The following is a 55,770-nucleotide window of genomic DNA, read 5'->3' as shown; positions in this document are numbered from 1 at the left end:
ACGGCGTAGATCAGGCCGTTGATGCGCTCGATGTTCTTCATCCCGGTGTTGGCCGACTCATAGGTCGTGGTCAGCACCGCGTAGTGGCGGGCGTTGATGACTGCCGATCCGGACAGCGCCAGTGCGGTCATGGCCATGAGCGCGAAGATGGCATAGAGCTTGGCGGCGATCGAAAGCTTCGGCAGAGTCACTTGCGGCCCCATCCTGCGCGGCATAAATCCCGGGTTCCATATACTCGCCGGAATACGTTAACGATCTGTTTTCCTTAACTTTTGGCCCCTCGCAGGATACCTTCGGAAAGCCCCCATGAGCCTGAAAATCGCCGTGCAGATGGATCCGATCGAACGGATCAATATCAAGGGGGACTCGACCTTCGCGCTGCTGCTGGAGGCCCAGGCCCGCGGCCACGCGCTGAGCTATTACACGCCGGACCGCATGGCCCAGCTCGACGGCCGGCTCTTTGCGCGGGTCGAGCCGCTGACCGTCCGCGACGAGCACGGCAACCACTTCACCCTGGGCGAGCCCGCCCGCGTGCCGCTCGACACCTTCGATGTTATCCTGCTCCGGCAGGACCCGCCCTTCGACCTCTCCTACATCACAACGACCCATATGCTGGAGCGCATTCACCCCAAGACTCTGGTGGTGAACGACCCGGCCGAAGTGCGCGACGCGCCCGAGAAGATCCTCGTGACCTCGTTCCCCGATCTGATGCCGCCGACGCTGATCACGCGTGACCTTGCCGAGATCAAGGCATTCCGCACCGAGCACAAGGACATCGTCATGAAGCCGCTGTACGGCCATGGCGGCGGCGGCGTATTCCGCGTCACGCGCGAGGATCTCAATTTCGGATCGCTCTACGACATGTTCGCCGCGACGTTCCGCGAACCTTGGGTGGTGCAGGCCTTCCTGCCGGCGGTGAAGGACGGCGACAAGCGCATCCTCCTGGTCAACGGCGAGTTCGCCGGCGCGGTCAATCGGGTGCCGGCGCCGGACGACCTGCGCTCCAACATGGTGCGCGGCGGCTCGCCGAAGGCGACCGACCTGACGCCGCGCGAACGCGAGATTATCGCGCGCCTCAAGCCGACGCTGGTCAACCGCGGCATGATTTTCGTCGGCATCGACGTGATCGGCGACATGCTCACTGAAATCAACGTCACCTCGCCGACCGGCATCCGCGCGGTGAAGAACCTCGGCGGCCCCGATGCCGCGGCGATGGTGTGGGACGTGATCGAGAAGAAGCGCCGCGGCTGACGCCCGGCGGGAGCGCTCTACGCCGAGCGTTTCTGCGGTGCGGCTTTCGTCGCGGCGGCAGCATTGCTGCCGCCGAGTATGAGCCGCGTGGTCGCCGCGACATCGGCCGGCCGGCCGAAGAAATAGCCCTGGCCATACTGACAACCGAGCTCCATGAGCCAGGCGGCTTGCGCTTCCGTCTCGATTCCTTCGGCGACCACCCGCAAGTCCAGCTTGCGCGACAGATCGACCAGCAATTCCACGACCAGCCGGCTGGGGCGCTCGACCAGCATCCGGTGAACGAATGACCTGTCGATCTTGACGATGTCGACCGGAAAACTGACGAGGTGGGTCAGCGACGCATAGCCGGTGCCGAAATCGTCCAGCGCGACGACGACGCCCTTCTTGCGCAGCCGCTCCAGCACGCCGACGACCTTGTCGTCCGGGCCGTCCATGAACACGGTCTCCGTCACCTCCAGAACCAGACGGTTGAGCGGAACGCCGACCGATTCAAAGGCATCCGAGAGGCGATGCTCGAGATCGGTGCGATAGAAGTCGGCGGTCGAGAGATTGATGCCGATGTGCTTGACCGCGAGGCCGCGATCGATCCAGCTGCGCATGTCGCGAGCGATCTGTTTGAGCATCTGGTCGGTGAGCCGAAACGCGATGCTCGGATCGGACAACGCCGCCTGCACCTCGCCGGCCGAGATGATGTCGCCGCCTTCGAGGCGAATGCGCGCCAGCGATTCGAAGCCCTCGATCGCGCGGCCGTCGATCGCCATGACGGGCTGATAATAGGGCAGCACGCGGTGGTCGTTGAGCGCCTGGTCGACGGTGCGGATCTTCGACATGCGCAGCGCAATTGAAGTGCGCAGGTTCTTTTCGAACGGGACGTAGCCGCCGCGCTTGATTTCCTTGGCGTGATACAGCGCGAAGTCGGCGTTCTGCCGCAGGAAGTCGGCGTTGTTGCCGTCGACGCCGTAAACCACGCCGCCCATCGTGATCTGCGGGATGATGGTGTAGCCGTCGCAATCGAACGGCTCGCGCATCGCGCGCATGAGCGTATCGGCGACCGCGACGAGGTCGTCGTGCGACCGGCATCCGTCGGCCAGGACCGCGAATTCGTCGCCGCCGAGGCGGTAGGCCGAGTTCGGCACCACGCCGGCGAGTCGGCCGGCGACTTCCTGGATAAGCCCGTCGCCGACGACGTGACCCATCGTGTCGTTGGCGATCTTCAGATTGTCGATATCGACGACCAGAAGGCCGAACGCCGGATCGTCGGCGACGATGCGCTCGAACATCGTGTCGTCGAAGCTGCGCCGGTTCGGCAGGCCGGTGAGCTGATCGAAATAGGCCAGCGCATGGTTGCGGCGCTGCGCCTCGTCGTGCTCGATGGCGATCGAAAACAGATGCACGCAGGTATTGACGATCGCGCGCTCGAGTTCGGTCGGGCCGCGCTTGGTGCGATAGTAGAAGCCGAAGGTCGCCGCGACACGGCCATCGCGCGTCTTGATCGGGCTCGACCAGCACGCCATGAGGCCGAGCGGCAGGATCAGGTCTTTATACGGAGCCCACAGCGGATTGGTCGACACGTCATCGACTTCGACGGGCTCGCCCAGATAGGCCGCAGTTCCGCAGGAGCCGACATTCGGCCCGATCGAAAGGCCGGTGATGGCTTCGGAATAATGTTGCGGCAGGCTGGGCGCGGCCACCGTGGCGAGCTTGCCGTCCGGCGTGACAGCGACGATTGAGCAGACGACCCCGGGAGCGAGTTCTTCGGCGCGACGGCACAGCAACTGAGCGATATCTTCGAAGCGCTCCCCGGTGACGAGCGCTTCGAGAATCTCGGTCTGCAATGCGTGCAAGGGAAGGCTCTGTTGAGGAGGCATCGCTCATACCCGCGACAATTGAACGAGCGAATAAACACCCTCTCCCTTAATTCCCTGAAAATTTAGATGTTCAACTGCGTTATTCAAACAACGCTAAAAGCCGCGCGTTTCCGTTTACCGGCGAACGGCGCAGAGGGCCGCGCCGCCTTCGAGGCTGACACCCGGCGCGCGCGGCATGCTGCTGTGGCGCCCTCAGGCGGCTTCCTGTTCAAAGCCGGATATCGAGAAAACAACCCGCTGCCGGCCCAGTTGCACGTGCTGCAACTCCCAGATCAGCTCCTCGACCTCGTGATTGGCGGCTTCGGCTTCCTCTCGAGCGCGGCGCGCTTCGAGCAGGTCGTTTTGCATGGCTTGGCGATCGATCATGGCGAGCACCTCTGTGACACCCGCCATGGTAAACGAAATTTTTTGTTCTGCAAATGTTCTCTTTGCCGTCCACAGGCCCGACCGGTCCGGGCGGCGGGTCAGCCCCCCGCCGCAGCCGTGGCCGGCCCGGAGCTCAGGCGCAGTCCGCGGCTGATGAACAGCACGAGCACTGCCGCGATGAGGCACAGCGCGCCGGCGGCGAAGAACGCCGGCACATAGGTGCCAAATTCGGTACGGGTCAGGCCGGCGCCATAGGCGGCGAAGGCCGCGCCGATCTGGTGACCGGCGAACACCCAGCCGAATACCAGTCCCGCCTTTTCACGGCCGAAGCGATCGGCGGTGAGCTTGACCGTCGGCGGCACCGTGGCGATCCAGTCGAGGCCATAGAACACCGCGAACAGCGACAGCCCGTAGAAGGTGAAATCGGTGAACGGCAGAAACAGCAGCGACAGGCCGCGCAGGCCGTAATACCAGGCGAGCAGATAGCGGCTGTCGAACCGATCGGAGAGCCAGCCGGAGCCGATTGTGCCGAAGAAGTCGAACACGCCCATCATGGCCAGAACGCTGGCCGCGGTGACGGCGGCAAGACCGTAATCGCTGCAGAACGTGACGAAATGAGTCTGCACCAGGCCGTTGGTGCTGCAGCCGCAAACGAAGAACGTGGCAAAGAGAATCCAGAACGTGCCGGTGCGCGCTGCATCCTTCAGCACCAGCAGCGGCGACATCATCAGCGACCAGAGTCCTTCGCCTTGCGCGGGCGCGGGCGTCACCTGCGTCTCGCCGTAGATCGGCAGCGCCAGATCGGCGGGCCGGTCGCGCATCAAAGCGAGCGTGACGAGCGCCGTAGCGGCGAGCATGGCGCACATGAAAGCCAGCGCAGTGCGCCAGCCGTAATCGGTTGTCAGCGCGGCGATCACCGGGAGGAAAACCAGTTGCCCGGTCGCGGAGCTCGCGGCCAGAAGGCCGACGACGAGGCCGCGCCGCTTGTTGAACCAGCGCGTCGCCACTGTGGCCGCCAGCACCATTGCGGTCAGCCCGGTGCCGAGTCCCACCACCACGCCCCAGAGCAGCATCAATTGCCACAGCCCGGTCATGTTGAGCGACGCAAGGAAGCCGACGCAGATGAGAGCCAGCGCCGTGAGGATGACACGGCGGACGCCGAAGCGGTTCATGAAGGCGGCGGCGAACGGACCGAGCAGCCCGTAAAGCAGAATGCGCAGCGCCAGCGCCGCGGAAATCTCCGACGTCGTCCAGCCGAATTCCTTCTCGAGCGGCACGATCAGAACGCCGGGCGCGCCCATGGCGGCGGCCGTCACCAGCATGGTGAGGAAGGTGCTGGCGACCACGACCCAGCCGTAATGGACGTTGCGGCGGCCGAGGCTGGCGGCAAGTGCGTTCGAAACCATGGTAGTGGCCCGGGGTTTGGCCCCAGCGGAAACCGCCGCAGCCGTTAAATGATGACCATCATCTATTGAAATAGATGACGGATGTCATATAACTTGTCAAGCTGTGCCGCGAGGGGAAAAGCGCATGCGCGTCAGTCGAGAAAAGGCGGCCGAAAACCGCGAACGCATCATCGCCGTGGCAAGCACCTTGCTGCGCGAGAAGGGCTTCGATGGCATTGGCGTCGCCGACATCATGAAGGCCGCCGAACTCACGCATGGTGGATTTTACGGACATTTCGAATCGAAAGACGATCTGGCGGCGCAGGCCTGCGATGCGGCCTTGGCGAAGTCCGCCGCGCGCTGGACCGAGGTGCGCGACAGCGCGGGCGACGATGCCTTCGCGGCGATGATCGCCCACTATCTGTCGCCGCGGCAGTACGACAGTTCGGGTCGCGGCTGCGCGCTGGTGGCGCTGGGCGCGGAGGCGCCGCGTCAGGCCAAGTCGGTGCGCGCCGTGTTTCGCGATGGCCTGATGCGGCTCGTCGACGTGTTGATGGGAGCGATCCCCGGCACCAAGGCGGCGCGACGGCGCAAGGCGCTGGCGGTGATGGCGCAGCTCGTCGGCGCCGGCGTGCTGGCGCGTGCCGTCAACGACGGCGCCTTGGCCGAGGAAATCCTTGAGGCGACCAAGCGCGATTTGCTGGCGCGCTCCTGAGCCCGAGGCGACCGCGCTGGAGAGGCGCCATCTCAACCGGACATTTTTGTTCTTCAAATGTTCTTGTCGGGCTTTGCAACCTGGGCTACACTCAAAGGTAGAACTCAGGGGGCAGGCATGGTCCAGCGGGTAGCGACGGTCGCTTTTGAGGGCATCGACGCCCGCATCGTCGACGTCCAGGTCCAGGTCGCTCCCGGCCTGCCCGCTTTCAATATCGTCGGGCTTCCCGACAAGGCGGTCTCCGAGGCCAAGGAGCGCGTCCGCGCGGCTCTCATCGCCTCCGGCCTCGCCCTGCCGGCCCGCCGTATCACCGTCAATCTCGCGCCCGCCGATTTGCCGAAGGAAGGCAGTCACTACGACCTGCCGATCGCGCTCGGACTGATGGCGGCGATCGGCGCCATTCCGGCCGACGCCTTGTCGGGCTTCACCGTGCTCGGCGAACTCGGCCTCGACGGTTCGATCGCGCCGGTCGCGGGGGTTTTGCCGGCAGCGATCGGCGCCAACGGCAATGGCTACGGACTGATCTGTCCGCAGGCTTGCGGTCCGGAGGCGGCGTGGGCCAGTCCGGAGATCGAAATCATCGCGGCGCAGTCGCTCATTCAACTGGCCAATCATTTCCGCGGCACGCAGGTGCTGATGCGCCCGGTACCGAAGATCCGCGAGCTTGAAGGCGTTTCACTCGACCTCGCCGACATCAAGGGACAGGAAAGCGCCAAGCGCGCGCTCGAAGTCGCCGCCGCCGGCGGCCACAATCTGCTGATGATCGGTCCGCCCGGCGCCGGCAAATCGATGCTGGCGGCCCGGCTGCCGTCGATCCTGCCGCCGCTGTCTCCGGCCGAATTGCTCGAGGTCTCGATGATCGCCTCGGTCGCCGGTGAGATCGAGGGCGGTGCCCTCACCAACCGGCGGCCGTTCCGCGCGCCGCATCATTCCGCCTCGATGCCGGCTTTGGTCGGCGGCGGCCTCCGCGCGCGGCCCGGCGAAGTGTCGCTGGCGCATAACGGCGTCCTGTTTCTCGACGAGATGCCGGAGTTCTCCGGCCAGGTACTCGATTCGCTGCGCCAGCCGCTCGAAACCGGCGAGGTCGCCATCGCCCGCGCCAATCATCGCGTCACTTATCCGGCGCGCTTCATGCTGGTCGGCGCGATGAACCCCTGTCGCTGCGGACGCGCCAACGATCCGGGCTTCGCCTGCAATCGCGCGCCGAATGTGCGCTGTGCCGCCGATTATCAAGGCCGGCTGTCCGGTCCGCTGATCGACCGCATCGATCTGCATATCGAAGTGCCGGCCGTCACCGCCGCCGACCTCATCCTGCCGCCGCCGACCGAAGGCAGCCGCGAAGTGGCGGCGCGTGTCGCACGCGCCCGTGACATCCAGATCGAACGCTACGCCGCGCGCGGCGCCGCCCACATTCGTTGCAACGCGCAAGCGAGCGGCCCGATTCTGGAGAAGTCGCTTGCGCCGATACGGCCGGGCTGAAATTGCTGCGCGATGCCGCCGACCACATGCAGCTATCGGCGCGCGGCTATCATCGCGTCTTGCGCGTCGCCCGTACTTTGGCCGATCTCGACGGTGCCGACAAAGTCGGCCGCGTGCATTTCGCCGAAGCCTTGTCGTATCGCGCGCTCGCCGACGACGTTCGCCGCGCGGCCTGAGCGGAAAGCGAGCGCTCCTTTAAGCCGCGCGCGCGACCGCGCGGCTGCCGGGGCGCAACGGCCGAGCCTGCGGCCGCTCGGAGGGAGCAGCCTTGCCCATATCGACATTGAAGAATTCGACCTGCTCGTCCATGGCCCGCGCCTGATCCTCCAGCGATTTGGCAGTCGACGCGTTTTCTTCGACCAGCGCCGAATTCTGCTGCGTTACCTCGTCCATCTGTGTCAGCGCCTTGTTGATCTGCTCGATGCCCGAGGCCTGCTCGGCGCTGGCGCTGGCGATATCGGCGACGATCGTCGTCACATCCTTGATCGAGGACACGATCTCGGCGAGAGACGCGCCGGCGCGATTGACCAGTTCGACGCCGTCTTTCACCTGGCCAGTTGAATTTGTGATCAGGTCCTTGATGTCCTTGGCCGCCTGCGACGACCGCTGCGCAAGGCTGCGCACCTCGGAGGCCACGACGGCGAAGCCACGACCGGCCTCGCCGGCGCGCGCCGCTTCGACGGCGGCGTTGAGCGCCAGCAGATTGGTTTGACGCGCGATCTCATCAATGACGCCGATGATATCGGCAATCTTGCGCGACGAATCCTCGATCCGCGCCATGGCATCGATCGCCTTGCCGACGACATCGCCGCCGCGACCGGCGACAGTCTCGGTCGTCTTCGCCGACTCCGCGGCGCGCCGCGCGTTGTCGGCGTTCGATTTCACGATCGACGAGATCCGCTCCATCGACGCCGAAGTCTGCTCCAGCGTCGCGGCCTGCTCTTCGGTCCGTTGTGACAGATCGGTTGTGCTGGTCGTGATCTCCGTCGAGGCGCTGGTCACGTCGCGGGCCGAACGCTTGACGGCGCCGATCACCGCATTGAGCTTGTCGATCGCGGTATTCAGATTATCGCGAAGCTCCATGTACTCCGGCGGCATCTTCTGCGTGATCCGTGCGGTCAAATCACCGCTCGACAGATGCGCAAGACTGTCACCGAGAATGCCGATCGGCCTGACGAGCCGGCGGATGATCGCCAAGATCCCGATCATGAGCAGGAGAAACAGCGCCGCATCGACGCCGGCTACCGACCAGATCGCGGTGCGGCCCAGACTCGACGAATCGGCTTCGACCTTCTCACCCAAAGCGTTCGCTGCGGTCACGATCTGGTCGATCACCGCGCGATGGCCGTTATAGATGGTCGTCAGTTCGGCATAGGCCGCCTTCGCTGCCGCTGCGTCCTTGCGCTCGAGGGCCGGGACGAGTTTGTCGTCGAACACCGTCCAGAACTTCGCGACATAGGCATGCGAGGCTTCCGTCAGCTTGTCCCTGATGCCGGTATCGAGGTCGGACCCCTGCCAATAGGCGCGGCGCGTGTCGTAATCCTTGCGCAGTTCGGCGACGCGCTTCTTGGCGTCTGCGACCGGCGTCTCGAAATAGGCGGCGCGCGTCGCTTCGAGATAGGCTTCGATGATGTAGAGCGGCGGCGGCAGGATATCGGCGACCAGATCCTTGGTCTGCACGATCCGCTCGTAAGTCGCGCCGCCGATGCGGATCTTGGTCATCGAGTAGGCGCTGATCGCGACGGCGACGCCGATGCCGACCGCCATGGTTACGCCGAAGACGAGCAACGTGGCCATCGACTTCAAGCTGCGCCGGCGAGTTGTCGAATGATGAGGCTGTGACATCGCTCGCTTCCTGGCCCTCGTCGAGCGTTCCGCCGTCGCCAACGAGCCGAGGGCATTCGTTTGATAAATCGATCCCGTAAACATGGCTGTTATTTATTAAGGAAACATTCAACATACCGAATGGATGCATAAACGACGCTGTTTGTTCCATGCTCCATGCCGCTTGTCGTAGCGAGATACTGTCGGCCGAGCTCCTGCCCCCGGCGCTGCCGGCCCGGTGTTTAACGCGGCTTTCACTACATCCGCACGAGTGCGCCCGGCACGGGCTTGCCGCCACCGAATTGCAAGACTTGGCGGGCACAACGCAGGCTATGGTCAAACGCAATCGCCCGTCGCAGCCTCATTCGCGCAACGTCGCGGCGCTGATCCTGTTTGGCCGTTCGGCCGTCGTCACCTTGTCGATCATCTCCGGCGCGCTCGGCTTTTACGCCGGTATTCAGGCGTCAAGCGCCGACTACGATCCGCATGCCTTCGCGCTCGGCGCCGCGGCGTTGTTTGCTGCCGCCTGCGTCGTCATCGCCGGGCTCCTGATGCAGCGCCGCTCCGCCAAGGCGGCAAGGCAAGAACTCGAAATGCGCATCGAGGAGCTGTCGGATCGAAACTGGGAATTGCGCGAGGCCGAAGTGCGGGCCCGCGGCCTGCTCGAAGCGCAAGGCGATCTGATCGCGCGTCGCGACGCGACCGGTTATCTCACCTACGTCAATGACGCCTATTGCAAGCTCGCCGGGCAAAGCCGCGCCGATCTCCTCGGCCGCCCCGCCGCCTTGCCGGTCTTCGAGCAAGGCGACATCACGGTGCTCGCCGACGGCACGCGCGCGCATGATCAGAAGATCGGCATGGACGGCGGTGCGCGCTGGATCGCCTGGCGTGAAGTCACCGTGCGCGGCGACAACGGCAGCGAGATCCAGAGCGTCGGCCGCGACGTAACCGACCGTGTCGAGGCACGCAGCCTCGCCGAAGCGGCCAACAACGCCAAGTCGCGCTTCCTCGCCACCATCAGCCACGAGATCCGCACGCCACTCAACGGCCTCATCGGCATGACCGATCTGCTGCTCGACACGGCGCTGACTCCGGAGCAACTCAACTACGTCAAGGCAGCGAAGAACTCCGGCGAGACGTTGCTGGGCTTGATCGAGGAGGTGCTCGACCTGTCCAAGATCGAAGCCGGCAAGCTCGATCTCGATCCGCAGCCGTTCGCGCTGCTGCCGCTGGTCGAAGAGACCATCGAATTGCTGGCGCCCCGCGCGCAGGCCAAGGGCATCGACATCAGCTCTTTCGTCGATGAGCGCCTGCCGCCGGCGGTCGTGGGCGACGCCGCGCGCCTGCGCCAGATTTTGCTGAATCTGGCCGGCAACGCCGTGAAGTTCACCGAACAAGGCGGCGTCACCGTGATCGTCGAGCCCGCGATCGACGGCGGCGATGGCGACCAGGCCATCCGTTTCAGCGTCCGTGACACGGGTATCGGGCTTGCACCGGAAGACCAGGCGCGCGTTTTCCGCGACTTCGAACAGGCCGATGCGTCATCGACGCGCAAGTTCGGCGGCACCGGTCTCGGCCTCGCCATTTCCAAACGCATCGTCGAGGGGATGAACGGTACGCTGAGTGTCGACAGCACGGCCGGTCAAGGCTCGACCTTTGCTTTCACGGTCGTCCTGCCGCCGGCCGACGACGAAGCCGCGCGGCCGTTCACGCCGCCCGATTTATCCGGGCAGTCCGTACTCATTGTTTCGCAAACTGAGACCACCGCCGAAATGCTGGCGCGCCGTCTCGACGCCTGGGGCGCGGCGACGCAAATCGAGATCGGCGATGCGCTCGACGCCGCGCGTCATTTGCAAACAGAGCATTTCGACGCACTGTTGATCGACGGCCGGCTCGCCGGCGAGATGGACGCTGCCGAGCCGTCATTCATGGCGCTGACCCACCGCATCGCCATGGTCAATCCGGGCGAACGCTCCGGCTTGCCGGCGCTCAAGGAAGCCGGCTTCACCGGCTATCTGGTCAAGCCGGTCCGCGCGGCGTCGCTGGCCGCCCGGTTCACGAGCGAGCAAACGTTCGAAACGGACAAGCCGGCCGAACCGGCCGCGGAAATGAATGTCCAGCCCATGTCCGCTGTGGCGCGTTCCGTGCTGCTGGCCGAGGACAACCCGATCAACGTGATGCTGACGCGGACTTTGCTGACGCGCTTCGGCCATCGCGTTACCGTGGTTGGCGACGGCGCTGGCGCCGTGCTCGCCTGGAGCAGCGCGCAGGAAACCGGCGTGCCGTTCGATCTCATCCTGATGGACGTGCAGATGCCGGGCATGGACGGCCTCGAAGCGACCCGGCGCATTCGCGCGCGCGAAGCCGAAATCAGGGAGACCGGGCTCGACAGCTACCAGCCGACGCGCATCGTCGCCTTGACCGCCAACGCCTATGCCGACGATCGTACCGCCTGTCTTGCGGCCGGCATGGACGCCATTCTGACCAAGCCCCTTGACCGCGAGCGCCTGCGTGACGAGTTAAGCAGGGTTGCGGGCGCGCCGTCGATTGCCGCCTGATTGGGCTTCCCCAAACTGTCATAATTCCGTATCCCTGCCATGGTGTAGGGATACAGCGGCGCGGCAGTGTCGATTCGTCAGGTCTTGAATGGCGTGAAAACCGCGCTTTATCGCGGAAATGAACCCGGAAAAAGCTCCAAAGGGCTCCTTTATGGCACGCGACGTCAGCGTGAATCAGACGCGTAACATGTTCGGCCGCCGTCGCGCGGTTCCAGCCGCGCCAGGCCTGATTTCGTCGTTGCAAGCCTATGGCGGCCTGCAGGCCTGGGCGGCACGCGCGCACCGCCCGGTGCAGAGCCTCGGCCGCATGGGTTCGCTCGAGGTTCGCCTCGCCCAAACTGCCGCTGAGGTGCGCCAGGCGCAGAAGCTTCGTTACCGCGTGTTCTATCAAGAAGGCGCCGCCATCCCGAACCCGGGCCGGCTGTTCGCCCGCCGCGACGTCGATGGCTACGACGCGATCTGCGACCACCTCTTGGTGCTCGATCATGCCGCGCGCGAAGGCGCGCCCGGCAACCGGCCGGCGGTCGTCGGCACTTACCGACTGCTGCGCCAGGCACTGGCTGAAGAGCATGGCGGCTTCTACACCTCCGGCGAATTCGACATTGGCGGCCTGATCGCGCGCCACCGCCGCCTGCAATTCCTCGAACTCGGCCGCTCCTGCGTGCTGGCGCCATATCGCAACAAACGTACGGTCGAGCTGCTGTGGCACGGCATCCATGCCTACATCACGCAGAACCGCTGCGACGTGATGATCGGCTGCGCCAGCCTCGACGGCACCGAGCCAAAGCGTCTCGCGCTGCCGCTGTCATTCCTGCATCACTACGCCCGCGCGCCGGAAGAATGGCGCGCGCAGGCGCTGCCGGAACGCTATGTCGAGATGAATCGCATCTCCAAGGAAGCCATCGATCCGAAGGAAGCGTTGCGACTCCTTCCCCCGCTGGTGAAGGGCTACTTGCGGCTGGGGGCCTATATCGGCGACGGCGCCGTGGTCGATCATGAATTTGGCACCACCGACGTCCTGATCGTGCTGCCGGTTGCTGCAATCAAGCAGCGCTATATGGAGCACTTCGACCTCAGCCGCCGCGCGGCGTAGCCCTCCGCGAGTCGCCCCCGCGAAGGCGGGCACTCATACACCGTGACTTCTCGATCGAATGGTGGCTGTGGGTCCCGCTAACGCTCACCCGGGACGACGAGCTACAGCCTCCGCAGCGACACTTTCTCGATCTTGTGAGTCGCGCTCTTCTTCAGGATCAGATCGGCACGCTGCCGTGTCGGCAGGATATTCTCGTGCAGGTTCACGAGATTGATACGCTCCCAGATCGACATCGCGGTCTTGCCCGCCTCGGCATCCGACAATTCCGAATAGCGATGGAAGTAGGACTTCGGATCGCGGAATGAGGTGCCGCGCAAGGTCAGAAAGCGATCGACGTACCAGTCCTTGAGGACGTCTTCCTCGGCATCGATATAGACAGAGAAGTCGAAGAAGTCGGACACGAACGGAATGGCCTTGCCATCCTTCGGCAGGCGCCCGGTCTGCAAGACGTTGAGGCCTTCGACGATGAGAATGTCGGGACGATCGACCTCGACCCACTGGTTCGGCACCACGTCATAGATCAGATGCGAATAGATCGGCGCCCGCGCCGGCCGCCGCCCCGCTTTGACGTCGGACAGGAAGCGCAGCAGCGTGGCGAGATCGTAGCTTTCGGGAAAGCCCTTCTTCTCCATCAAGCCTTCGCGCTCGAGCACCGCGTTGGGAAACAGGAAGCCGTCGGTGGTGACGAGATCGACTTTGGGCGACGCTGGCCAGCGCGCCAGCAAGGCCTGCAGCACGCGCGCGGTGGTCGATTTACCCACCGCGACCGAACCGGCAACGCCGATGATGAACGGCATCTTCTCGTCGGTGACGTTGAGGAAACGCTCCTGCGCGCGGAACAGCCGCTGCGTCGCGGTGACGTAGAGCGACAGCAGCCGCGACAATGGCAGGTAGATGTCCTCGACTTCCTTGATGTCGAGCCGGTCGTGCAGCGAGCGCAGCCGCGTCACCTCTTCCGAGGTCAGCGTCATCGGCGCGTCTTCGCGCAACGCCGCCCACTCCGCGCGCGAGAAGCTGCGGTAGGGCGACAGATTTTCTTCGACGCGCTGTTCCATTACGCAGCCGTCACGCTTTCCGTGACGCCTTCTCGGCGTGGCCCGATTGCGCCGTGCGCCGGTCGAGCTCGGCTTCGACCTCGGCGAACGGCACGCCCTTCGTCTTCAAGAGCACCATCAGGTGATAGATAAGATCGGCGGCTTCGGAAACGAGCCGGCCCTTGTCTTCGGACACGGCGGCGATCGCGGTTTCGAACGCCTCCTCGCCCATTTTCTTGGCGCAATGCGCCGGGCCTTTTTCGATAAGGCTGCGCGTATAGGACTGCTCGGCGGTGGCGCGCGAGCGCTCGTCGATGCGCTTTTCCAGGTCGGCGAGGGTGAAGCTCATGGAGGCCCTTTCCGGGGCGTGATTTAGCAGGTTATGCCGGTCGCGTCATTCCGCTGTCATGGGTCGAGCCGCATCGGCAGGCCGGCTTTGGCCATGTATTCCTTGGCTTCGCGCACCGAATACTCACCGAAATGGAAGATCGATGCGGCAAGCACAGCCGTGGCATGACCGTCGCGAATACCCGCCACCAGGTGATCGAGATTGCCGACTCCGCCGGAGGCGATCACCGGCGCCGGCACCGCATCGGCCACCGCGCAGGTCAGCGCGATATCGAAGCCGGACCGGGTGCCGTCGCGGTCCATCGAGGTGAGCAGAATTTCGCCAGCACCCAGCGATACGACCTCGCGCGCATAATCGATGGCGTCGAGGCCGGTCGGATTGCGGCCACCATGGGTGAAGATCTCCCAGCGCGGCGGCTCGCCGTCCTTCGAGACTCTCTTGGCGTCGATGGCGACGACGATGCACTGATCGCCGAACTTCTCCGCCGCTTCCTTCACAAAAGCGCGCCGGTTCACCGCCGCGGTGTTGATCGACACCTTGTCGGCGCCGCATTTCAGCAGCTTGCGAATATCTTCCACCGTGCGCACGCCGCCGCCGACGGTCAGCGGCATGAAGCAGGCCTCCGCCGTGCGCGTCACGACGTCGAAGATCGTATCGCGGTTTTCGTGGCTCGCCGTGATGTCGAGAAAGCAGAGCTCATCGGCGCCTGCGGCATCATAGGCCACCGCCGCCTCCACCGGATCGCCGGCATCGCGCAGATTGACGAAGTTGACGCCCTTGACGACGCGGCCGTCTTTCACATCGAGGCAAGGAATGACGCGAACCTTGAACATCAGCGCTGCGCCTCTGCCTCGCCGATAAGCTTCAGCGCTTCCGCGACGTCGAGCCGGCCGTCATAGATCGCTCGGCCGGCGATGGCGCCCTGCAGCTTGCGCGCGCGCGGCTCGAGCAATGCGCGGATATCATCCATCGAGGCCAGCCCGCCCGAGGCGATAACCGGAATGGCAATGGCTTCGGCCAGCGCAATGGTGGCCTCCCAGTTGATGCCCTTGAGCAGGCCGTCGCGCGCGATGTCGGTGTAGATGATCGCGGATACGCCGGCATCCTCGAAGCGGCGCGCAATCTCGAGCGCGGTCAGCTCCGACGTTTCCGCCCAGCCTTCGACCGCGACCTTGCCGTCGCGGGCGTCGAGCCCGACGGCGATGCGGCCGTGATACTTCTTCGCCGCTTCCTTGACGAATTGCGGATCGCGCACCGCGGCGGTGCCGATGATGACGCGATCGACGCCCTTGCCAAGCCAGCCTTCCACCGTCGCCATGTCACGCACCCCGCCGCCGAGCTGCACCGGAATGCCAATGGTTTCGAGAATACGATCGACCGCATCGGCATTCACCGGCTTGCCGGCGAAGGCGCCGTCGAGATCGACGATGTGCAAGTAATGAAAGCCCTGCACCTCGAAGGCGCGCGCCTGCGCCGCCGGGTCGCGGTGAAACACGGTCGCGCGCGCCATGTCGCCCTGCTCCAGGCGCACGGCGAGGCCTTCCTTGAGATCGATGGCGGGAAACAGAATCATGGCGTCCATTTCAAAAAGTTCGCGATCAGCTTCAGCCCGAGGCGTTGGCTCTTTTCGGGGTGAAACTGCGTGCCGACAATGTTGTCGCGACCGACGATTGCGGTGAGCGGCCCGCCGTATTCGGTCTGCGCGACCAGGTCGTCTTTATTCGCCGTCTTGAACTGATAGGAGTGCACGAAATAGGCGTGCAGTCCGTCAGGCCCAAGCGGGATTTCGTCGAGCAGCGGATGCATCTTCTTCAGGTCGAGCGTATTCCATCCCATGTGCGGGATCTTCAGTTCCGGATCGGCTGGGGCGATCCGGTCGACCTCGCCCGCGATCCAGCCGAGACCTGGCGTTACCTGATATTCCAGGCCGCGCTCGGCGAGAAGCTGCATGCCGACGCAAATGCCGAAGAACGGCCGGCCGTTCTTGCGGACGGCTTCTTCCAGCGCATCGATCATGCCGGGTACAGCGACCAGGCCGCGCTTGCAGTCGGCATAAGCCCCGACGCCGGGCAGCACGATGCGATCGGCTTTCGCAACGTCGTCCGGGCTCGATGTCACGAGGATCGGCTGGTCATGGCCGCTCTCGCGCGCGGCGCGTTCGAACGCCTTGGCCGCCGAGTGCAGGTTGCCCGAGCCGTAATCGACAATGGCGACGCTCATCGGGACGTCCCCGGCTCGGGAAACAAACCGATGACGTCGGAGCCGGACGGCGGCCCGCGACGCACCGGTGCTGCATAAAGCGGCGTGCTCTCGACCGGCGGCGTGCCGGACGGCGTTGCGGCGCGTTGCGTCCAGGCGCCGAAGAAGCGGCGCTCGGCGAGTTCGCCATCTTCGGCGACGACGAAGCCCAAGGTCTTCCACTTGCGGCGCTGCAAGGTCCAGCGCTGGATGCTCGCCGCTTCGAAGCCGATGAGGATCGCGATCAGGACGTCGACGAGCATGCGCCACGACGCCGGCACATGCGCGCGCGACAGCGCGAAGTCGAGCGCGATCGACGCGACGACATAAATGATCAGCGCCAGCCACAGCCGCCTCAGCACGAACCACAGCGGCGGCAGCAGGAAGGCCCAGAAGTGGAATCCATCGCGCACGAAAACAAAGCGTTCCGGACTGGCAACGCTTTCGTTCTTCCGCAGCGGCGGCTCGTGCACGGTGTAGGTGGGCATTTGGTTTACTCGATCACTCTCTGGTCATCCCGGGGCGCGTCGGAAGGATGCGCGCCCGGAATCCATATTCACAGACCGGGGTTATGGATTCCGGGCTCGCTCGCTTTCGCTCGCGCCCCGGAATGACAATCAATTTCCCAGCGTTCCCTTGGTCGAGGGCACTTCGTCCTTGGTGCGCTCGTCGATCGCGACGGCCGAGCGCAGGCAGCGCGCCAAACCCTTGAAGCAGGACTCGGCGATGTGATGGTCGTTGGTGCCGTACAGACACTCGACGTGCAGCGTCACGCCGGCGTTCATGGCGAAAGCCTGAAACCACTCCTGCACCAGTTCGGTATCGAAGGTGCCGACCTTGTCGCGCCCGAACGTCGCCTTGAACACCAGGAACGGCCGGCCGGAGATGTCGAGTGCAACGCGCGTCAGCGTCTCGTCCATCGGCATGTGGACGTCGGCATAGCGGCCGATGCCCTTCATGTCGCCGAGGGCCTGCTTGACCGCCTGGCCGAGCGCGATGCCGACGTCTTCAGCCGTGTGATGAAAATCGATGTGCAGGTCGCCGACCGCCTTGACGGTCATGTCGATGCGGGAGTGGCGCGCCAGGAGGTCGAGCATATGGTCCAGGAAGCCGATACCGGTCGCGATCTGCGAACGGCCCTTGCCGTCGAGGTCGATGGTGACCTCGATGTCGGTTTCCTTGGTCTTGCGCTTGATGGTGGCGGTGCGCATCAGGGCTAAATCCTCGTTTCGGCGGCCTTTTATCAGGGGTTGCGGGGTTATGCCACAGCGCCGGCGCCCCCGACACTCAGGACGGTCAGCGAGCGCCAGTCGCCGGTTGGGGTCTCCCATTCGATCGATTGCCCCACCGACAGGCCGATCAGGGCCGCGCCGACTGGCGACAGGACCGACAGCTTGCCGTCATCAAGGTCCGCCTGGTCCGGATAAACGAGGTTAACCGTCCGCGACCGGCCGGTGGCGTCGTCGCGGAATTCGACCTCCGACCCCATGGCTACGACCCCGCGCAGCAGGAAGCCGGACGGCACGATGGTCGCGCGCGCGATCTCTCGCGCCAGGAAATCGGCGGTGCGCGACTCCGGGCTGGCGGCGGCGACCAGCCGCTCGAGACGGTCGAAATCCATTCCGCTGACGATAATCGGCGGCAGTTCCTTGCGCAGCATTGACGGCATGAGAGCACTCCAGCGTTCCATGGGCCGCCTGCCGCACACGGCGGCGACGGCGTTCGTGCGCCACGGCCCGCGGACAAACGGTTAGCGACGATTGGTTAGGCGATTTGAGCGGAGGAAGAAGGTCGACAAGCCCGGGACGACAGACAGCCGTCGCCCGGGTTACCTGCCTGCGTGCAGATGACCGGCGCGCGAAAAATGGCGTGCAGTATGGCGCAACAGAGACCTCATGGTGCCGAATGTAGGATCGCACCGCGCATTGTCAACGCGGCGGATCGGCGCGACAGCGTGCACCAGCGCAGCGCGGCGCGTGCCAGCGAGGTTTGCAAACCCGGCTAGGCGTGCCTAGATGACCGAAATTGCAGGGGTAAAGCGTATGTCCTCGAACGAACTGCCGTCCTGGCATGGCACCACGATCCTGACCGTGCGCAAGGGCGGCACCGTTGTGATCGGCGGCGACGGCCAGGTGTCCATCGGCCAGACCATCGTCAAAGCCAACGCCAAGAAAGTCCGCAAACTGGGCAAGGGTGACGTCATCGGCGGCTTCGCCGGCGCCACGGCAGACGCTTTTACCCTGTTCGAGCGGCTCGAATCCAAGCTCGAGCAATACCCGAGCCAACTGCTGCGCGCCGCCGTCGAACTCGCCAAGGACTGGCGTACCGACCGCTATCTGCGCCGGCTCGAGGCCATGATGATCGTCGCCGACGCGCAGGTGTCGCTGGTGCTGACCGGCAATGGCGATGTGCTGGAGCCGGAAGCCGGCGTCGCCGGCATCGGCTCCGGCGGCAACTACGCGCTGGCCTCCGCGCGCGCCCTGCTCGACACCGGCGCCGATGCCGAGGCCATCGTGCGAAAGTCGCTCGATATCGCGGCCGACATCTGCGTCTACACCAATCGAAACATTACGGTCGAAAGCCTGAAATCGGCATGACCGACGCGGCGCGTCACACGCTGCGGAACTGCGTCATTGTCGCGGCCGCGCTGCTCGCGGTTCAGGCCGCAGTGCTCCTGGCGATGGGACGCGTGCCGATATGCGCCTGCGGCACCATCAAGCTCTGGCACGGTCAGGTGCAGAGTTCGGAGAACTCGCAGCATATCCTGGACTGGTACTCGTTCTCCCACGTCATTCATGGCTTCATCTTCTATTTCCTGACATGGCTGATCCTGCCAAAAGCGCCGGTCTGGATCCGCTTCGCCGTCGCGGTCGCTGTCGAAGGCGGATGGGAAATCCTCGAGAACTCCCCGTTCATCATCGAGCGGTACCGGGCGGCGACGATCTCGTTGCAATATTACGGCGACAGCGTGATTAACTCCGTATCCGACACCGTCGCCATGATCGCCGGATTTGTCCTGGCGCGGCGCCTCCCTATATTTGTGGTGATCGGTTCGGCTATCATGATGGAATTGGGCGTCGGCTACGTCATTCACGACAACCTCACGCTCAATATTCTCATGCTGATCTATCCGATCGACGCCGTCCGGGCCTGGCAGGGCGGCGGTTGACCATCAGGTGATAATATAAACATGACCGACTTCTCCCCGCGTGAAATCGTCTCCGAACTCGACCGCTACATCGTCGGCCAGCACGACGCCAAGCGCGCCGTTGCCATCGCGCTGCGCAACCGCTGGCGACGCCAGCAGCTCGACGACAAGCTGCGCGAGGAAGTTTTGCCGAAGAACATCCTGATGATCGGGCCGACCGGCGTCGGCAAGACCGAGATTTCGCGCCGCTTGGCCAGGCTCGCCGGCGCGCCGTTCCTGAAGGTTGAAGCGACCAAATTCACCGAAGTCGGCTATGTCGGCCGCGATGTCGAACAGATCATCCGCGATCTCGTCGAGATCGCCATCTCTTTGACGCGCGAAAAGCGCCGCAAGGACGTGCAAGCGCGCGCCGAACTGGCGGCCGAGGAGCGCGTGCTCGATGCGCTGGTCGGGCCCGGCTCCGGACCGTCGACCCGCGAAAGCTTCCGCAAGAAGCTGCGCAACGGCGAGCTCAACGACAAGGAGATCGAAATCGACGTGCAGGCCGGCGGCCAGGGTTTGCCGATGTTCGAAATTCCCGGCATGCCGGGCGCGCAGATGGGCGCCATCAATATCGGCGACATCTTCGGCAAAATGGGCGGCAGCCGCACCAAGACGCGCCGCGTCACCGTCGACGAATCACACGCTATCCTGCTCAACGAGGAATCCGACAAGCTGCTCGACAACGAACAGCTCGTTCAGGAAGCCATCCGCAGCACCGAGCAGAATGGCATCGTGTTCCTCGATGAGGTCGACAAGATCGCTGGCAGCGAGCGCCGCGGCGGCGCCGATGTGTCGCGCGAAGGCGTGCAGCGCGATCTGTTGCCGCTGATCGAAGGCACCACGGTCAATACCAAGCACGGACCGGTGAAGACCGACCACATCCTGTTCATCGCCTCTGGCGCTTTCCACATCTCGAAGCCTTCGGACCTGTTGCCGGAACTGCAAGGTCGTCTGCCAATCCGCGTCGAACTGAAGGCGCTGACGCGCGACGACTTCCGCCGAATCCTGACCGAGCCGGAAGCCTCGCTGATCAAGCAGTATGTGGCGCTGCTGGCCACTGAAGGCGTCACGCTCGATTTCTCAGAAGACGCCATCGATGCGATCGCCGATATCGCCGTGTCGGTCAACGGTTCGATCGAGAACATCGGCGCGCGCCGCCTGCAGACGGTGATGGAACGTATCCTCGATGATATTTCCTTCGCCGCGACCGACCGCGCCGGCGAAACCGTCCGCATCGACGCCGCCTATGTTGAAAAGCATATCGGCGATCTGGCCAAGAACACCGACCTCTCCCGCTTCATCCTCTAGTTCTTCCGCGCCTGCCCGACATTACGCAGACCGCCGCCGGCGCCTTTGGGCGGCCGGCGGCTGTGCCATGTCTTTAATTTATCGCTACAATTAACGGTTGCGGTACCACCGAATGTTTAGGGGTAGCGCGTAGGAATAAATATTTAGCGGGGAGCACAGGCCATGGCCGCTGGCAGCCGGGGCAAGAGGGGCACCGATTCGAGGACGGAGCGCACATCGCCGGGCGCGCATCTCCGCGCCGAGCTAAGTCGCCTGGGTCTCGATCAGGTGGCGGTCAGCAAAGCGACCGGCGTGTCACGCCAGTCGGTCAACAACATCATCAACGGCCGCCAGCCGATCTCACGAGCCATGGCCGGCAAGCTCGGCCGGCTGACCGGCCACAGCTCGGACTACTGGCTCAGCGAGTGGTTCGGCCAGCACCAAACGCCGGATCGGGCGGCCGCAAGTCCACTGGTCAATCATCAGATTGCGCGCGCCGTGCAAAAAGGCGTCATCGCCATCGAGCCTTTCATGACCAGCCATTTGCGCACGGCGTCGATAGAGCTGACGCTCGGCGGCGAGATCGTTAGCGGCGGCGACAGGATCGATCTCGCACGCAAGAAAGTCCTGAGCCTCGGCCCGGGCCGCGCGGTGCGCGCAACGACGGCCGAGATCGTCGAACTGCCTTACGATTATCTGGGCCGCTTCGGCGCCGTCGCCCGTCTGACCGCCGGCAGCGTCATCCTCTCGGGCGAGCTGCAAGTTGAACCGGGCTTCAGGGGACCGGTGCGCTTCGTCCTCTTCAATGCCGGGCACGCCGCCTTTACGCTGCGCCTCGGCGAAACCGTCGGCGCATTGGAAATTCTGTCGCTGTCTTCGGCCGCCGAGACCGCGCGCCCTAAGGCTGTGTCAAGGCAAGTATAAATTTTTCTTGACACATGGATTGTGGCTCACCCTATACTACTGGTTGTAAAACGTGTGCAGCCAACCTTGGGGGGATTTGGCGAATGCGGGTCGCAAAGCGCGAAAAGAGCGGGCCTGTCACCAGCGCCGTCGACGGCGGGCTCAATCGTCCGGAGATCGAAGCCGACGTTTTCGAAATCTGGATCGGCGTATCACGGCTGATGGCGCGGCTGACTGAACCCAGCCGGCCCCGGGTCCGCCATAAAACGCGACCGCGCCGCGCTCTCGCCGCGGCGTCAAAGCCGCCGGCGCCGCGATCCGGACGCGTTATTCCTTGATCGTCGTCGTCGGATCGGTGAGCGCCACCGGGTCCGAAGCGGGGAAGGTCTCGGCCAGACCTTCGCCCAGCTCACGCTCGACGACCATTTCTGTCGCCGACTTCCTGGCAGTGGATGTTCGGCTGGCTCTCTTCGCCACCTTCTTTGTCTTCTTAACCGCCGGCCGTTTGGCGCTCTTGGCCTTCATGGCTGATTTCGTCTTCTTGGCCGATTTCTTCCGCGCCGCCGCTTTCGGCTTCTTCACTTTGCTTTTGGTCTTTGTCTTGACCTTGCGCTTGCGCTTGGCCTTCTTAGCCATGGTCGACCCCTTTGCCTTGCCTGCGCTCAAGCTTTGGCGCGGCGAACGCGGACATAGAGCGCGCCCTCGCCGCCATGCGCGACGTGAGCGTCCTCGAAGCCGATAACATACTCGCGAAACTCCGGAAGCGACAGCCACTGCGGCACCTGGCGACGCAGCACGCCGCGCTCGCGGCCGCTGTCATCAAAAGAGCTGGCCCGACTCGCCCCTTTGCCGGTGATCACCAGCACCAGCCGCGCGCCGCGCCCGCTCGCCGCGCGCAAAAACCGCAGCAGCACGTGATGCGCTTCGCTTTGCGTCAAACCGTGCAGATCGAGCCGGGCATCAATATCCTGCTTGCCGCGCGCGAGATTGCGCTTGGCCCGCCGCGTCAGCGGCGGCGCGATGGGGGCAGTTTTCGGCGGCGACGGTGTGAGGATGGCGGCTGGTTCGCTGGGCCTGGCTTTTACGCTCGCCCGCAGCCTCGGCTGCGCAACCGGTTCTGCGACATCCTCATCGGCTTTGGCAGCCGCGTCTTCCGGACGCAGCGGTTTCATGCTCTTGGTGATGGTCGACCAGAGAACGCGTTCCTCGTAACTGAGAACGCGGCGTTTGCCGTCTCGGCTCATGGCACTGAGCCGTCAGAGATGCGTGCCGTCGGCGACAACAGCCTTCGGTCGCGGTCTTGGCAGAGGCACGCTGGCCGCAACTTCCGCATCGCCCTTCACCGTCACATCCTTCGGCACCAGCATGACGAACTTGCCGAACTGCTTGATGCGGCCGGCGATCGACGGAATATCCGGGCCGTGACCGAAATAGATGTCGGCGCGCGCCGCGCCGCGAATGGCCGAACCGGTATCCTGCGCAATCATCAGGCGCTGGAACGCGTCTTCAGGCGCTTCGCTCTTCAACGGCAGCTTGGCGTCGATCCACACCGGCGTGCCGTAAACATGCATCGACGGATCGACAGCGATCGACCGGCCGGGCGTCAACTGGATGCCCTGCGCGCCGAGACATTCCTCGTGCGGCTCCAGCGTCGTCTTCGAGAAGAAGACATAGGAACGATTTTTTTCGCGCAGCGCCTGTCCTTCCTCGGGATTGGCTTCCATGTAGGCGCGAATCTTGTCCATCGACATTTCTTCCGGCGTGTACACGCCCTGATCGATCAGGATGCGGCCGACCGGCGTATAGGGCTTGCCGTTGCTGGCGATGTAGTTGAGCCGCATCAGGGCGCCGTCGGTCAGCTTGACGCGCGTCGAACCCTGGATTTGTGCGAAGAAAGCATCCACCGGATTCCTCACCCAGCAGATCTCGAGGCCCTTGCCATCCAGGGCACCCTTCTCGATGTCCGTGCGATCGTATTGCCCGAACACCTTGCTCTTCTTCCCGGCGACTTTGGACGGCACGCCATAGAGCGGGACCGAATATTCCGCGGTCTTGACGCGCGAGCCGGTGACCTCGGGCTCATAGTAGCCGGTGTAGAACCCATCAGCTCCGCTGTAATAGCCGTAGGTTTTCATCTCCGGCAGGATGCGGACCGGCTTGAAATTGTCTTCGAAGAACTTGCGCGCCGTTGCGGCATCGATGCTGCCACTGGCGGCGACAGCCGTGGCGTTGCGGCAGGCGTTGAACAATCCGCCATAAACCGGCCGCGCGGTGCGCATCGCCTTGGTGCCGTGAAGGATGGCGCCGCAGCTTTTCAGATATGCGGAGAAGGCCGCCGCCTGATTGTCGTTTTGCCAGCCGTCGAGCTTGTCGAAGCTCAAGGCCTCGATTTCAGCGTTGCGGAATTTCACCGGCTGCGCCGTTGCCGGGCCGGCCGCCGCCGTCATAAGCCCGAGCGAAAAACCAAACGCGACAAGACAATGAAATCGGCTTGCCGCGGGTTTGTGCGCCATGCGTTATTGTCCGGCTTCGGTCGCGACCAGCTTCCAGTTCGGATCACGCGACGACACATCGCGCGCAAACGTCCACACGTCGGTGACGTCGGTCACGCTTTCGGCATTGCCGTCGATAACCTCGCCGGCCTTGTTGCGCGTGACTGAGATGAGCTTGGACTGGAAACGAACAGTGAGTTGCGCGCTGCGCGCACGCACCTCGGCGTTGGTGATCGTCGCCTTGTCGATCGAGACGAAGCGGCTCTCGACGACGTCGCCGCGCTTCTCACGCTCGGTGATGGCCGCGTCGAAACCGTCATAGACTTCGCGCGACAGCAGATTGCGCAAGGAACGCCGGTCGCCCTCGGCATAGGCCGTCACGATCATCTCGTAGGCGGCGCGGGCGCCGGTCAGGAAGTGATTGACGTCGAACGTGCGATCCGCGGCGACCACGGCGTCGAGGCCCGACGCCAATGGCGAGCCGGCCTCGGCGACGCCTTTCCAGCGCTCGGCCGCGGCAACCTCGGGCGTCTCATCCGGCGTGCGCGAAGCTTCGGCCGGCCGGTTCGGAATCTGAACCACATTGTCGGTCGCGGGCCGGGCGGGCTCGCGGGCGGCGAAGGGATCGTAAGGCGGCCGCTCGCGGCCGGTGCGTTGTCCCAGCACGCTGCGCAACCGCAGGAATATGAACACCGCGAGCGCCAAAAAGATGATGGTGTAGATGTCGAACACGTTTTCCATTCTTTCGGCTACCGTACCGGTGGGAGCTTTGCATCCGGCCGTTGGGACGGAAACACCCGCGGGACGGCGTAGCGGTTAGTCCCGCCCTACCTATTTAAGCTGACGGATGCGCCGATCCAATGGCTTAGCGCCGCTCGATCGGCGCCGGTCGGACCTTGGCAAACCTTAAACGATCGGGGCGCATAGGCCAATATCGCCAGCCGATCCGAGGAATCCCGATGAATGTGGCAAAATGGCTGTTGCTCGGCCTCCTGGCGCTGCCCATGGCCGAATTGGCTGTGTTTATCGCGGTAGTGGCCGTTTACGGCTTCGCCCTGGCCCTGACGCTGCTGATCGTCGGTTCGGTAGCCGGCGGGCTGATCCTGCGCCGCGCGGGGGGTCAGCACATCGCCCGTATGCGGGTCGCGATGCGCGACGGCCTGAACCAGAACAATTTCACGGCCTTACGCGCGGATGGCGTTGGCGGCCTGACCCTTTTGGGCGGCTTTTTGCTGGCCGTTCCGGGGTTTATTACCGACGTTCTCGGCCTCCTGATCCTCGTCGTTCCGCTCTGGACGCGGATCAGTGAGGCGCTTGGCCGCAGGCCGCCGCCGGCGCGATCCGACGGCGTGGTCGATCTTGAGCCGGAGCAGTGGCACCGGATCGACGATCCGGCGCTGCCGAGCCGGAGTCGTCTGGACGCCGGCGACCCGCGCCACCAGTAATTGCACTTCTGCACCCACCGCCCCCCGGTCGGTACGGCGCATTTACGATGTCGCACGACGGTGCCTCGAAGAGCACAACCGCAACCGCCGTTGTCCTTGTTCACTCAAAATGGCCGTGTTAGCCAACCGCCGCGTAGACAGGGGTACTAGTTCATGACGACCACGAATGGCGGGCAATCTCAGGATTTCAACCCGGAGCAGGTGCCGCAGCTCAATGTGGTGGCCCAGTACATCAAGGATTTCTCATTCGAGAATCCGAATGCGCCGAAGTCGCTCATCGGCGGCGAACAGCCGCAGATCTCGATCCAGATCAACGTCAACGCCGCCCCGATGTCGGATAGCGACATCGAAGTCGTGCTGCAGCTCAGCGGCAAGGCCGAGACCGGCGGCAGTCTGATGTTCAGCTTCGACCTCGCTTTTGGCGGCGTGTTCCGCATTCGCAATGTGCCGCAGGAAAGCATGAACGCGGTCGTGCTGATCGAATGCCCGCGGTTGCTGTTCCCGTTTGCCCGCGAAATCATTGCCACCACCGTGCGCAACGGTGGCTTCCCGCCGCTGCTGCTCGACCCGGTCGATTTCGTCGCGCTGTATCGCCAGAAGATGGCACAGCTCGGCGGACAAGCTCCCGCGCAGTAACGCTCGAAAATCCGAAAGTTCCATTCAGACGCCTGTGCGCCTCGAACGCACAGGCGTTATTGCTTCTCGTTCTGATAGATAATGGTTTCTTAAGAGGTATTTCCGTATTAGCGGCGGGCATTCAAAGGCACTGTTCGCTTGACCACGCTATGCGCGCGCCCCGGCCGTTTCGTCGAAGTGCTGACCCTGGTGTCGCTGTCGATAGCGGCACTGGCGGCGAGCGCCCGGATCGGCCTCGTGCCGCAAAATCCTGAAAACGGCGTCGCCGTTGTTTTCGCGCCCTGGACCTCATCGCAAGCCAGCATCGAACGCGCGACAGCCGATGGCAGCCGCTTCGTGCGGTTCGGCGGCTTCGGCTCGATCGCCGTCGTAATGCCGGCTGGTCCCGGCTACATCGAGCGCATGCTCGGCAGCGGCGCCTGGTTCGTCGTCGACCCGAAGATGCTCGCGGCCTGTTCCGCGGCGATATCGATCCTCGGTACGAACTGATGACCAGCCTCGACGAGCTGAGAAAAACCGTTGCCCTGGCCCAGCTCGCGCTGGCGCTGACCCTCGTCCCGGTGCTCGCGCTCGTCGCGCTTTGGCTCGGCAAATCGCCGCTCTCGACCGCGGCCGTCGCCGCGGCTCTGGCGCTGGTGCCGGCCGTCGCCATTTCGCTCAAGCGGTCGTTGCGATTCATCGCCTTCGCGCTGGCCATCGCGCTGATCGGCCAGACCTCGCTGCTCGTCATGCTGTTCGCCGGCCACCCGTGGCAGGTCGAGATGCACTTTTATTACTTCGCCGTTCTCGCCATGCTGTCCGGCCTATGCGACGTCGCGGTCCTCATCTCGGCGGCCGCCCTGATCGCGCTGCACCACCTGATTCTGAATTACCTGATGCCGATGACCTTGTTCACCGGCGGAAGCGATTTCCTGCGCGTGATCATTCACGCGCTCGCGGTCGTGATCGAGACCAGCATGCTGGTCGCTTTCACCGTGGCGATTCGGGCGACGTTCGAAAGCGCCGATAAGGCACAGAAAGCATCGGAGACCGCGGCTGCCGAACTGTCGCAGGTCGGCAAGCGCCGTGAGGAAGAGTTCGCCGCCACGACGCAACGTGCTGAGCACATGCGTTCGCTGCTCCACAGCTTCAAGACCGCGATCGAGAGCTCGACATCGATCCTTCATAGCGCATCGCAGACGCTGCAAAGCGACGCGCAAAACCTGGACAAGACCGCGACGCAGGCCAGCGCCCAGTCGGCCAAGGCGTCGTCGGCCGCCCAACGGGCGACGCAAATGGTGGAAAGCGCCGCGGCATCCGGCGAACTTCTCGCCAATTCGATCGCCGACGTCGGCCGCAATGCGGCGCGCTCCTCGGAGCTCGCTGCGGCTGCGGTCGGCGAAGCCATCCGGACGCGGTCCATCATCGACAAGCTGGCCGTCGCGACCGGCGAAATCGGCAATGTCACCGATCTGATCAACAGCATCGCAGCGCAGACCAACCTCCTGGCCCTCAACGCCACCATCGAAGCGGCGCGCGCCGGAGAAGCCGGCCGCGGCTTTGCCGTCGTCGCTCAGGAAGTCAAAGCACTGGCCGGCCAGACGACGCGCGCGACCGAAGAGATCGCCCGGTCCGTGGAAGCAATGCGCACCGAGACCGAACTGTCCGTCGCCGCGATCTCTGCGATCTCGGAAACCATTCGCGAGCTCGACGAATTTTCGGCGCGCATTGCAAGTTCGGTTGAGGAACAGGCGGCGACCTCGCAGCAGATCGCCAACAGTGGCAACGCCGTGACCGACAGTGTCGGCCAGGTCGGCAAGGCGATCGTTGAAATCGAAGGCGTTGCCGTCGAGGCGTCGCGCGCGGCAACCAAGGTCAACTCAGCCGCGATCGGCGTGACCGATCACACCAGACTGATCCGCGAGCAGGTGCATCGGCTGGCCGACGAGATTCAGGCGATACCGGCGTAAGTCTTAGCCAGCCTGATCGAGATAGCTCTTCCAGATCGGCGCTTCGCCGAGCGTCCCGACGAATTCGCGGTGCGCTGCAAGCTCGGCCGCGGTGAGCCGCGGCTTGAGCGGCGCCGGCCGCGTGCGGACTGCACCGCCGCCGCCGACAAGGATCGCGGTCGGCGACACGCTTTCGGCGAGGCTGAGCGAGGCCTGCCGGCCGCCCAGCAATTCCAGATAGACCTCGGCGAGGATCTCGGCGTCGAGCAGCGCGCCGTGCTTGGTGCGGCGGGAGTTGTCGATGCCGTAACGGCCGCACAGCGCATCGAGATTGTACGGGCCGGCGGAATGCTTGCGCCGCGCCAATGCCAGCGTGTCGACCAGGCGCTCGCGCGCGATGAGCGCGCGCTTCGCCAGCTTCAGCTCGGCGCAGAGGAATTTGTGATCGAACTCGGCGTTGTGGATCACCAGAGGCGTGTCGTCACCGATGAAGGCGATGAACTCGTCGACGATCTCGTGAAAGCGTCTGTGCTGGCTGAGGAACTCCGCCGACAGGCCGTGCACGTTGAACGCCTCGAACGGCATGTCGCGTTCCGGATTGATGTAGGCGTGGAACGTCAATCCGGTCGGAATGCGGTTCAGCAGTTCGACGCAGCCGACTTCGACCAGGCGGTGGCCCTGGAAGGGATCGAGGCCGGTGGTTTCGGTATCGAGGACGATTTCGCGCATATTCTCATCCGTCATTCCGGGATGCCGCAAAGCGGCGGACCCGGAATCCATAGCCCGTAGCGGTCTGATTATGGATCCGCGCTGACCGCCTTCGGCCGAGCCGCGGAACGCCCGCTACCGATTCGCCATTTTACGCACTTTGTCCAGAATCTCACGCACCTGTTGACGGGCGGCGTCGAAACCCTTTGACGTATCCACGATGAAATCGGCGCGCCGGCGTTTCTCGGCGTCCGGCATCTGCTTGGCCAGGATCGCGAGAAACCGCTCTTCGGTCATGCCCGGCCGCGTCAGCACGCGTTCGCGCTGCACCTCGGCCGGAGCCGACACCACCGCCACGGCGTCGCAGCGTTTGTCGCCGCCGGTCTCATACAGCAACGGTATATCGAGCACCGCGACATCGGCGCCATTTTTCTCGGATTCGGCGAGAAACTGATCGCGCTTCTGCGCCACCAGCGGATGCACGATTGCTTCCAGCCGCTTGATGGCATCCGCTTTGCCGATCACTTGCGCGCCCAGCTTGACGCGATTGACCACGCCGCCAGCCGTCGTGCCCGGGAATGCGGCTTCGATCAGCGCCGTCGCCTCCCCTTCATACAGGGCATGCACCACCGCGTCGGCATCCTGCACCGGCACCCCTTCTTCGGCGAACATCCTGGCGGTCGCCGTCTTTCCCATGCCGATCGAGCCGGTCAGGCCGAGGATGAACATGGCCGGCCTCCCTCAACCGTCGACATAACCGGCGTCGCGCAAAAACCTGAGCAACGGCAGCATCGGCAGGCCAAGAATGGTGAAATAGTCGCCCTCGACGCGCTCGAACAGATGAATGCCGATGCCCTCGAGCTGATAGGCGCCGACGCTGCTCAACGCTGCGGTGCCGGTCATGTCGAGATAGTCGTCGAGAAATCGGTCGGAAAAGTCGCGCATCGTCAGTCGCGCGGTATCGACCATCTCGAACAGCATTTCTCCGTCGCGCACCAGCGCGATGCCCGAATGCAGTTCGTGAGTGCGGCCGCGCAACGTGCGCAACTGCGCTGCGGCTTCGTCGCGGCTGACGGGCTTGGTCAACCGTATATTGCCGCGCGCCAAGGTCTGGTCGGCGCCGAGCACGATATGGCCCGGCATCTGCGCGGATACGGCTTCGGCTTTGGCCTTCGCCAGCAGCCGGGCCGCAGCCTGTGCATCGCTGACATTGGCATCGCGTTCGACCGCGCGTTCGTCGATCTGCGCGGCGCGGATGCCGAAGCGCAGCCCGGACGCGGCCAGAAGCTTGCCGCGAATGTCGCTTTTCGAGGCCAGCACCAGAGGATGAGGTGCGATCCACAAGGGCATGCGGAATTGTCTTTCTATGTCGCCGGCCGGCGGCGCCGTTCCATCAGCAGCTTCATCACGGCGGCGGCGGTTTCTTCGATCGAACGCCGCGTCACGTCGATCAGCGGCCAGCCGTGCTTGGTGCAGAGACGGCGCGAAAACGCGATCTCCTCGGCGACCGCCGTCTTGTCGATATAGAGATCGTCGTCGCGATGCGCCTTGAGGCCGAGCAGCCGGTTCTCGCGAATCTGCACGATACGTTCCGGGCTGGCGAATAGCCCGACCACCAGTGGCCGCGTCAATTTCTCAACTTCCGGCGCCACCGGTACGCCAGGCACCAGCGGCACGTTGCCGGTTTTGACGCCGCGGTTGGCGAGATAGATCGACGTCGGCGTCTTCGACGTCCGCGAGACGCCGATCAGCACGACGTCGGCTTCCTCGAGACCGACAACGTGCTGGCCGTCATCATGCATCATCGTGTAGTTGAGCGCGTCGATACGATGGAAATATTCGGCATTGAGCACGTGCTGGGCGCCGGCGCGATGGATCGTCTCGGCGCCGAGATAGGACTGGAACAGCCGCAGGATCGGACCGAGCACCGACATGCAGGGCAGACCGAGATCGCGGCACTTGTCTTCGAGCAGCTGGATGAGGTCTTCTTCCAGCAAGGTATAGAGGACGAGGCCCGGCGCTTCGGTTATCTCTGCCAGCACGTGGTCGAGCTGCTTCTTCGATCGAACCATCGGGTAGAGGTGTTCGACCGGCGCCACATTGGCGTATTGCGCGGCCGCCGCGCGGGCGACCGTGATCAGGGTTTCGCCGGTCGCGTCGGAAACCAGATGCAGGTGAAAGTAGCCTGTGTCGGACATCGGGATAGCGACCGGACGGAATGTGGATTGGCGGGGATGAATCCGCCCGCGGCAGGGGCATGTAAGCGACCGCGGCAGGACAGGTCAATTTTTGTCCACATCGCTCAGGACGGGACAGAATCTGGCTGCTCTGCCGAGGACTGGAGCGAGATGTGGACTGCGGTCTGGGGATAGGCGGGGATAACGCGCTAATTACGGCAAAAACCGCGGTTTCGGCGGGGACAACGTCGGGTTGGAATGAGCGGGGAATCTGAAGAGAGATCGGTTCTGCGGTGGACAGATTGTTGACCGCGAGTCATGAGTCCAATCGACAGCCTAATAATAACAACAGCGAAGCTATTAAGAGTCTTTTAGGAAGATGCCCGTGACGCCGGACCCTGTGGGGACAAAACCTCTTCTTCGTGTTCTCGAAGGCCGCCGCGAAGAGACTCCCCCGGTCTGGATGATGCGGCAGGCTGGCCGGTATCTCCCGGAATACCGTCAGATTCGCGAGAAGGCTGGCGGCTTCCTCGATCTCTGCTTCAATCCCGAACTGGCCGCCGAAGTAACGCTGCAACCCGTGCGGCGGTTCGGCTTCGATGCTGCTATTTTGTTTTCCGACATTCTGGTGATGCCGTTGGCTCTCGGCCGCAAGGTCGAGTTTCTCGCCGGCGAAGGGCCGAAGCTGGAGCCGATGACCGATGCGTCCGCGCTGGCGGGACTGCGCGATCGTGCCGATCCGGATGTTCTGGCGCCGGTCTACGAGACGGTTCGCCGCGTCAAGGCGCAGCTTGACGACAAGACGGCGCTGATCGGCTTCTGTGGCGCTCCCTGGACCGTGGCGACCTATATGGTGGCTGGCGAAGGGACATCCGATCAGGCCCCGGCTCGGCTGTTCGCCTATCGCGATCCGGAGAACTTCAAACGCATCATCGATCGACTGGTGCAAGGTTCGATCGAGTATCTCGTCGGTCAGCTCAAGGCTGGCGCCGACTGCGTTCAGATTTTCGATACCTGGGCCGGCATTCTGCCGCCGGAACAGTTCGATCGCTGGTGCATGGAGCCGACGGAAAAGATCGTCGCCGGCGTACGGGCTCAGGTTCCCGGTGCCAAGATCATTGGCTTTCCACGTGGCGCCGGGGCGATGGCGCTGCCTTACGTCGAGATCACGGGCGTCGACGCCATCGGGCTCGACTGGGCATTCCCGCGCAGTCTGGCGCACGACATTCTGCAGCCGCGGGTTCCGGTGCAGGGCAATCTCGATCCGCTGGCGCTGCTCGCCGGCGGTGATGCACTCGACCGGGAAGTCGATGATGTTCTGACGCTCGCCGACCGGCCGCTGATCTTCAATCTCGGCCACGGCATCTTGCCGGCTACGCCGATCGAGCACGTCGAGCGGATGCTGAAGCGGGTGCGAGGATAATGCTCTACCTCTGGATCAAAGCCCTGCACATCGTCGCCGTCATCTCGTGGATGGCCGGGATGCTCTATCTGCCGCGGTTGTTCGTGTATCACGCCGGCGTCGAGGCGGGCTCGGCACAGGCCAAGACCTTCGAAGTGATGGAATACCGCCTGCTGCACTACATCATGACGCCGGCGATGGCGCTGACCTGGATCGCCGGTATCGCTCTGATGATCGAGGGCAGCTGGCTCACCGCCGGCTGGCTGCATGCCAAGCTCGCGGCGGTCCTGGTCATGAGCGGCCTGCACGGTTTTTTGGGCCGCTGCCAAAAGGATTTCGCCGCCGGGCGCAATCGCCGGGATGCGAAATTCTATCGAATTATCAATGAAATACCGACCGTGCTGCTGATCTTCATTGTCATCATGGTGGTGGTCAAACCGTTTTAGGCGGCTTAACCAGGCCGCGCGATAGCCAGACCCGCGGCCGGGCGGCCCCTTGCGCGAATTCCCGGCCTCACCTATCTTATTTGCCATCCCACCGAACGCAGGCGGATGCAGTCGCGTTACCGGTCCCGAGCCGTTCGGAACCGTCGCAGCCTCGGGCCCCCGGGACCTCTTCCTAAAAAGCCCCGCGTCACTCCCAACCTGCGATCTCACTCCCACTATCGGTCAGCTCGAGCCCGTATTTGCAAGGGTGAGCAGGCCTCCCAAGGATACTTACCCGCATGCGGGAAATGAAACTCCAGGACCTCAAGTCCAAAACCCCCGCCGAACTCCTCTCCTTCGCGGAAGAGCACCAGGTCGAGAACGCGTCAACGCTGCGCAAGCAGGAGCTGATGTTCGCGATCCTGAAGCAGCTCGCCGCCCAGGAGATCGAGATCATCGGCGAAGGCGTCGTCGAAGTTCTGTCCGACGGCTTCGGCTTCTTGCGCTCGCCGGAATCCAATTACCTGTCCGGCCCGGACGACATCTACGTCTCGCCGTCGCAGATCCGCCGCTTCGGCCTGCGCACCGGTGACACCGTCGAAGGCCAGATCCGCTCGCCGAAGGAAGGCGAACGCTACTTCGCGCTGCTCAAGGTCAACACCATCAACTTCGAAGACCCCGAGAAGGCGCGCCACAAGATCAACTTCGACAACCTGACGCCGCTCTATCCCGACGAGCGGCTGAAGATGGAACACGACGATCCGACCAAGAAGGATCTGTCGGCTCGCGTGATCGACATCGTCGCGCCGATCGGCAAGGGCCAGCGCGCCCTCGTCGTCGCGCCGCCGCGCACCGGTAAAACCGTGCTGCTGCAGAACATCGCGCACGCCATCACCGCCAATCATCCGGAATGCTATCTGATCGTTCTTCTGATCGACGAGCGTCCGGAAGAAGTCACCGACATGCAGCGTTCGGTGAAGGGCGAAGTCGTGTCCTCGACCTTCGACGAACCGGCGACGCGTCACGTCGCCGTGGCCGAAATGGTCATCGAGAAGGCCAAGCGCCTGGTCGAACATGGCCGCGACGTCGTCATCCTGCTCGATTCGATCACGCGTCTCGGCCGGGCCTATAACACCGTCGTGCCGTCATCCGGCAAGGTGCTGACCGGCGGTGTCGACGCCAACGCGTTGCAGCGGCCGAAGCGCTTCTTCGGCGCCGCTCGTAATATCGAAGAAGGCGGCTCGCTGACCATCATCGCCACGGCGCTGATCGATACCGGCAGCCGCATGGACGAAGTCATCTTCGAAGAATTCAAGGGCACCGGTAACTCCGAACTCATCCTCGACCGTAAGGTTGCGGACAAGCGCACTTTCCCAGCGATCGACATCACCCGCTCGGGTACGCGCAAGGAAGAACTGCTGGTCGAACCGGCCGTGCTCAAGAAGATGTACGTGCTGCGCCGTATCCTCAACCCGATGGGCACGATGGATGCGATCGACTTCCTGCTCGACAAGCTGCGCAACACCAAGAGCAACGGCGAGTTCTTTGAGAGCATGAATACCTGATCTCGCGAACTGCGCTTGAATGCATCAACGGCCGGGCCAACGCCCGGCCGTTTTTTTGCTGCCGTTGAGAAAAGAAAAGGAGACCGCCCGCGATGTGCGGACGGTCTCCGTATCAGCCGGCCGGAGGGGATTCACAGCCGGCCAAAGACGCTAGCGGCGCGACATCCAGCGGCCTTCCAGCATGCGCTCGCCGATTTCGCGCTCGAGGTTGTCAGTCATCCGATGGCCGCGCCGGGCGATATAGGCTTCGACGTTGCGCTGGGCGTGACGCTCGCGCGATTCGAACAGGCTGTCGTAGATCCGGCGCAGCAGACTGGGCTTTTGCGGCGCCGTCGCGGGGACGGCAATCACCTGAAATCCGATAGGGCTCGCAATGGTCATGGCGGCAATCTCCCCGTTGCGAGGCCGAAACTTGAATCGACCTCATCCATGGAGCGTAAAATGCGTCTGGAAACGCCTTATGACAAAGGATAAGGTCTCAGCCGACAGTTGAGGAATATTCAACTATGGCGATGCCTCCGCTATCCGCGCTCCGCGCCTTCGAAGCCGCGGCCCGCCACATGAGCCTGACGCAGGCGGCCGGTGAACTGAACGTCACACCGGGCGCGCTCAGCCATCAGATCCGCGGTCTCGAGGACATGCTCGGCGTGAAGCTGTTCGAGCGCCGCGTCCGTGCCATCGCGCTCACCGCCGCTGGCAAGCAGCTTTATCCGGGACTTCAGGTCGGCTTCGGTCACATCCGCGATGCGGTGGCGAATCTGCAGGCGACCAATAATTCGCAGGTCCTTGTGCTGAGCACCTCGCCAGGTCTGACGGCCAAATGGCTGGTGCCGCGGCTGTACCGGTTTGCCGCAGCCTATCCGGACATTGACGTGCGGATTTCCGCGACAGCGACGAACGCCAATTTCGTCAATGACGGCGTGGACATGGCGTTGCGTAACATGGCTGATCCGCCACAGGCCGATACGGCGCTGGAGGCCGAGAAGCTTATCGATGTCTTTTACGTGCCGGTGTGCAGCCCGCGTCTTCTGGAAAAGCACGGTCCGATTCGCGCGCCGGAAGATCTTATGCGGCTGCGACTGGTCCATGACGATTCGTTGATCGCGCGCACGGCGCGGCCGGACTGGAAGGAATGGTTCAAGGCTGCCGGCGCCGGCGATGTCGATCTGCAGCGCGGCCTGCGCTTCAACAGCGCCGATCATGCGCTCGACGCCGCCTGTGAAGGCGCCGGCGTGCTGCTGTCGTATGACATGCTGGCTTACGACGATTTGCGCAGCGGCCAGCTCGTGATGCCGTTTCCGCTGGCTCTGCCGTCGGCCCGCGCGTTTTATCTGGTCCGACCGAAAGCGCGTAAACCGCCCGCGGCCGCCGAAGCCTTCCGCGCCTGGATTCATGAAGAGGTCGGCTTGCTCGACTGGAGCACCATCCGTGACGCGGCGCCGGACAAGCCGAAGCGTCGCCGCAAGTAGCCGCCGCCCAAAAGTTGGGCGCGTTTGCTGATAATTGATGCGGTCCTATCGCAACTGCGAAAAGGAATTGGAAACCATATTCGGGCGAATTTGATGGCTGGATATTTCTCCATCCGAGCCCGGAATGTCAGCCCGCACCCGCTATCGAATGCCGCGACCCGCGCTGTGGATCGCGGCGCCGGTATTCATTGTCTGCGCCGCTGTCCTCGGCGTGTTTCAGCTGTGGCAGTCGCCGCTCGCCGCGCTGGCGACAGCGCTTGGCGGCGCCTTGCTGGTCGGCATGTATGCCGATGGCCGTTTGGCCGCGGTGATCGGCGCCATCAGCGCCATCGCCGGCGGCGATCGCTATACCAGCCTGCCGGAGACCATCGGCGATGGCGCGATGCAGAGTTTCGGCGAGACCGCGGACCGCATCCGCAGCGCGCTGATCGAAGCCGATACCGTCTCGGTCGATCAGAACCGACGCGAGACCGAAGCGCGGCTGCATCATGCCGGCCGCCATTTCTTCACCGGCAATTTCCGCCGCGCCATCGATGACGTGGTCACCGCCTTCACCCAGGCCGGCGAGCGTATTCGCGGCACCGCCGGTGAACTGACCAAGACCAACCGGCTGATGGCGCAGCAGGTGATGGCTTCTTCCGACGCGGCGGCGCGGGCTGCCGAAGAGGTCGCCGGCGTTGCCGCTGCCGCGCAGGACGTACAGGCGCTGGCGGTGGATTCCTCGCGTCAGGTCGAGGCAGCGCGCGAGGCCACCCGGCGTACCGTGACCGAGCTGACGCGCGCCGACGAGACCATGCGGAATCTCGGCCTCGCCGCCGGTCGCATCGAGCAGGTCATCAAGCTTATCCAGGCGATCGCGCAGCAGACTTCGCTGCTGGCGCTCAATGCCACCATCGAGGCGGCGCGCGCCGGTGAATCCGGGCGCGGCTTTGCCGTGGTCGCCGCCGAGGTGAAGGAACTGTCGCGTCGGACAGAGCAGGCGACCCGTGAGGTCTCCACGCAGGTCCACGATATCCAGGCCGCAGTGGGCGAAGCCGCACAGGCGATCGTGGCGGTCGATCAGAGCGTCGCCGCCATGAGCCACGTCAACGAGAACGTGACGCGCCTGATGGAGCAGCAGATTGCCAAGCTCGATCGCATCGGCACGGACGCGCACAAGGTCGCGGCGATGGTGTGCGACGCGCTGCCGAGCATTCGTTCGGTCGTCGCCGACGTTGCCGATGCCGGCGATGCGGTGCTGGCCACCGCCGACGACCTGATGACGCGCGCGCAATCGCTGACGAATTCGGTGGGGCGCTACTTCGCCGATCTCGATCACGGCTCGATCAAGGTCGGCGTCTTGCATTCGCTCTCCGGGACCCTCACCGCCAGCGAACGGCCGCTGCAGCAATTGCTGGTGATGATGATCGAGAAGCTCAATGAGGCCGGCGGCCTGCTCGGTCGTCCGGTCGAAGCCGCGATCATGGATCCGCGCTCCGACACGCAAGCCTATGCCGGACAGGCCGAGGCCTTGCTCGGCGAGCACAATGTCGCGGCGATATTCGGCTGCTGGACTTCTGCCTCGCGCAAAGCCGTGCTGCCGGTGCTGGCGCGGCACGATGCGCTGCTGTTCTATCCGAGCCAGTACGAAGGCGAGGAGCAATCGCCGCACGTCATCTACACCGGCGCGACGCCGCAGCAGCAGGCGCTGCCCGCGGTCGATCATTTGATCGACATGGGCCGCCGCCGCTTCTTCCTGGTCGGCACCGACTACGTCTATCCGCGCACCACCAACGCCATCATCCGGAATTATCTCGCCGGCGCACATGGCATCGATGATGCCGCCGTCGATGAGCTCTATACGCCGTTCAACGAAACCAACTGGCGCGATACCGTGCATCGCATCCGCAAGTTCTGCGGCAAGGACGGCGCCATCATCGCCACCTTGTCCGGCGACTCCAACGTGCACTTCTTCCGCGAGCGCGCGCGTCAGGGCCTCGATGCCGACATCCTGCCGGTCATGAGCCTGTCGCTGGGCGAAGCTGAAATGCCGGCGCTGCACGAGCGCAACCTGATCGGCCACATGGTGGCGTGGAATTATCTGCACACCCTCGACTCGCCTGAGAACCGCGCCTTCATCGCCGAATGGCGCCGCTTCACCGGCGACGAAGCCGCGATCACCAACGACCCGATGGAAGCGACCTGGATCGGCTTCCAGCTCTGGACCCAGGCGGTCGCCGCCGCCGGCACCACCGATCCGCGCACGGTGCGCGGCGCCATGGCCGGGCGTTCGATCCGCGCCCCGTCCGGCTTCGACGTGCGGCTCGATGCGGTCAACCAGCATCTGCACAAGCCGTCGGTGATCGGCCGCATGGACGAGAAGAATGTGATCTGGCCGGTGCGCGTCAGCGATGGCCTGATCGCGCCGGCGCCGTGGAGTTCGTGGCTGGCGCGGAATGAAATGAAGCGCGCGAGTTGAGGGCAAGAGGCTTCCTCATTCTCCGCTCGTCCCCGCGAAAGCGGGGACCCAAGCCCGTGGCCTTCTGGATTCCCGCTTTCGCGGGAACGAACGGAGCGAGGGGCTACGCCATCGCCGCCACCGCCGCCGCGATCTTGCCCGGTTCGGTCACCGGCAGCGAACAGCGCTCGCCGACACAGACAAACGCCGCGCTGCCCGACACCGCCTTCACCTTCTCCTGTGCCGGATGCGACGGCGGCAGCGCCTCTGCCGACGATGCGCGCAACACAATGCGGGAGAGATGCGGCAGCTTCAGCGCCTCGCGCGCGAAGGCCTCCGCCTCCGGCCCGGTGCAGACGATCTCTGCCGCGCGCAGGCGGAAATCGAGCGCGTTGAGCAGCGCGACGTGGCCGAACAGGTTTTGCTGCGCGGTGGCGAGGATGCCTTCGAGCAGTGTGTCGGCTCGGGCCCGCCACTGGTCGTCGCCGGTCAGCGCCGCGAGCCGCACCAGATTTTCCGCTGCGACCGAATTCGGATTGGGCGTCGCATCGTCATTGGTAGCGGCCGGGCGCACCACCAGGCCCTCGGCGTCGTTGGCGGTGAGGAAGTAGCCGCCATTGGCCGGGTTGGCATAGTGGCGGTCGAGTGCCGCCTGCCAGACCAGGGCCTGATGCAGATAGGCCGCGTCCCCCGTCGCCTCGTTGAGCGCCAGAGCCGCCCGGATCATGGAGGCGAAATCCGACGCCAGCCCGGGCAGCAGCAGCCGGGCATCTCGCCAGGAGTGCCCTAGACGGTCGCCACGCGTCATCTCTTTGGCAATGAAATCATAAGCTTGCTGCGCAATGCCGACCCACTCCGGTTCCTCGAACACGGTTCCGGCGTGGACCAGGGCTGCAATCGTTAGCCCGTTCCAGTCCGCCAGCACCTTGTCGTCGAGTCCGGGCCTGACCCGATTCTCGCGCTCTTTCAGTAGCTTACCGCGCAACATGGCAAGGCGGTCCTCGTCCGGTGCTGGTCCCCCCTCGACCCCTATGTTGCGCGGTAAGTGCTTGAGCCGATTGAGGATGTTGTGGCCTTCGAAGTTGCCTTCGTCGCTGACGTCATATTGCAGTGCGAAATAATCGGCATCTGCGCCCAGAATCGCGCGGATCTCGGCCAGCGACCAGACATAGAATTTGCCCTCTTCGCCCTCGGAATCGGCGTCCAGAGACGAGCAGAAGGCCTTGTTTACGTTGGTCATTTCCCGCTGCAGCCAGCCCACCGTTTCGGCGGCGCGCGTGCGGAAGAGCGGGTTTTTGCTGCGGGCCCACGCTGCAGCAAGGAGGTCGAGCAGCTGGGCGTTGTCGTAGAGCATCTTTTCGAAATGCGGCACCAGCCAATACTCGTCGACCGAGTATCGGGCGAAGCCGCCGCCGAGGTGGTCGTAGATGCCGCCTTCGCAGATGTGGGCGAGCGTGAAATCGACGAGGTCGAAGAAACGCGTATCGCCGCCGCGGTCCCCTGCCCGCCACAAAAACTCGTAGAGCGAGGCCTGCGGAAATTTCGGCGCGCCGCGCAGGCCGCCATTGCCGGTGTCGAAGGCATTGCCGAGCCGTTTGGCGGCCGCGTCGAGCTCCTTGAGCCCGATGGTCACCTTGCCCTCCGGCCGCGCCGTTTCGCTCAGCCGCGCCAGCAGCGCGGCGCGGTTCTGTTCGATCTTGGCCGGCTCCTCGCGAAACAGCCGCGACACCTCGCGCAGGATGTCGGTGAAGGCCGGGCGGCCGAATTTCGATTCCTTCGGAAAATAAGTGCCGCCCCACACTGGCTCGCCGGCCGGCGTCAGAAACATGGTGAGCGGCCAGCCGCCCTGCTCGCCGAGCAGATGCAGCGCGTTCATGTAGATCTGGTCGATGTCGGGGCGTTCCTCGCGATCGACCTTGATGTTGACGAACAGCGCGTTCATCACCGCCGCAGTGGCTTCGTCCTCGAAGCTCTCATGCGCCATGACATGGCACCAGTGACAGGCCGCGTAGCCGACCGACAGCAGGATCGGTCGGTTTGAGGCTTTCGCTTCGGCCAGCGCCTCCGGCCCCCACTGCCACCAGTCCACCGGGTTGTGTTGATGCTGCAGCAGATAAGGCGACGTCGCCGCGGCGAGGCGATTGGTGTGGCTGAAGTCACCTGCTGTCATCGGAGTTTCTCCGCGGTCGTCCCGGCCAAGCGCCACTTGGCGCGAGCCGGGACCCATATCCACTAACGTCTCGGATAACGGAAAGACAGGGGATATGGGTCCCCGCCATAGGCGTTCTGAAAGAACGCCGTCCTTTGGACGGTTTTGCGTGGGGACGGCTGGAGAAGAGAAGGCTCTTCCTCTTACTTCACCCGCTGCCAGGTCTCGCCGCGGCACAGCACCATGGCGACACAACCCTTGAGATTGAGCGCGTTGGCGCTTTCCAGCGTCACCACGCCGGAATAGGTCTTGCCGGATTCGACGTCGAGCAGATCGCCCTTCCAGACATTGTCGCCGCTTTTCGCCGCACCCTTCATGATGACGGTGCCGATCTCTTTCTTGCGGCTCTCGTCCTTCACCGCGGCGACGCGCGCGCATAGTTTGCCGCCGCAGGCATAGAAGCTCACCTGAGTGCCGGTGGAAGGCCGCAGCCATGTGCCATAGGGCTCGGCGGCCTGGGCGCCGACCGTGAGCAGCAACAGCGAAGAGAGAGCGGCAATGCCTGAAGCCAACCTGATCGTTGGTGCCATCGTTTCCTCCTGCTTTTGATTGCGGTCAGTGTAACAGCAATTGCCGAGCGGATTGAATATCCGCGGCGCATAATTCGATTCCGCATTGCGGGGGCTGTCCTGCGATCGGAGCCTGCGGGCGGAGGCGCCCTCGACGCGGACTACTTGACGCGATGCCAGGTATCGATGCGGCAGAACACAGTCGCGGTGCAGCCTTTGAGGCTCAGCGTCTCGGACCCCTGCAAGGTAATCACGCCGGCGACAGTCCTGCTGCTGTCGATGTCGAGCACAGGTCCTTCCCACATATTGTGCCCGGTCTTGGCGGCGCTTTGGATCAGGGCCGTTCCACTTCTGACCCGTGCGGTCTTGTCCTTCGCCGCTGTGACGCGGGCACAGAGCTTGTCGCCGCACGGATAGAATCGCGCCTCGATCTGCGCATCGGCGCGTTGCCAGATCCCGAAGGGTGTCGCCATGGCGCTGGGCCCGCTCAGGAGTCCCGTAAAGACCGCGACGATGCTGGAGGCAAGAAGATCGATCATGGGTGCCGGTCGCGGTTAATCGGTGCAGAAAAGATACGCTATCATGGCTGGGTTTGGTTTGACATTGACGCCAGGAGACGGCGTCGCATCATTGGGAGAAGCCCGTGAAGTTCATCAATGCGCCGGGTGCCAGGGCTTTGAAGCTGCCGTTCAGCCAGGCGGTGCAGGTCGGCGATGTGCTCTATTTGTCGGGCCAGCTCGGCAACAGACCGGGCACGCTCGAACTGGTCCCGGGCGGGATGGAAGCCGAAGCGCGGCAGACAATGGACAACATCGCCGCGGTGCTGAAAGAGAACGGTCTCTCCTTCGCGGACGTGTTCAAGGTGACGGTGATGCTTGCCGACATGTCGCAATGGCCGGCGTTCAACAACGTTTATGTGACTTACTTCGATGCGGACCGCCTGCCCGCGCGCTCGGCTTTCGGCTGCAACGGTCTTGCGCTCGGCGCGCAGCTCGAGCTCGAGTGCATGGCCTATGTGGGTCGCTCGCGGTAGCAGCCAATCCGGGGCGCGGTTACGGATAGTTCGTCCGCGGCCGAACCATGTGGTCGGGCTGCATTGCTAGGGTGCTTGCCTGAAAGGGAGAAGCACCATGATCAAGCGCATGCGCGTCGAGCCGATTTCGACATATCTGGAACGCTACAGGCAACGGGGTGTGGCGCATCCGGTCACGATCGCCAACGGCTTTGTATATCTTTCGGGCCTGCCGCCATTCGATCCCCAATCCGGTGAGATCAGGCCGGCGTCCTTCGGGCGCCAGAGCGAAATCGTGATGGAGCAGCTCAAGACCTGCCTCGAAGCCGCCGGTTCATCATTAGCCAATGTCATCAAGTGCAATGTCTATTGCACACCGGGGGAGCAGCGTTTCGCGACTTTCAACGCCGTCTATGATCGCTATTTCCCTGGCAACGATCCGTCGCGGATCTTCATGTTCATCCATTCCTGGCCGGGGCCATTCGATCTCGAGATCGATTGCGTGGCGGTGGCCGGGGAACCTGCAGCTTCCGCCACGGCGTGAGTTTCGCTCGCGCGTCCGCTGGTGATTGCGGCGCCGCCGCTTGATGCCGCCGAGATAGCGCAGCCGGCCCGGCGGCGATGGTATCTTGACGTCTGGCCGCAACGAGCGTTTGCCTGCAGCATCATGTCCGCTGCTAAGCACGCCACCATCTTCGCCCTCTCGTCCGGCCGGCCGCCCGCTGCGATCGCGGTGATCCGTATTTCCGGACCGCGCGCCGGCGCCGCGCTCGAGGCACTCGGCGTCAGGGTGCCGCCGCCGCGCCAGGCGAAGCTGGCGCGCATGCGCGATCCGCGTTCCGGCGAAATCATCGATGAAGCGCTGGTGCTGTGGTTTCCGGGGCCGAACAGCGAGACCGGCGAGGATGTTGCGGAACTCCAAGCCCATGGCGGGCCGGCGGTGATTGCCGCTGTTCTCGACGCGCTCGGCCAGATCGATGGCCTGCGCATGGCGGAGCCGGGCGAGTTCACGCGGCGCGGCTTCGAAAACGGCAAGTTCGACCTGACCGCCGTCGAAGGCCTCGCCGATCTGGTCGCGGCCGAGACCGAGGGCCAGCGTCGGCAGGCGTTCCGGCAGATGAAGGGCCTGCTCGGCGATCGCGCCGAGACCTGGCGCAAGCGGCTGATCCAGGCGCTGGCGCTGGTCGAGGCCCGCATCGATTTTTCCGACGAGGCCGATGTTCCGGAGGAGCTGGTCGGGCCGGCGCTCGCCATCGTGCAGGAACTGCGCGACGAAATCGGCACCGCACTGGCTGACGGCGGCCGCGGTGAACGGTTGCGTGAAGGATTGGTGGTGGCCATCGCCGGGCCGCCGAACGCTGGCAAATCGACGTTGCTTAATCGCCTGGCGCAGCGCGAAGTCGCGATCGTTTCGCCGCACGCCGGCACCACCCGCGATGTGATCGAGGTGCATCTCGATCTCGGCGGCTTTCCGGTGACGTTGCTGGATACCGCCGGTATCCGGGAGACCGGCGACCCGGTCGAGATGGAGGGAGTGCGCCGGGCGCGCGCCCGCGCCGCGGCGGCCGACCTGGTGCTTTGGCTGACCGATGCCACGGACAATGAGGGAGAGCCCGATGCGGCCATCGGTGTTGCCCGCGACCGGAAAGCGCCTGTTTGGCGCGTGACCACCAAGATCGACCTTCTGGCGCCGGCCGCCGCTGCTTTGCTGCGTAATAAGAAGACGCACCCTTCGGGACGCGGGCAGAATTTGCCAGGAGAGCCGGTTACCGACCAGGGCACCGATTTGGCGGCAAAGGAGCCGTTAGCGGGACGTTCACCTAGTAATGAAGTGCAACTCACTCCAACGCACATCGCCAGAACTGCATTTGGATCAACGTCTTATAAGAATGAAAATGGCGTCACTTCTATATTTGAACATGAGTTCATTGTATCCGCACATACCGGCGCTGGATTTGATGGGCTGCTGACGGCTCTGTTTCAGTTTTCCGAGGGCCAGCTCGCCGGCGCCGAGCAGGCCCTCGTCACTCGCCAACGGCACCGCCAAGTTCTTGTTGCAGTGCAGCATATCTTGTCCGGTACCCTGAGCCAGTTTGGCGGCGGAAAGGGCGAGGGTCAGGAGGAACTCCTGGCCGAAGAACTACGGCAGGCGGCTGTGGAATTCGGCCGCCTTTTGGGGCGCGTTGACGTGGAGGACGTCCTGGACGTTATTTTCCGCGATTTCTGCATCGGCAAATGACGGCCACGCGACGGATGTTTCACGTGAAACATTGGCGCTGCGAAGATTTTGACCGCCCCCGGCCGGTCCGCTAAAGGACCGTCCATGGGCGAGACTCAATCAAAGTTCGACGTCGTCGTAATCGGCGGCGGCCACGCCGGCTGTGAAGCCGCGGCCGCGGCCGCCCGCATGGGCGCTCGGACGGCGCTGGTGACGCACAAGTTCGCCACCATCGGTGCCATGTCCTGCAATCCGGCGATCGGCGGGCTGGGTAAGGGCCATCTTGTCCGCGAGATCGACGCGCTCGACGGCCTGATGGGCCGCGTCGCCGACCAGGGCGGCATCCAGTTCCGGGTTCTCAATCGCCGCAAGGGTCCCGCGGTGCGCGGCCCGCGTGCCCAGGCTGACCGCAAGCTCTACGCTGCGGCGATGCAGGCGGCGATCCAGGCCACGTCCAATCTCGAGGTGATCGAGGCCGAAGCCGACGATCTGATCGTGAAAGACGGTCGCGTCGCGGGTGTTCGCTTCGCCGACGGCCGGGAAATCGCCGCCGCAGCAGTTGTTTTGACCACCGGCACCTTCCTGCGTGGTCTCATTCATATCGGCGAAAAGCAGATCCCGGCCGGCCGGGTCGGCGAGGCGCCGGCCTTGGACTTGTCCAAGACCCTGGAGCGGGCCGGTCTGACCCTCGGCCGCCTCAAGACCGGGACGCCGCCGCGTCTCGATGGCTCGACCATCGACTGGCAGGCGCTTGAGATGCAGCCTGGCGACGATCCGCCGGAGCCGTTCTCGATGCTGACCGAGCGAATCACGACCCGGCAGATCGAATGCGGCATTACCCGGACGACGCCGGCGACCCATGAGGTCATTCGCGCCAACGTCCACCGCTCGCCGATGTATTCCGGCCAAATTGCCTCGACCGGGCCGCGGTATTGCCCGTCGATCGAGGACAAGATCGTCCGTTTTGGCGAGCGCGACGGCCACCAGATCTTCCTGGAGCCGGAAGGGCTCGACGATACGACCGTTTACCCCAACGGCATCTCGACTTCGCTGCCGGAAGAGGTCCAGGCGGCCATCGTCGCCTCGATCCCGGGCCTGGAAAAGACCCGGATCGTCCGGCCAGGCTACGCCATCGAGTACGATTTCGTCGATCCGCGTCAGCTCAAGCTGACCTTGGAGACCAAACAGCTCGCCGGGCTCTTCCTGGCCGGACAGATCAACGGCACCACGGGCTATGAAGAGGCCGCGGCGCAGGGGCTTCTGGCCGGCTTGAATGCAGCAGCCTTGGCGTCGGGCAGCGCCGAGGTCACCTTTGACCGCGCCGAGTCCTATCTGGGTGTGATGATCGATGACCTCACCACCCGGGGTGTCAACGAGCCCTATCGGATGTTCACCTCGCGCGCCGAATATCGGCTGCGGCTGCGGGCGGACAATGCCGACCAGCGGCTCACCGACAGGGGCATCGCGATCGGCTGCGTCGGGCCGGGGCGGGCCGCCTTTCATCGGACCAAGCAGGACGCGCTGGATGAGGCCAGGGCCTTCGCCCGTTCGGTGTCGCTGACGCCGAAGGAGGCCGAAAAGCACGGCCTAACCCTCAATCAGGACGGTCAGCGCCGCACCGCGTTCGAGTTGCTGTCCTATCCGGCCATCTCGGTGACCGACCTGGCGCGGATCTGGCCGCAGTTCGGCGCCCTCAAGCCGGCTATCGCCGAGCAGATCGAGATCGACGCCAAGTACGAGGTCTATCTCAGCCGTCAAAACGCCGACATCGAGGCCTATCGCCGCGACGAAGGCTTCGCGCTGCCGGAAAGCATCGATTACGCGGCATTGCCGGGCCTATCCAACGAGGCCAAGCAGAAGCTGATCAAGCACCAGCCGCGCACCATCGGGCATGCCGCGAAGATCGACGGCATCACGCCGGCGGCGCTGACGCTGGTCGTGGCCCACGTCAAGCGTGGTCGCGGCAGGAAGTCCGCCAGTCAGCCGTGAGCAAGCCGGGGCAGGGCGCGAGCGAACTCGACGCCGATAAGGCCCAAGCGCTGGCGCTCACGCCTGTTTCACGTGAAACACAGCAGCGGCTGGAGATCTATGTCGACCTGCTGCTGAAATGGCAGCAGACGACCAACCTCATCGCGCCTTCGACCATCCCGCACATCTGGACGCGGCACGTTGCAGACTCGCTGCAGTTCGTCGAACTGGTTTCAGACGCAACGACTTGGGTCGATCTCGGATCCGGCGGCGGCTTTCCGGCCATCCCGGTGGCCTGCGTGCTCGCCGGCAAACCGGGCGCCCTGGTCCACCTGGTCGAGAGCAACGGCAAGAAGGCTGCGTTCCTCCGTGAGGCCATCCGCGCAACCGGGGTCCCGGCGCAAGTCCATGCCGAACGAATCGAAAAATTTGTCGCCGGCACTGTGAACAGCGTGGATGTGGTCAGTGCGCGGGCACTCGCCCCATTGAAAACCTTGTGCGATCAAGCGTTTCCTCTGATCGAGCGCGGGGCCATTGGCCTGTTCGCGAAAGGACTAGATGTAGAGGCCGAATTGACCGAAGCCTCTAAATATTGGAAAATCGAGATGCAAACGGTGCCGAGCAAGACGAGTCGCGATGGCTGTATCGTCGTTGTCCGCCACCTGACCGCGCGCTGACCATATATTCAGGCCCTCCCGCCTGTAGGACTAAGCCAATGACCGACACGTCCGATCCCACCTTGCAGTCCGGCCCCCAGGTGGTGCCGTTTGAAAAGCCCGTCGCCCCGGCCGCGCCGGGACCAGGCCCGCGCGTCATTGCCATCGCCAATCAGAAGGGCGGCGTCGGCAAGACGACGACGGCGATCAATCTCGGCACCGCGCTCGCGGCGATCGGCGAGCACGTTCTGATCGTTGACCTCGACCCGCAAGGCAACGCCTCGACCGGCCTCGGCATTCAGCACAAGGAGCGGGGCGTCTCGACTTACGACGTGCTCGCCGGCCAGGCGCCGATGCGCGACGCCGTGATCCCGACCGCGGTGCCGAAGCTGCATCTCGCGCCGTCGACCATGGACTTGTCCGGTCTCGAGCTCGAGATCGGTCAGCAGCGCGACCGCGCCTTCCGCCTGCGCACCGCGCTCAACAACATCAACAACGGCTCGCCCGCCTTCAATTTCACCTACGTGCTGGTCGATTGCCCGCCGTCGCTGAACCTGATCACGGTCAACGCCATGGCGGCGGCGAACTCGATCCTGGTGCCGATGCAGTGCGAGTTCTTCGCACTCGAGGGTCTGTCGCAGCTTCTCAAGACCGTCGAAGAGGTGAAGAAGAATCTCAATCCGGATCTGTCGATCCACGGCATCGTCATGACGATGTACGACTCGCGCAACAACCTGGCCAACCAGGTCGTCGCCGATGTTCGTCAGTTCATGGGCAAGCAGGTTTACGAAACGGTGATCCCGCGCAACGTGCGTATTTCCGAAGCGCCGTCTTACGGCAAGCCGGTGCTGGTCTACGATCTCAAATGCGTCGGCAGCGAAGCCTACTTGCGCCTCGCCACCGAGATCATCCAGCGCGAGCGCGCATTGAAGGCGGGCTAAATCTTGCGACGGCCATTGCCGCGTGAAATCGCGGCGTCTGCGTACCTTGATGGCATGAGCATTTCAGAGCGGATGGACCGCCTGCATGACCGCGTTCGCAGGCATGACAGCGGTCATTCAGATGACGACAAAAAGAAACGGCACGAGGTAGAGTTGATGGCATCGGGAGCAGCGTCGATGGCGGATCATTCGCGACTGGGGCGTGGGCTTGCCTCGCTGATGGGTGAAGTGGCGCAGGACGCTCCGGCGGCCGACAACGCGCCGCGTCGCCCGCGCAAGGCGCCGATCGAAAAGATTCATCCGAACCCGCGCAATCCGCGCCGCGACTTCACCGAAGCGCAGCTCGCCGAGCTCAGCGACTCGATCAAGGAGCGCGGCATCATTCAGCCGATCGTCGTGCGGCAGTTGCCCGACAACGAGTACGAGATCATCGCCGGCGAACGGCGTTGGCGCGCGGCGCAGCGCGCGGGCCTGCATGAAGTGCCGATCGCGATTGTCGATGCGACCGACGTGCAGTCGCTCGAATTCGCGATCATCGAGAACGTCCAGCGCGCCGACCTCAATCCGATCGAGGAAGCGGCCGGTTACGTGGCGCTCATGGAGCAGTGCAATCACACCCAGGAGCAGGTGGCGCAGATCGTCGGCAAGAGCCGGCCTTATATCGCCAACCTCGTGCGCCTGCTGAAGCTGCCCGATGCAGTCAAGCGCATGGTGCGCGAAGGCAAGCTGTCGGCCGGTCACGCGCGCCTGCTGGTCGGTCATGCCAACGCGCAAGTGCTGGCCGAGATGGCGGTCGACGAGACCATGAGCGTGCGTCAGCTCGAGGAGTGGGTGCGCGACGACAACGCCAAGCCTGGCGACGCCACCATGGATCTTCAGATGAAGAAGATCGCCGCGGGTGTCGCCAAGCAGAAAGATCCCGACACGCGCGCGCTGGAGAAGCGACTGACCGACGCGCTCGGCCTCGAGGTGTCGATTGATGCCAAGGGCGAGAAGGGCACCTTGCACATCAAGTTCACCGATCTCGATCAGCTCGATGGCGTGTTGCGGAAGCTGGGGGCGGCGTGACGCTTTTCCAGCTACGAATGTTCTGAATACGGCCGGGCATGTCCCGGCCGTTTATTTTGAAGCCCGAGACCGCATGAAGCGCGCGCCATGCGGCAGCGATGATCCCGGACCCCGCGGCGCTTCATCCAAGGCTCCGTGACGCAGCGGCCTTATCAACGGTGCGCCTGGGCGAAGCCGGTTGCCGGCAAGCGCACCACGGTCATGCCGACCTGGTTGTTGTACCGCATCGCATAGTCCCGCATCACCACCAGCGACAAGTGATCGTCGGCGCGCGGACACTGCACCACATCGAATTCCAGGCCCGCCTCCGTTATCAATCGCGAGAAGGCGCCTTCGGCGCCCGGCCGCTCGACTGCGACGTTCGTGACATAGGCGCGCTGTTCGGCATGCGACAAGGCGAGGCAGTATTGCCAGCCTTCGGCCTGCGCGAGGCCAGGCAGGGCGATGGCCCATGCGGCCACGACTGCCGTCGACCAATGATGGCTCATGAAACATTCCGTTCGTGCGCCGCCCGCGACGGCGGACCTTGAGCCCGGAATGTTAAGAAGAGGTCGCGAACGACGCTAACCGCGCATTATCTTTGCCGCCCGGTTCCGTAACGCGCGCGTAAAAACAACCGATCAGACTGCTTCCCGCGCGGAGCAGTCACGCGCCCGTTGCTATGGATTCCGGGCTCGCGCCTGCGGCGCGCCCCGCGATGATGGCGCCATGCGCTTCGCGCCAGCCCGGCCATTCAGCTTCTTGTGCAGCTTGCCGTTCATGGCCTTGCCATTGAGTGCCTTGCCATTGAGCGCCTTGCTGTTCGCCGGTTTCTTGAGAAACGCGGCGCACAAGGCCGGATCGAACTCCCGGTAGTCGTTGGTGATCTCGGCGCCCTTGGGGATGTCGGTGGCGGCGATAACATAGCCGCCGCGCAACACGGTGTTCGGCTTCTCGGCGTGGTTCATGTGGTGGTCGTTGTCGACCGTGAACAGGATTTCGCCGTCGACTTTGTACGCATAGTTCTTCAGGAACTCGCGCGCCGCCTTCGGCAGGCGTGCGAACTGCTTCGGCGTGTAGCAGCGATCGAAGCCTTCCACGAAGCGCCAGATCTTCGCGCCCTTCGGTATCCGTTCGGCGGCAAAAACGCCGAGGCCATGGATCGAGCTCTTATCGAGGTAAGTCTTGACCAGAAGCATGGGCTATTTTCACCACGGCAGCGCCTGGAAACAGCGTAGGTCCGGCCCCGAATCGATAACAAATCTGTCATGGCGGCGGGAGGCCCGGCGCGCTCGTGCCGGGCGACTGTCCCCAACTGCGGCGCGCGGCCTGGCCGAGAAGAGCGCGGGGAAGCGGCCTTGGCCGGCGTCAGCCCACCGCGGGGGCCGTGCTGCGCGGGCTGGCCTGTGCGGCCGGCAGCACGATGCGGCAGACGACGCCGTCGGGCTGGAAGTCGAGTTCGGCCGAGCCGCCGAAGCTGTCGAGGCTGCGCTCGATAAGGTTGCTGCCGAAACTCCGCCGCAACGGCTTGGCGACGGCCGGACCGGCGCGCTCGCGCCAGACGATTTCGATCGTGTCGTCCACCTGTCGCAGGCTGGCGTGGATCTGTCCGCCGGATCTCGAGAGCGCGCCATATTTGGCGGCATTGGTCGCCAGCTCGTGAAACACCAGCGCGACCACGGTCGGCAGCTTGCCGAACAGATCGACATCCGGTCCGTCGATGACAACGCGGCCATCGCCGAAGGGCGCGATTTCCATCGTCAGGATCTGCTGCAGGCTGACGCCGCCGTTCTCGCCGCGGCTCAGAAGATCGTCCGTCGTCGCCAGTGCCTGCAGCCGGCCGGAGACGCTGTCCCAGATGTCCGGTTGGTCGCGCAATTCATGACGCAGGATGGCGTAGATCGTGGCCAGCTTGTTCTTCACCCGGTGGCTGAGTTCATCGACCACGATCCGCCGGTATTTTTCCTCTTCGTCGATGCGGGCGATGACGACGCGATACTGGTTTGCCGTCCAGACGATCAGGCCGCCGGCGAACAGGTAGAGCAGAACGCTGACGAACTGGTCCTTGCTCGCGAGCATCCAGGCGAAGCGCGGCTCGATGAACAGCCACCACGACACGACGGCGCCGAGCACGGTGGCCAGCACGCCGGCCGCGGGGCCGCCTGCCAGCGTCGCGATCAACAGCGCGGGAAAGAACGTGGCGAAGGGTACGGCGTCCGGCGATACGATATTGATGAGCAGACGCAACAGGGTCGCGGCGAGCACGCAGGCGAGCGCCACTCCATAGGCCTCGAGGGAGCCGGGCCTGGGCCCCCGGCGCACCATCGTGTCGATCATCCCCGCAAAGGCGCGCATAACCTGAAGACCTCGGATCGAATGAGCGTAACCGCTCCATCGGCCGCTGCCTAGAGGAGCGGGGCGAACGGTCGGCGCTCCGGCGAGGTTATGGTAACTGAACGGTGCGGCCCGCGCGGGCCAGGCATCAGCCGTCGCGGCGCCGCGCGCTGACAGCGAGCGACAGCAGCGCGCGTTGGGCGATGGCGTCAGCCAGCGGCGCGTTGCGGCGTGCCTCGAGCGAAGCTTCGGCGAGCTGGCCCATGGCGCGCACCAGACCGGTGGCCGACCAGGCGCGCAGCGCGTCGCCGACCTTGCGCTCGCGCGAGAAGTGTACCGGCGGCGCGCCACGCTTCATCGCGAACTCGGCCGAGTCGCCGTCGTCGATCGCGAGCCGCATCTTGTGCAGGTTGGCGACGTGACGGATCGTGGCGGAAATGATCGCCGCCGGCGACGAACCGCCGGCGCGCGCCTTGCCGAATTCGGTTTCGACGTCGGTCGTTTTGCCGGAGAAAGCCGCGTCGATCACACCGTCGAGCGCCAGGGCGGAAGCGTCGGCGACCACCGCCATGACGTCGTCGATCTCGATGCGCTCCTTGCCGCGCGCGTAGAGTGCGAGCTTGCGGATCTCGTTGCGTGACGCGGCGCGATCGCCGCCGAGCAGGCCGAGCAGCGCGGTGCGCGCATCGAGCCCGATGGTGAGCCCGGCTTCCGTCATCTCATCGTCGATGAGACGGCCGAGCGCGGCGGCGTTATCGACGTAACAGGGCAGCGCCGCCGCGACCTTCGCCTTCTCGATCAGCGCGCGCAGCGGCGACGATTTCTTCAGGTCGCCGGCTTCGATGATGATGCGGCATTCATCCGACGGCGCGGCGATGACCTGTTCGACCGAGGCGGCGATGTTGCGCGAACCCGGCCGCACCAGGACGGCGCGGCGGCCGCCGAACAGCGGCACAGTGTGCGCTTCCTCGACCAGACGCGACGGATTGGCGGAGATGTCTTCGCCTTCGATGCGGACGAAGGAAAACGGATCGTTGACGTCATCGACCGAGGCCTTGACCAGGGCATCGACGCGTTCGCGCACAAGGCCGGCATCCGGTCCATAAACCAGCACGATCGGCAGGCGCGGATCGGGCCTGGCGACGAAGCGATCGACATCGGCGGCTTTGATGGCGGTCATGGTTTCTCTCTTACCCTCTCCCACAAGGGGAGGGAAAGGAGCTCACGTCCCCGCGACGAAGAACGATGCCAGCCGGTTCCGGATATTGTCGGCGATCACCTTGGCGGCGCGGTTCTCGGCATCGCGCAAGCCGCGGTCGCCGGCGAAGCGCTGCTGCTGGCCGGGGATGTTGTACGACACGCGCGCGAAGGTCTGGCTGGTGAACAGCACCTTGCCGGTACCGACTTCCTTCAGCGAGTAGCTGGCGTCGAGGCCGTAGTTCTGGATTTCGGGGCGGGCGCTGTTGATGTCGACGATCACCTGGCGCGTGCTGGCATTGACGTTGATGGTGAGCTGGTAGGCGGTTGTCGCCGCCGGTCCGCCGCCGGTGAGATTGGAGATCAGGTCGTTGCGGACTTCGACGCCGATGCGCGCGGTGCGGGTGCCGTTCGGCGCATTGATCGGCAGGACCTCGACCGAGCTCAGTTTGTCCGCGACGCCCGGCCCGCCCGGACTGGTCGATGACGAGCCATAGAGCGGCTGGAAGCAACCGGCGGTGAGCCCGGCAAGCGCCAGCGCCAGCGCGGCCCGAACCAGACGTGAGGCGTTAGACGACGACATTCACGATCCTCTGCGGTACGACGATGACCTTTTTCGGGCTCTTGCCGTCCAGCGCCCGTTTTACCTCATCGAGGGCCAGAACGGCAGCCTCAATCTCGTCCTTCCCGGCCTCGCGGGGCACGGTGACGTCGGCGCGCTTCTTGCCGTTGACCTGAACCGGCAGGGTGATCGAGGTCTCGATCAGCAGCGCCGGCTCGACCGCCGGCCACATTTCGGTGGCGACGAGGGTCTTGTGGCCGAGCGCGGCCCAGCACTCCTCGGCCAGGTGCGGCATCATCGGCTGAAACAGCCGGACCAGGATGTCGCCGGCCTCGCGCAGGCTCCAGGCGAAATCCGGCGACGGCGCCGTTTCGGCCGAGCCGATGGAATCGGACAGCGCGTTGGCGAATTCGTAGATGTGAGCGACGCAGCGGTTGAAGCGCAGCTTGGAGATGTCGTCGCTGACATTGCTCAGCGCCCGGTGCGCCGCCTTGCGCAGCTTGAGCGAATCCTCGCCGAACGATTGAGGCTTTGCACCGGGCGCAGTCACGTCCGCGACTTCGCCGATGAGACGCCACAGCCGCTGCACGAAGCGCCAGGCGCCCTGCACGCCTTCCTCGGTCCAGATCACATCGCGCTCCGGCGGTGAATCGGACAGCATGAACCAGCGCGCGGTGTCGGCACCGTAGGATGCAATGATGTCGTCGGGATCGACGGTGTTCTTCTTCGACTTCGACATCTTCTCGATCGAGCCGATCTCGATCGGTTCGCCGTTCGACGTCAGCTTGGCGGTGCGTGCGTCACCCATGCCCTCGATGGTCACGCTCGCCGGTTCGACCCAGTTGCCGGCCTTGTCGCGATAGGTTTCGTGCACGACCATGCCCTGCGTGAACAGGCCGGCGAACGGCTCGTCCATGCCGATGTGGCCGGTCTTCTTCATCGCGCGGGTGAAGAAGCGCGAATACAAGAGATGCAGAATCGCGTGCTCGATGCCGCCGATATATTGATCGACCGGCATCCAGGCATTGGCGACCTCGGGCGTCGTCGGCGCGTTCTCGTTCCACGGATCGGTGAAGCGCGCGAAGTACCAGGACGAGTCGACGAAGGTGTCCATGGTGTCGGTCTCGCGGCGGGCATCGCCGCCGCATGACGGGCACTTGACGTTCTTCCACGTCGGATGACGGTCGAGCGGATTGCCCGGCTTGTCGAAGGTGACGTCGTCCGGCAGCTTGACGGGCAGGCTTTCGACCGGCGCCGGCACCACGCCGCATTTCTCGCAGTGAATGACCGGGATCGGGCAGCCCCAGTAGCGCTGACGCGAAATACCCCAGTCACGCAGGCGATAATTGACCTGGCGCTGCGCCACCGGCCGGTTGCCGCGCGTCGTCGCCGCGAGCAGGTTGGCGATCTTGTCGAACGCCTTCTGCGGCGTCATGCCGTTGAGATCGACGAGCTCGTTCTTCGAATTGAACATCGTGCCGCCGCCGTCATAGGCGACATCGGTGACGACGAAGGTGTTCGGGTCCTGGCCCGGCGGCAACACCACCGGCGTATTGCCGAGACCGTATTTGTTGACGAAGTCGAGGTCGCGCTGGTCGTGCGCCGGACAGCCGAAGATGGCGCCGGTGCCGTAGTCCATCAGGATGAAGTTGGCGACATAGACCGGCAGCTTCCACGTCGGATCCAGCGGATGCACGGCGCGGATGCCGGTGTCGAAGCCCATCTTCTCGGCGGTGTCGATCGCTTCCTGCGACGTGCCGATGTGCTTGGCTTCCGCGATGAAGTCGGCGAGTTTCGGATTCTTCGCCGCCGCGGCCTGCGCCAGCGGATGATCGGGAGCGATCGCCATGAACTTGGCGCCGAACAAAGTGTCGGGCCGCGTCGTGAAGATCTCCAGCTCGGTTTCGCCGGACGGTGTCGTCGCGGTGTCGAGCATGAAGCGGACCAGCAGGCCTTCGGAGCGGCCGATCCAGTTCTTCTGCATCAGCCGGACCTTGTCCGGCCAGCGGTCGAGCGTGTCGAGCGCTTCCAGCAGCTCCTCGGCGTAATCCGAGATCTTGAACACCCACTGGTAGAGATCGCGCTGTTCGACCAGCGCGCCGGAGCGCCAGCCGCGGCCGTCGATCACCTGCTCGTTGGCGAGCACGGTCTGATCGACCGGGTCCCAGTTCACCTTGCGATATTCGCGCGCGACCAGCCCGGCCTTGAGGAAGTCCAGGAACATCTTCTGCTGGTGCTTGTAGTAAGTCGGGTCGCAGGTCGCGACTTCGCGCGCCCAGTCGAGCGACAGCCCCATGGACTGGAGCTGCTTCTTCATCGCCGCGATGTTGGCGTAGGTCCATTCCTTGGGGTGGACCTTGCGATCGATGGCGGCGTTTTCCGCCGGCATGCCGAAGGCGTCCCAGCCCATCGGGTGCAGGACGTTCATGCCCATGGCGCTTTTGAAGCGCGCCACCACGTCGCCCATCGTGTAGTTGCGGACGTGACCCATATGGATGCGTCCCGACGGGTAGGGAAACATCTCCAGGACGTAGTATTTCGGCTTGGGGTCGTCGTTTTTGGTGAAGTAGATGCCGGCCGCGTCCCAGGCTTTTTGCCACTTGGGCTCGGAGGCGCGGGCGTTATAGCGCTCGGTTTTGCTCGAATCGGCGGTCATTTCAGGCTCTTTTCAGGAGCCCGGGTGGTGGCATGGAACGGGGCGGAGGGTCAACGGGCTGGTTGCCGCCGGGCGGCTAGCGGCCGTCGAGCAGACCGCGGATCGCCTCGATCAGAACGTCCGGCCGATACGGCTTTTCGACCACCGGAGCGCCGGGGCCCGGTTGCTCCGACCTGCCGCTGCCGCGGCTGCCGGTCAGGTAGAGAAATGGAATCTTGCGGTCGGCGCAGGCCGCCC

The 55,770-nt window shown here is 64.3% G+C and carries 56 protein-coding genes and 1 pseudogene (2 of these 57 running past the window's edge); 25 read left to right on the top strand and 32 right to left on the bottom strand.

All coding sequences use genetic code 11. The features are described 5' to 3' along the window. On the bottom strand, window positions 1–191 hold the start of the coding sequence (locus ASD45_RS17680) for a methyl-accepting chemotaxis protein (protein WP_162249457.1). The gene continues 1,480 nt to the left of window position 1, outside the view; 191 of the gene's 1,671 nt are visible here — the first part of the coding sequence; its start codon is at window positions 189–191; its stop codon lies off the left edge, out of view. 115 nt (window positions 192–306) lie between these two features. Here ASD45_RS17680 and gshB point away from each other — a divergent pair, with 115 nt between their 5' ends. After that, complete coding sequence (gene gshB, locus ASD45_RS17675) at window positions 307–1,251, top strand: glutathione synthase (protein ID WP_056913006.1); 945 nt, start codon at window positions 307–309, stop codon at window positions 1,249–1,251. A gap of 17 nt (window positions 1,252–1,268) precedes the next feature. Here gshB and ASD45_RS17670 read toward each other — a convergent pair whose 3' ends face one another. From ASD45_RS17670 to ASD45_RS17660, 3 genes are all read right to left on the bottom strand, one after another. Further along, on the bottom strand, window positions 1,269–3,095 hold the full coding sequence (locus ASD45_RS17670; RefSeq protein ID WP_162249456.1) for an EAL domain-containing protein: 1,827 nt from the start codon (window positions 3,093–3,095) through the stop codon (window positions 1,269–1,271). 216 nt (window positions 3,096–3,311) lie between these two features. After that, the gene (locus ASD45_RS17665; protein ID WP_056913004.1) at window positions 3,312–3,512 is read right to left on the bottom strand and encodes a hypothetical protein; all 201 of its coding nucleotides are present in this window, start codon (window positions 3,510–3,512) and stop codon (window positions 3,312–3,314) included. Between the two features lie 71 nt (window positions 3,513–3,583). Continuing rightward, entirely contained in the window at window positions 3,584–4,891 is a 1,308-nt protein-coding gene (locus ASD45_RS17660; RefSeq protein ID WP_056913003.1) for an MFS transporter, read from the bottom strand. A gap of 124 nt (window positions 4,892–5,015) precedes the next feature. Here ASD45_RS17660 and ASD45_RS17655 point away from each other — a divergent pair, with 124 nt between their 5' ends. After that, window positions 5,016–5,585, top strand: a complete 570-nt coding sequence (locus ASD45_RS17655) for a TetR/AcrR family transcriptional regulator (RefSeq protein WP_056913002.1) — start codon at window positions 5,016–5,018, stop codon at window positions 5,583–5,585. A 117-nt stretch (window positions 5,586–5,702) separates the two neighbouring features. Further along, window positions 5,703–7,240: pseudogene (locus ASD45_RS17650) on the top strand (YifB family Mg chelatase-like AAA ATPase). A 19-nt stretch (window positions 7,241–7,259) separates the two neighbouring features. On the opposite strand, the gene ASD45_RS17645 reads toward ASD45_RS17650, so the two are convergent. Continuing rightward, on the bottom strand, window positions 7,260–8,909 hold the full coding sequence (locus tag ASD45_RS17645; protein WP_200949736.1) for a methyl-accepting chemotaxis protein: 1,650 nt from the start codon (window positions 8,907–8,909) through the stop codon (window positions 7,260–7,262). Window positions 8,910–9,220: 311 nt separating this feature from the next. Between ASD45_RS17645 and ASD45_RS17640 the strand changes: the two genes are divergently transcribed. Together ASD45_RS17640 and ASD45_RS17635 are read left to right on the top strand one after the other, a co-directional pair. Beyond that, complete coding sequence (locus ASD45_RS17640) at window positions 9,221–11,446, top strand: ATP-binding protein (RefSeq protein ID WP_056913000.1); 2,226 nt, start codon at window positions 9,221–9,223, stop codon at window positions 11,444–11,446. A gap of 187 nt (window positions 11,447–11,633) precedes the next feature. Next, window positions 11,634–12,539 carry a GNAT family N-acyltransferase gene (locus tag ASD45_RS17635; RefSeq protein WP_244485561.1) on the top strand — a complete coding sequence of 302 codons (906 nt, stop codon included), beginning with the start codon at window positions 11,634–11,636 and terminating at the stop codon, window positions 12,537–12,539. Between the two features lie 101 nt (window positions 12,540–12,640). Here ASD45_RS17635 and coaA read toward each other — a convergent pair whose 3' ends face one another. The 8 genes from coaA to rnk all read right to left on the bottom strand — a co-directional run bounded on the left by coaA (window position 12,641) and on the right by rnk (window position 17,829). Next, window positions 12,641–13,594, bottom strand: a complete 954-nt coding sequence (gene coaA / locus ASD45_RS17630; RefSeq protein WP_056912999.1) for a type I pantothenate kinase — start codon at window positions 13,592–13,594, stop codon at window positions 12,641–12,643. Window positions 13,595–13,604: 10 nt separating this feature from the next. Further along, window positions 13,605–13,922, bottom strand: coding sequence for a phosphoribosyl-ATP diphosphatase (locus ASD45_RS17625; RefSeq protein ID WP_056912998.1), 318 nt, complete (start codon window positions 13,920–13,922; stop codon window positions 13,605–13,607). A gap of 56 nt (window positions 13,923–13,978) precedes the next feature. After that, entirely contained in the window at window positions 13,979–14,755 is a 777-nt protein-coding gene (hisF, locus tag ASD45_RS17620; protein WP_056912997.1) for an imidazole glycerol phosphate synthase subunit HisF, read from the bottom strand. Next, window positions 14,755–15,495: a 1-(5-phosphoribosyl)-5-[(5-phosphoribosylamino)methylideneamino]imidazole-4-carboxamide isomerase gene (gene hisA / locus ASD45_RS17615; RefSeq protein WP_056913581.1), complete on the bottom strand. Its 741-nt coding sequence runs from the start codon at window positions 15,493–15,495 to the stop codon at window positions 14,755–14,757. The genes hisF and hisA overlap by 1 nt, the downstream gene beginning before the upstream one ends. Further along, a complete protein-coding gene (gene hisH / locus ASD45_RS17610) occupies window positions 15,492–16,142 on the bottom strand; it encodes an imidazole glycerol phosphate synthase subunit HisH (protein WP_056912996.1) in 651 nt (216 codons plus the stop codon). The genes hisA and hisH overlap by 4 nt, the downstream gene beginning before the upstream one ends. Next, window positions 16,139–16,648 (bottom strand): DUF2628 domain-containing protein, encoded by a 510-nt coding sequence (locus ASD45_RS17605; RefSeq protein ID WP_056912995.1) that lies wholly within the window; start codon window positions 16,646–16,648, stop codon window positions 16,139–16,141. The genes hisH and ASD45_RS17605 overlap by 4 nt, the downstream gene beginning before the upstream one ends. A gap of 129 nt (window positions 16,649–16,777) precedes the next feature. Next, the gene (gene hisB / locus ASD45_RS17600; protein WP_056912994.1) at window positions 16,778–17,371 is read right to left on the bottom strand and encodes an imidazoleglycerol-phosphate dehydratase HisB; all 594 of its coding nucleotides are present in this window, start codon (window positions 17,369–17,371) and stop codon (window positions 16,778–16,780) included. A gap of 47 nt (window positions 17,372–17,418) precedes the next feature. Next, window positions 17,419–17,829 (bottom strand): nucleoside diphosphate kinase regulator, encoded by a 411-nt coding sequence (gene rnk / locus ASD45_RS17595; protein WP_056913580.1) that lies wholly within the window; start codon window positions 17,827–17,829, stop codon window positions 17,419–17,421. Between the two features lie 373 nt (window positions 17,830–18,202). Here rnk and hslV point away from each other — a divergent pair, with 373 nt between their 5' ends. The 4 genes from hslV (at window position 18,203) to ASD45_RS17575 (ending at window position 21,561) form a co-directional block, all read left to right on the top strand. Next, window positions 18,203–18,757, top strand: coding sequence for an ATP-dependent protease subunit HslV (gene hslV / locus ASD45_RS17590; protein ID WP_056912993.1), 555 nt, complete (start codon window positions 18,203–18,205; stop codon window positions 18,755–18,757). After that, window positions 18,754–19,329, top strand: a complete 576-nt coding sequence (locus ASD45_RS17585) for a DUF2585 domain-containing protein (RefSeq protein ID WP_056912992.1) — start codon at window positions 18,754–18,756, stop codon at window positions 19,327–19,329. Before hslV ends, ASD45_RS17585 begins: the two co-directional genes overlap by 4 nt. 21 nt (window positions 19,330–19,350) lie before the next feature. Further along, window positions 19,351–20,658, top strand: coding sequence for an ATP-dependent protease ATPase subunit HslU (gene hslU / locus ASD45_RS17580; RefSeq protein ID WP_056912991.1), 1,308 nt, complete (start codon window positions 19,351–19,353; stop codon window positions 20,656–20,658). A gap of 162 nt (window positions 20,659–20,820) precedes the next feature. Further along, a complete protein-coding gene (locus tag ASD45_RS17575; protein ID WP_056912990.1) occupies window positions 20,821–21,561 on the top strand; it encodes a helix-turn-helix domain-containing protein in 741 nt (246 codons plus the stop codon). Between the two features lie 306 nt (window positions 21,562–21,867). Here the strand turns inward: ASD45_RS17575 and ASD45_RS17565 are convergent, their stop codons facing one another. From ASD45_RS17565 to ASD45_RS17550, 4 genes are read right to left on the bottom strand one after another with little or no spacing between them, the layout of a single operon-like run. Next, window positions 21,868–22,176 carry a hypothetical protein gene (locus tag ASD45_RS17565; protein WP_056912988.1) on the bottom strand — a complete coding sequence of 103 codons (309 nt, stop codon included), beginning with the start codon at window positions 22,174–22,176 and terminating at the stop codon, window positions 21,868–21,870. A gap of 26 nt (window positions 22,177–22,202) precedes the next feature. Beyond that, the gene (locus ASD45_RS17560; RefSeq protein ID WP_056912987.1) at window positions 22,203–22,784 is read right to left on the bottom strand and encodes a Smr/MutS family protein; all 582 of its coding nucleotides are present in this window, start codon (window positions 22,782–22,784) and stop codon (window positions 22,203–22,205) included. Between the two features lie 12 nt (window positions 22,785–22,796). Next, window positions 22,797–24,053, bottom strand: a complete 1,257-nt coding sequence (locus ASD45_RS17555; protein WP_082541006.1) for an MltA domain-containing protein — start codon at window positions 24,051–24,053, stop codon at window positions 22,797–22,799. A gap of 3 nt (window positions 24,054–24,056) precedes the next feature. After that, window positions 24,057–24,773: a Tim44/TimA family putative adaptor protein gene (locus ASD45_RS17550; RefSeq protein ID WP_056912985.1), complete on the bottom strand. Its 717-nt coding sequence runs from the start codon at window positions 24,771–24,773 to the stop codon at window positions 24,057–24,059. 218 nt (window positions 24,774–24,991) lie between these two features. On the opposite strand from ASD45_RS17550, the gene ASD45_RS17545 reads away from it, so the two are divergent. From ASD45_RS17545 to ASD45_RS17530, 4 genes are all read left to right on the top strand, one after another. Then, window positions 24,992–25,477, top strand: coding sequence for an FxsA family protein (locus tag ASD45_RS17545; protein ID WP_056912984.1), 486 nt, complete (start codon window positions 24,992–24,994; stop codon window positions 25,475–25,477). A 153-nt stretch (window positions 25,478–25,630) separates the two neighbouring features. After that, window positions 25,631–26,113 carry a protein-export chaperone SecB gene (secB, locus tag ASD45_RS17540; RefSeq protein WP_056912983.1) on the top strand — a complete coding sequence of 161 codons (483 nt, stop codon included), beginning with the start codon at window positions 25,631–25,633 and terminating at the stop codon, window positions 26,111–26,113. A gap of 138 nt (window positions 26,114–26,251) precedes the next feature. After that, window positions 26,252–26,602 (top strand): hypothetical protein, encoded by a 351-nt coding sequence (locus ASD45_RS17535; RefSeq protein ID WP_056912982.1) that lies wholly within the window; start codon window positions 26,252–26,254, stop codon window positions 26,600–26,602. Further along, on the top strand, window positions 26,602–28,062 hold the full coding sequence (locus ASD45_RS17530; protein WP_056912981.1) for a methyl-accepting chemotaxis protein: 1,461 nt from the start codon (window positions 26,602–26,604) through the stop codon (window positions 28,060–28,062). Before ASD45_RS17535 ends, ASD45_RS17530 begins: the two co-directional genes overlap by 1 nt. A 3-nt stretch (window positions 28,063–28,065) precedes the next feature. Here the strand turns inward: ASD45_RS17530 and dnaQ are convergent, their stop codons facing one another. The 4 genes from dnaQ to ASD45_RS17510 form a co-directional block, all read right to left on the bottom strand. After that, window positions 28,066–28,770, bottom strand: coding sequence for a DNA polymerase III subunit epsilon (dnaQ, locus tag ASD45_RS17525; protein WP_056913579.1), 705 nt, complete (start codon window positions 28,768–28,770; stop codon window positions 28,066–28,068). A gap of 114 nt (window positions 28,771–28,884) precedes the next feature. Continuing rightward, the gene (gene coaE / locus ASD45_RS17520) at window positions 28,885–29,478 is read right to left on the bottom strand and encodes a dephospho-CoA kinase (protein WP_056912980.1); all 594 of its coding nucleotides are present in this window, start codon (window positions 29,476–29,478) and stop codon (window positions 28,885–28,887) included. A 12-nt stretch (window positions 29,479–29,490) separates the two neighbouring features. Further along, window positions 29,491–30,099, bottom strand: coding sequence for a Maf family protein (locus ASD45_RS17515; RefSeq protein WP_056912979.1), 609 nt, complete (start codon window positions 30,097–30,099; stop codon window positions 29,491–29,493). Between the two features lie 14 nt (window positions 30,100–30,113). Beyond that, complete coding sequence (locus ASD45_RS17510) at window positions 30,114–30,953, bottom strand: pyruvate, water dikinase regulatory protein (protein ID WP_056912978.1); 840 nt, start codon at window positions 30,951–30,953, stop codon at window positions 30,114–30,116. Between the two features lie 352 nt (window positions 30,954–31,305). Between ASD45_RS17510 and hemE the strand changes: the two genes are divergently transcribed. The 3 genes from hemE (at window position 31,306) to rho (ending at window position 34,318) form a co-directional block, all read left to right on the top strand. Next, window positions 31,306–32,349, top strand: a complete 1,044-nt coding sequence (gene hemE, locus ASD45_RS17505) for a uroporphyrinogen decarboxylase (protein WP_056912977.1) — start codon at window positions 31,306–31,308, stop codon at window positions 32,347–32,349. Beyond that, window positions 32,349–32,774 (top strand): protoporphyrinogen oxidase HemJ, encoded by a 426-nt coding sequence (gene hemJ, locus ASD45_RS17500; RefSeq protein WP_056912976.1) that lies wholly within the window; start codon window positions 32,349–32,351, stop codon window positions 32,772–32,774. Before hemE ends, hemJ begins: the two co-directional genes overlap by 1 nt. 278 nt (window positions 32,775–33,052) lie before the next feature. Then, window positions 33,053–34,318, top strand: coding sequence for a transcription termination factor Rho (gene rho / locus ASD45_RS17495; protein ID WP_056912975.1), 1,266 nt, complete (start codon window positions 33,053–33,055; stop codon window positions 34,316–34,318). A 150-nt stretch (window positions 34,319–34,468) separates the two neighbouring features. Here rho and ASD45_RS17490 read toward each other — a convergent pair whose 3' ends face one another. Continuing rightward, window positions 34,469–34,699 (bottom strand): hypothetical protein, encoded by a 231-nt coding sequence (locus ASD45_RS17490; protein WP_056912974.1) that lies wholly within the window; start codon window positions 34,697–34,699, stop codon window positions 34,469–34,471. Between the two features lie 125 nt (window positions 34,700–34,824). Between ASD45_RS17490 and gcvA the strand changes: the two genes are divergently transcribed. Together gcvA and ASD45_RS23145 are read left to right on the top strand one after the other, a co-directional pair. Continuing rightward, on the top strand, window positions 34,825–35,787 hold the full coding sequence (gcvA, locus tag ASD45_RS17485) for a transcriptional regulator GcvA (protein ID WP_056912973.1): 963 nt from the start codon (window positions 34,825–34,827) through the stop codon (window positions 35,785–35,787). A gap of 124 nt (window positions 35,788–35,911) precedes the next feature. Then, window positions 35,912–38,245, top strand: a complete 2,334-nt coding sequence (locus ASD45_RS23145; RefSeq protein ID WP_082541005.1) for a transporter substrate-binding protein — start codon at window positions 35,912–35,914, stop codon at window positions 38,243–38,245. A 103-nt stretch (window positions 38,246–38,348) separates the two neighbouring features. Here ASD45_RS23145 and ASD45_RS17475 read toward each other — a convergent pair whose 3' ends face one another. The 3 genes from ASD45_RS17475 to ASD45_RS17465 form a co-directional block, all read right to left on the bottom strand. Beyond that, a complete protein-coding gene (locus tag ASD45_RS17475; RefSeq protein WP_056912972.1) occupies window positions 38,349–40,394 on the bottom strand; it encodes a thioredoxin domain-containing protein in 2,046 nt (681 codons plus the stop codon). A gap of 182 nt (window positions 40,395–40,576) precedes the next feature. Continuing rightward, window positions 40,577–40,963 (bottom strand): DUF2147 domain-containing protein, encoded by a 387-nt coding sequence (locus ASD45_RS17470; protein ID WP_082541004.1) that lies wholly within the window; start codon window positions 40,961–40,963, stop codon window positions 40,577–40,579. A gap of 140 nt (window positions 40,964–41,103) precedes the next feature. After that, the gene (locus ASD45_RS17465; RefSeq protein ID WP_056912970.1) at window positions 41,104–41,481 is read right to left on the bottom strand and encodes a DUF2147 domain-containing protein; all 378 of its coding nucleotides are present in this window, start codon (window positions 41,479–41,481) and stop codon (window positions 41,104–41,106) included. Between the two features lie 104 nt (window positions 41,482–41,585). Between ASD45_RS17465 and ASD45_RS17460 the strand changes: the two genes are divergently transcribed. From ASD45_RS17460 to ASD45_RS17430, 7 genes are all read left to right on the top strand, one after another. Continuing rightward, a complete protein-coding gene (locus ASD45_RS17460) occupies window positions 41,586–41,975 on the top strand; it encodes a RidA family protein (RefSeq protein WP_056912969.1) in 390 nt (129 codons plus the stop codon). 97 nt (window positions 41,976–42,072) lie between these two features. After that, on the top strand, window positions 42,073–42,498 hold the full coding sequence (locus ASD45_RS17455; protein WP_156380964.1) for a RidA family protein: 426 nt from the start codon (window positions 42,073–42,075) through the stop codon (window positions 42,496–42,498). A 123-nt stretch (window positions 42,499–42,621) separates the two neighbouring features. After that, window positions 42,622–44,193, top strand: a complete 1,572-nt coding sequence (mnmE, locus tag ASD45_RS17450) for a tRNA uridine-5-carboxymethylaminomethyl(34) synthesis GTPase MnmE (RefSeq protein ID WP_056913576.1) — start codon at window positions 42,622–42,624, stop codon at window positions 44,191–44,193. 84 nt (window positions 44,194–44,277) lie between these two features. Then, on the top strand, window positions 44,278–46,161 hold the full coding sequence (gene mnmG / locus ASD45_RS17445) for a tRNA uridine-5-carboxymethylaminomethyl(34) synthesis enzyme MnmG (protein WP_056912968.1): 1,884 nt from the start codon (window positions 44,278–44,280) through the stop codon (window positions 46,159–46,161). Continuing rightward, on the top strand, window positions 46,158–46,817 hold the full coding sequence (gene rsmG / locus ASD45_RS17440) for a 16S rRNA (guanine(527)-N(7))-methyltransferase RsmG (RefSeq protein WP_056912967.1): 660 nt from the start codon (window positions 46,158–46,160) through the stop codon (window positions 46,815–46,817). The genes mnmG and rsmG overlap by 4 nt, the downstream gene beginning before the upstream one ends. A gap of 38 nt (window positions 46,818–46,855) precedes the next feature. Then, on the top strand, window positions 46,856–47,737 hold the full coding sequence (locus tag ASD45_RS17435; RefSeq protein WP_082541003.1) for a ParA family protein: 882 nt from the start codon (window positions 46,856–46,858) through the stop codon (window positions 47,735–47,737). A 177-nt stretch (window positions 47,738–47,914) separates the two neighbouring features. Beyond that, window positions 47,915–48,805, top strand: coding sequence for a ParB/RepB/Spo0J family partition protein (locus ASD45_RS17430; protein WP_056912966.1), 891 nt, complete (start codon window positions 47,915–47,917; stop codon window positions 48,803–48,805). A gap of 152 nt (window positions 48,806–48,957) precedes the next feature. Here the strand turns inward: ASD45_RS17430 and ASD45_RS17425 are convergent, their stop codons facing one another. The 7 genes from ASD45_RS17425 to ASD45_RS17395 form a co-directional block, all read right to left on the bottom strand. Further along, window positions 48,958–49,293 (bottom strand): hypothetical protein, encoded by a 336-nt coding sequence (locus tag ASD45_RS17425; protein WP_056912965.1) that lies wholly within the window; start codon window positions 49,291–49,293, stop codon window positions 48,958–48,960. 171 nt (window positions 49,294–49,464) lie between these two features. After that, entirely contained in the window at window positions 49,465–49,983 is a 519-nt protein-coding gene (locus tag ASD45_RS17420) for an SET domain-containing protein (RefSeq protein ID WP_056912964.1), read from the bottom strand. A gap of 169 nt (window positions 49,984–50,152) precedes the next feature. Further along, the gene (locus ASD45_RS17415) at window positions 50,153–51,139 is read right to left on the bottom strand and encodes an HWE histidine kinase domain-containing protein (protein WP_082541002.1); all 987 of its coding nucleotides are present in this window, start codon (window positions 51,137–51,139) and stop codon (window positions 50,153–50,155) included. A 127-nt stretch (window positions 51,140–51,266) separates the two neighbouring features. Next, a complete protein-coding gene (holA, locus tag ASD45_RS17410) occupies window positions 51,267–52,298 on the bottom strand; it encodes a DNA polymerase III subunit delta (RefSeq protein ID WP_056912962.1) in 1,032 nt (343 codons plus the stop codon). A gap of 42 nt (window positions 52,299–52,340) precedes the next feature. Next, window positions 52,341–52,898 carry an LPS assembly lipoprotein LptE gene (gene lptE / locus ASD45_RS17405; RefSeq protein ID WP_056912961.1) on the bottom strand — a complete coding sequence of 186 codons (558 nt, stop codon included), beginning with the start codon at window positions 52,896–52,898 and terminating at the stop codon, window positions 52,341–52,343. Beyond that, window positions 52,885–55,533, bottom strand: a complete 2,649-nt coding sequence (gene leuS / locus ASD45_RS17400) for a leucine--tRNA ligase (RefSeq protein WP_056912960.1) — start codon at window positions 55,531–55,533, stop codon at window positions 52,885–52,887. The genes lptE and leuS overlap by 14 nt, the downstream gene beginning before the upstream one ends. 76 nt (window positions 55,534–55,609) lie before the next feature. Beyond that, window positions 55,610–55,770 carry the end of a response regulator gene (locus tag ASD45_RS17395; protein ID WP_056912959.1) on the bottom strand. The gene runs 220 nt beyond the window's last position, so only the last 161 of its 381 coding nucleotides appear in the window; its start codon lies beyond the right edge, outside the window — the gene reads right to left on this strand; the stop codon is at window positions 55,610–55,612.

The organism is Pseudolabrys sp. Root1462 (assembly GCF_001426945.1).
In the GTDB taxonomy this organism is placed as follows: domain Bacteria; phylum Pseudomonadota; class Alphaproteobacteria; order Rhizobiales; family Xanthobacteraceae; genus Pseudolabrys.
The sequence above is the reverse complement of the archived record's forward strand: the minus strand, read 5'-3'. Positions and strand labels throughout refer to the sequence as shown.

Coding starts and splice junctions, on each gene's coding strand:
- rho (WP_056912975.1), top strand. CDS start 33,053: ATGCGGGAAATGAAACTCCAGGACCTCAAGTCCAAAACCCCCGCCGAA.
- hemE (WP_056912977.1), top strand. CDS start 31,306: ATGCCCGTGACGCCGGACCCTGTGGGGACAAAACCTCTTCTTCGTGTT.
- ASD45_RS17660 (WP_056913003.1), bottom strand. CDS start 4,891: ATGGTTTCGAACGCACTTGCCGCCAGCCTCGGCCGCCGCAACGTCCAT.
- gcvA (WP_056912973.1), top strand. CDS start 34,825: ATGGCGATGCCTCCGCTATCCGCGCTCCGCGCCTTCGAAGCCGCGGCC.
- ASD45_RS17430 (WP_056912966.1), top strand. CDS start 47,915: ATGGCGGATCATTCGCGACTGGGGCGTGGGCTTGCCTCGCTGATGGGT.
- gshB (WP_056913006.1), top strand. CDS start 307: ATGAGCCTGAAAATCGCCGTGCAGATGGATCCGATCGAACGGATCAAT.
- coaE (WP_056912980.1), bottom strand. CDS start 29,478: ATGTTCATCCTCGGCCTGACCGGCTCGATCGGCATGGGAAAGACGGCG.
- ASD45_RS17575 (WP_056912990.1), top strand. CDS start 20,821: ATGGCCGCTGGCAGCCGGGGCAAGAGGGGCACCGATTCGAGGACGGAG.
- ASD45_RS17665 (WP_056913004.1), bottom strand. CDS start 3,512: ATGGCGGGTGTCACAGAGGTGCTCGCCATGATCGATCGCCAAGCCATG.
- ASD45_RS17530 (WP_056912981.1), top strand. CDS start 26,602: ATGACCAGCCTCGACGAGCTGAGAAAAACCGTTGCCCTGGCCCAGCTC.
- ASD45_RS17625 (WP_056912998.1), bottom strand. CDS start 13,922: ATGAGCTTCACCCTCGCCGACCTGGAAAAGCGCATCGACGAGCGCTCG.
- hisA (WP_056913581.1), bottom strand. CDS start 15,495: ATGATTCTGTTTCCCGCCATCGATCTCAAGGAAGGCCTCGCCGTGCGC.
- ASD45_RS23145 (WP_082541005.1), top strand. CDS start 35,912: ATGTCAGCCCGCACCCGCTATCGAATGCCGCGACCCGCGCTGTGGATC.
- ASD45_RS17645 (WP_200949736.1), bottom strand. CDS start 8,909: ATGTCACAGCCTCATCATTCGACAACTCGCCGGCGCAGCTTGAAGTCG.
- ASD45_RS17555 (WP_082541006.1), bottom strand. CDS start 24,053: ATGGCGCACAAACCCGCGGCAAGCCGATTTCATTGTCTTGTCGCGTTT.
- ASD45_RS17635 (WP_244485561.1), top strand. CDS start 11,634: ATGTTCGGCCGCCGTCGCGCGGTTCCAGCCGCGCCAGGCCTGATTTCG.
- ASD45_RS17585 (WP_056912992.1), top strand. CDS start 18,754: ATGACCGACGCGGCGCGTCACACGCTGCGGAACTGCGTCATTGTCGCG.
- hemJ (WP_056912976.1), top strand. CDS start 32,349: ATGCTCTACCTCTGGATCAAAGCCCTGCACATCGTCGCCGTCATCTCG.
- ASD45_RS17425 (WP_056912965.1), bottom strand. CDS start 49,293: ATGAGCCATCATTGGTCGACGGCAGTCGTGGCCGCATGGGCCATCGCC.
- mnmE (WP_056913576.1), top strand. CDS start 42,622: ATGTCCGCTGCTAAGCACGCCACCATCTTCGCCCTCTCGTCCGGCCGG.
- ASD45_RS17475 (WP_056912972.1), bottom strand. CDS start 40,394: ATGACAGCAGGTGACTTCAGCCACACCAATCGCCTCGCCGCGGCGACG.
- ASD45_RS17545 (WP_056912984.1), top strand. CDS start 24,992: ATGAATGTGGCAAAATGGCTGTTGCTCGGCCTCCTGGCGCTGCCCATG.
- leuS (WP_056912960.1), bottom strand. CDS start 55,533: ATGACCGCCGATTCGAGCAAAACCGAGCGCTATAACGCCCGCGCCTCC.
- ASD45_RS17560 (WP_056912987.1), bottom strand. CDS start 22,784: ATGAGCCGAGACGGCAAACGCCGCGTTCTCAGTTACGAGGAACGCGTT.
- holA (WP_056912962.1), bottom strand. CDS start 52,298: ATGACCGCCATCAAAGCCGCCGATGTCGATCGCTTCGTCGCCAGGCCC.
- coaA (WP_056912999.1), bottom strand. CDS start 13,594: ATGGAACAGCGCGTCGAAGAAAATCTGTCGCCCTACCGCAGCTTCTCG.
- ASD45_RS17420 (WP_056912964.1), bottom strand. CDS start 49,983: ATGCTTCTGGTCAAGACTTACCTCGATAAGAGCTCGATCCATGGCCTC.
- ASD45_RS17640 (WP_056913000.1), top strand. CDS start 9,221: ATGGTCAAACGCAATCGCCCGTCGCAGCCTCATTCGCGCAACGTCGCG.
- ASD45_RS17490 (WP_056912974.1), bottom strand. CDS start 34,699: ATGACCATTGCGAGCCCTATCGGATTTCAGGTGATTGCCGTCCCCGCG.
- ASD45_RS17550 (WP_056912985.1), bottom strand. CDS start 24,773: ATGGAAAACGTGTTCGACATCTACACCATCATCTTTTTGGCGCTCGCG.
- ASD45_RS17465 (WP_056912970.1), bottom strand. CDS start 41,481: ATGATCGATCTTCTTGCCTCCAGCATCGTCGCGGTCTTTACGGGACTC.
- lptE (WP_056912961.1), bottom strand. CDS start 52,898: ATGTCGTCGTCTAACGCCTCACGTCTGGTTCGGGCCGCGCTGGCGCTG.
- rnk (WP_056913580.1), bottom strand. CDS start 17,829: ATGCCGTCAATGCTGCGCAAGGAACTGCCGCCGATTATCGTCAGCGGA.
- ASD45_RS17565 (WP_056912988.1), bottom strand. CDS start 22,176: ATGGCTAAGAAGGCCAAGCGCAAGCGCAAGGTCAAGACAAAGACCAAA.
- ASD45_RS17605 (WP_056912995.1), bottom strand. CDS start 16,648: ATGCCCACCTACACCGTGCACGAGCCGCCGCTGCGGAAGAACGAAAGC.
- ASD45_RS17415 (WP_082541002.1), bottom strand. CDS start 51,139: ATGCGCGCCTTTGCGGGGATGATCGACACGATGGTGCGCCGGGGGCCC.
- dnaQ (WP_056913579.1), bottom strand. CDS start 28,770: ATGCGCGAAATCGTCCTCGATACCGAAACCACCGGCCTCGATCCCTTC.
- hisF (WP_056912997.1), bottom strand. CDS start 14,755: ATGTTCAAGGTTCGCGTCATTCCTTGCCTCGATGTGAAAGACGGCCGC.
- secB (WP_056912983.1), top strand. CDS start 25,631: ATGACGACCACGAATGGCGGGCAATCTCAGGATTTCAACCCGGAGCAG.
- ASD45_RS17470 (WP_082541004.1), bottom strand. CDS start 40,963: ATGGCACCAACGATCAGGTTGGCTTCAGGCATTGCCGCTCTCTCTTCG.
- ASD45_RS17435 (WP_082541003.1), top strand. CDS start 46,856: ATGACCGACACGTCCGATCCCACCTTGCAGTCCGGCCCCCAGGTGGTG.
- hisH (WP_056912996.1), bottom strand. CDS start 16,142: ATGAGCGTCGCCATTGTCGATTACGGCTCGGGCAACCTGCACTCGGCG.
- ASD45_RS17515 (WP_056912979.1), bottom strand. CDS start 30,099: ATGCCCTTGTGGATCGCACCTCATCCTCTGGTGCTGGCCTCGAAAAGC.
- ASD45_RS17455 (WP_156380964.1), top strand. CDS start 42,073: ATGATCAAGCGCATGCGCGTCGAGCCGATTTCGACATATCTGGAACGC.
- ASD45_RS17655 (WP_056913002.1), top strand. CDS start 5,016: ATGCGCGTCAGTCGAGAAAAGGCGGCCGAAAACCGCGAACGCATCATC.
- hisB (WP_056912994.1), bottom strand. CDS start 17,371: ATGCGCACCGCCACCATCAAGCGCAAGACCAAGGAAACCGACATCGAG.
- mnmG (WP_056912968.1), top strand. CDS start 44,278: ATGGGCGAGACTCAATCAAAGTTCGACGTCGTCGTAATCGGCGGCGGC.
- hslU (WP_056912991.1), top strand. CDS start 19,351: ATGACCGACTTCTCCCCGCGTGAAATCGTCTCCGAACTCGACCGCTAC.
- hslV (WP_056912993.1), top strand. CDS start 18,203: ATGTCCTCGAACGAACTGCCGTCCTGGCATGGCACCACGATCCTGACC.